Below are 41,475 nucleotides of genomic sequence, written 5' to 3' on the forward strand. Positions count from 1 at the left end.
GGCAGGGGAGGCTGCTTTTGTTTGGGCTTGTCAAGACATTAGAAATAGATTACAATTAAACGGATTGAGAGGGTGCCATTTCTGATACCTCTTTTCCCCAAGCGCTTTTTTAGCCCCAGTTTCTTGAATGATTGAGAGGGTGCCATTTCTGATACCTCTTTTCCCCAATGCCAAACTGATAATCCAGAGGTTGATGCGATTGAGAAGGTCTCATTTCTGATAAGGTACAAACTGTCTTGCGAGTTATAAGTGAGCGCTGAACAGATTACTAAGGTCTCGTTTCTGATAAAATATCAACTTTTCCAGCTTTTAATTTGCAAGATGTCATTTCTGATAAGGTACAACCCAACGTGTTGCATTCTTGATGACGGCTACTGGATTGAGAAGGTGTCATTTTTGATGAGAGCATCCCTCCTGTACAGCGATGTACAGGGTAGGGATGCTTTTCTTTTGCATCTACGACTGATTTCCATCGCAAAACGCGCGCAAAAGCGATGGAAAAGCAAATCTATCGCTTTTTTCGGAAAAAGTTAGTACTGTTTGGGGATGCAATTTTGGCTGACTAGATGTACAATTAAGGAGTAAAGAATTTTAAATTTGTTTTTTACGCCTAGGTCTCATAGGGGACTTAGCACTAGAACAGTTGCTCTAGTGGGCCGCAAGGTCAACAATTTTTCAGCATTTTTGCTGGCATGAAGAAATTTCTTCGTGTAGTGTTTAAAAGCCTGGCTTAGCCGGACTTACAATTCTTGCATGGCGTATTTGTCATGTTTTTAGTTATTTTACAACAGAGAAAAATAAGGTTAGAGGAGACTGCAGAAATTTTTGCAGCCTCTTTTTTGTGCTTTCAAAGCACTAGAAAGGAGTCAATTATGGGACCGCCATAGTTGTAAACAATCGAAAAATATTATTGGCAGAGGACTCAGACACATATGGTGTTTGAGTCCTCTTTTGTTTAAAGACTAGGAGAACGGAAAAATGAAACCGCAAAATGAACAGTTCGTTTATATCGTAAGAGGAGATCTTGAATGGCCATGGGACTATCAAGTGTACGGTGTCTTCAGCGACTTTGGCTCTGCAATGGCACGTGCTGCTGAGATGGTTGCAAAAGTGCAGGAAAATAATACTGACAATGATGACATTGACAGTGATGACAATGATGATTGGACGGGGCTTTTGATCGAGAAGCATATGTTGGATGACACTACGATTCCAAATGGCTACGGTGATTCGTGCTATTCAGCGTGTGAAGATAGTCATGAAGTTGCTTTTTCTGAACTGGAAGCTCGGAATCTTATCTAAACAACAATTTTCAATTAAATAGAAACAGGAGAATGCAAAATGAACAACATGTTTAATTTTATGAAGGAAAACTTGAATGAAACTATCAGCATCAAGGCTGATGAGCAGAAGAAAGAAGAGAAGAAGCTGACAAAGCCAACTGTAAAGAAGGTCAAGGCTTCAGAAACTTTAACTGAAAAACTGAAAGGAATTAACTACGTGACTGGAAGAATGTGGTGGCTGCGAGCTGTTTTCTTTGCGGCAAGATTTTTCCATCGCAAAAACATCTATACCGAAATTGCAAGAGAGCTGGTATACGCGAAAAGCAACCGCACTGTTTTTGATGTTCGGACTAACGAACCGTTATCTGCTCTAGAGGATATTTGCATTGAGCGCAATGTCATCAAAATCTATTTTGACCGCCGCAACAAGGCACAATTGGATCAAGCTGCCGCTTCTCATGGCATTGACCAATTCTACTGGTTCGGCAAGCGCCGGATGCCTAACCTTGTAATCACAGATTTCGGAGTGAAAGACCGCCGCAACGAATTTGTAGTCAGCGACCCGAATGACATTTTCAAGTACGCGCACTATGCAGTAGACCATTCCTACATGGTTAAGTATAGACGGGAAGAAAATGTCATCTACGAAAAGCGTGACAACAATAAATAGTAAATTTTCAACAAAGCAATAAAAAAGACAAAAGGAGAACTAAAATGACAAACGCAAAGAATTCTGTAGTAAGCACTAAAACCAAGGGTGTAAGCATCAAGAAAAACGGCAAAATGCAACCTGCTCGTAAGGAATGTAGCAAAGAGACACAGCCATCTCGCTATGTTTTTCGCTATGTGACTGGAAGAATGTGGTGGCTGCAGTGCATCGTTCACGAAGCGATGAATGGTGGCGTTGTTATCCACAACAAATCAGAGAAACAAAAGGTTTATACCGAGATCAGACATGAACAGGTTATTCTTGACCCAAGAGATGCACACTCGCATTCAAACATTTTGGATGCCGATGGCAGCCCAATTGGACGTACGATTGAGCGGAACGTTATCAAAATCTATTTTGACAAACGGAACAAGGAACAATTAGATCAGTCGGCTGCTGGCAATGATCAAAATCAATTCGTTTGGTTCTCGAGAAATCGGATTCCTGATATTGTTATCACGGATTACGGCTTGAACGGAGAACCAAATGAGGTCGCAGTCGAGAATCCAAATGACTTCTTCAAATACGCTGAATACATTGTAAAGAAATCTTACATGGTAAAGCGCAGCTGGAGACCAAACAACTACTAAATATTAATTTTCAAAGGACTTAGACGCCACGTGGCGTTTAAGCCTTTTGCTTTCAAAAGGAGACAATAGATATGCTTAACGAAAAGAACATCAAGTATTTTGCAATCAATGGCGAAGATCGGGAAGTTGCTAATTTGCTGGGCCAGCATGAAAGCTCAGTCAGCCCAATTCCAACTGAATTGTTCGACCGTCGTGAGTATGCTTACACGATGAATGGCAGCAGTCGGCTTGGTCGGCTTGACGAAGAGCCACAACTTCAAATCAACCAGTTTTACGCCAAGAATGCAGCAGAGGAAGGCAAGACATCAACCGAAGAGCGCATCAAGTCGAAATACTGGATCGTCAAGGTTAAGATGAGCTACACAAGCTATTTCTGGACTGATTCAAAAGGCACGAGAAAGTCAAACTACAGTTACGTAACCTTGCTGTTCTTAACTTCTGAAGCCAAGAGAATCATCATGAACTATCACAAGGGTGATTCCATCATGGTGGAAGGTCGACTTGAAAGCTTGCCTGTGGTCAATCCAAATGATCCATCCAGCACAATCAACATGAACTACATTGCAGTTGAAAGCTTTCTGTGCAACGCTGGGCAGACAATCCGCAAAAAAGCTCAATCAAAGCTTGTCGGAATCCCTGTCAAGAAGAGCTACAGAAGCCTTGATGACGTGTTTAATGACAGTTCTCTTACTAAGGATCAAATGGTAGAAATTGCCAGAAAAGTTCTGCAGCAAAATGAGCTTGCCAAAAAGAAAAACGCTTCTCAAGAGGCGTCAGCTGGGCAAGACAATCAAAGTCAAAGCAGATCAGAAGGTGGAGAAAGCAATGGCAGACCAGCCAGTGAGCCGTCTCAGAATTCGTCCTACGGATACCAAGATAGCCCTCAAAATGCTTATAACCATCAACGTAGTCGCCGCTACAACAATTATAGAGACGACAATGGAAACAATAAACGTGTAGTTAGCAAGAACAGCATCAAAAGTCAGTACGAACGGCTTATAAACCAAGCCACTCAAGACTTTGAAGGAAAAAATGGGCAGGATCAAAGGGTATATGCTGAAATTAATCGGCAGCCGAACGTAAACGATCTTGATCCCAAGTCTTTTTCGCCAAACTCTAACTACTAAATAACAAATAGATTTAAGCAGGCTAGTGACTGAACGTCCAAGCCTGTTTTCTTTTAGAAAGGAATTTTCTCATGAACAATCAAACTATTAACGTAAGTCATAAGGTAACCGACTTGATGCGCAAAAGCTACGGATTTTCGCACCAAAAATATTCTTTGACGCTGAAAGAGACTGATACAAAGTCTCAAATCTGGGCCAAAATTGCGCGCTACGTTTACCGCAACGCCTGCGCTGAAAATCCAGATGAGCCTTTCAAGACCAGTGAAATGGAAGACCTTGACTTGTTTGCTGGTGTTTTGCGCCAAGCAGCCGGAAAGCTGCATACGCTAGAAAAGGTCGACCCAAGCGAAATGGGCCAAAAGGAACAAGAAATTCTTGGCGACATATGCTTCAAAGACGGGAAAGATGGAATGGATCGTGCTTTGGATCATCTGTACATGTTTACGGATCTGACAAAGAACGAAAGTGAGACGGGAAGAAACATTTTGTGTCTGATTGATCCAGAAAACAAAGTGATGCCTCGCTATGCTAATCATCCTTCTCGTTATCAGTATTGGATTTATCCGCATCCAAGCTATTTAAGCCATAATAGCTTTTTGACTTTAAATGCGGAAACCATGCGTGGATACGCGATGCTTTTTAGAGAAGCAATCCAAAAGGCGTATGTCCAATCTAAGGAATCAGAATGCAGCGGCTTGAACAGCAAGTTTTACAACGATCCAATGAAGTACCTTCACACGAAAGCCCTTCACGCTGAGAATGTAATTATGATGCTGTCTCTTTCTACAAACTATAAAAGCGACTTCATTAAATCTGGTCTGCGCCCCTACGAAATTGATAGAGAGCCCACCGGCTTTATTGAATACACCGATAAGGAAGATGATGACATTAAATGGGCCATTTTCGGCGACTATATGGGCGTGCCAAACGTTCAAACAAGTGGAGAATACAGCAAGTGTCTGGAAGCTTTCTGGGCAGTTCAGGCAGCCGGCTTCCTTACTAGCTTTATGGCTAACTTCGTATCACAAGCTAGCATGCTGAAATACCAGCAGCAACAGTCAAAGCAGTCTCACGCTAAGTTCTACCAAACTAAAAAGAACATTAAGCAGGAAACCCAAATTGAAATGACACGCTTGAGCAATGGCTGGAAAGATCTGTTTGCAGATGTTGAAATAGATAATGACGTAGATTTGAACGATCTGCATAAAATCGTTCCTCAGATTACGTCAATCGGCGACATCATTCCACGTGCCAAGAACGGGGCTTTGCCAATTTTGCGCTTTAGAAAGCTCCGCAATCACAAGGCTCTCGGAATCTTTACGCCGTTCAACAATACGGTAGCCGTTGACTTTCGCCCAAGTGACGGAGGTGGCTTAGGCTTGCAGAGCTTTATCCACGAATATGGCCATTTCTTGGATTACAATACAAACGAAGACAATATCTTGTCATTAAGCGATTCTTTTGCAAGAATCTTAAAGAGTGCACAATCCGCAATTTACAAGAGCAAAGAGCTTAGCAAGAAGGCTGAATACTACTCAACTCCAACTGAGGTATTTGCACGGGCCTTTGAACTTTATTGCTCTCACTGCGGACTTAATAACTCTTTGATCAAGGACCCAGAGGTATATGATACATTGACACCATTTACAGTGTTCAATGACGAATGCCGGGACTGGATCTACAGCTACTTTGATGAATTGTTCCCAGACCTCGAAAAGGGCATCAAAGACAAGATTGAGTACGAAAAGCTTAAAGATGAAATGGACTCCAAGCCTAAGTACACTGGCCAGGCAAAGAGTTCTTACACTGATGAAGAATTGGAGCAAATAATGGTACATGCGACGAAAGTCAGCGAGAATGCCGTTCAGCTTGCTCTGTTCTAACTACGAAAGGAAAATCAATGAAGGTAAAATACAAGAGAGATGCGATTTTTTGCTCGCCAATTGAGATGGAGGAGATGTTTAAGCACTTGACGCAGACATTCTTCACGTCAGGCTTTAGAGGTGAGATCCAAAAGCCGTATCCAAAAGCTGCTCCATGCTGTGAGTATAAGATCATCGTCAAGATGCCATCTTATGCAGAACACAAAATGGCGGCACTGATTGAAATCAGCAACTCGGATATCAATTGGGATATTCCAGATGATGATTTTAAAGACAAAAAGGTCTTAGCTTCAAAGAGATATTTGAATCTTTTGGAAGCCGTTGCTCAGCGTCTCTTCTATACGGTTGGCGCATGGATTGTCAATGAACAGACCACGATGGATAACAGATCCTTCCTTAACTACTACAATATTTCGAAGTGGCATGAGGATTTGCTTCACAATGATGAAGCACAGATGATGAAGATCTGCCAAGCAATGAAAGCTGCTTGCGAAGACAGCTCTTTCTTAAAGCACTACAGCAAAAAGTATGATCCGATGGGCGTGTTTAGTCCAATCGACGTCAACGATGCTAAGTTTGCTTACAAAGCATTCTTGCAGAAATGTGGCTTTAAGGGAAAAGCGATCAAGCTTGGACGCATTGGCACTAGCCAAGAGCCAAACTTTATGGTGATGTCATTTCGCAGTCAAAAGACAGAACTGAAAATCAACATTTACACTAACGAAGTTAGACCTATTCAAATTAATAGTGGTCAAGATGGCGTGACATGTTATTTTAATGTCATCAAAATGTTGGTTTACGAAAAGTTGATGAAGCTTGTTCAAGAAGGCAAGATCAGCGATGAAGCACAAAGTGACTTCGTTCGTAAACTGTTAGTTTTACAGGAAGAAGAAAACGATTAGTATAAGCAGCATCCCTCCCATGGATAAATCCGTGGGGCAGGGGAGGCTGTTTTTTGTTTGGGCTTGCCAAGACATTAGAAATAGATTACAATTAAACGGATTGATAAGGTGTCATTTTTGATAAGTCTTTTCCCGCAATTTTTTTGAAAAACACATCAAAACCAGATTGATAAGGTGTCATTTTTGATAAGTCTTTTCCCTTAAGTCAAGATGAATTAGCAAAGGACAATGATTGATAAGGTGTCATTTTTGATAAGTCTTTTCCCTCGATTACACGCACTTGGTTATCTTCGAAAGATTGATAAGGTGTCATTTTTGATAAGTCTTTTTCCTTTGAATAGACAACAAATACTGATTTACCAAGGTGTCATTTCTGATGAAGATGGCATCCCTCCCGTACAGCAATGTACAGGCTAGGGATGGTTTTCTTTCGCCGGAAAAAGTTAGTTCTGTTTGGAGATGCAATTTTGGCTGACAAGATGTACAATTAAGGGGTAAAGATTATTGTATTTAGTTTTTACGCCTAGACTCCATAGGGAGTTTAGCACTAGAACAGTTGCTCTAGTGGGCCGCAAGGTCAACAATTTTTCAGCATTTTTTGCTGGCATGAGAGAGTTCTCTCGTGTAGTGGTTAAAAGCCCGGCTTAGCCGGACTTACAATTCTTGCATGGCGTATTTGTCGTGCTTTTGGTTATTTTACAAACAGAGAAATAAGGTTAAAGGAGACTGCAGAAATTTTTGCAGTCTCTTTTTTTGTGCCTTCAAGGCACTAGAAAGGAGTCAATTATGGGACCACCATAGTTGAGAAAATCGAAAAATATTATTGGCACAGAGGACTCAGACACATATGGTGTTTGAGTCCCTTTTTGTTTTAAAGAATAGAGGACTCAAAAATGACTACTTACAAGTTACCAGAGAATTTTCAATATCGTTACGACGCAAAGTACTGGGAGCAAACCGATGAACAGCTTGATCAGCTTGTAAAGAGCGATAAGGCAGCAGATCGTGAGCTTGCAGCATACTTTGGTCGTGACAAGGACTTAGACGTTCTTGTGCATGATAAGGATGCCGATGTACGTCAAACTGTTGCAGTCATTGGCCGTGATAAGGACTTAGACATCCTTGTTCATGATGAAGATGAGGATGTTCGTAAGGAAGTTGCTGACTGGGCACGTGAGAAGGACTTAGATATCCTTGTGCGTGATGACAGTGAATATATCAGAGAGGCTGTTGCTTTTCAGGGAAATTTAAAGCACTTGAAGATTTTAGCAAATGACGATAGCTCATTTGTCTTACAAACTGTTATTCAAAGTGCGTTGGAATTGCTGAAGGAACAACAGGCTGTTTAATTTATAGAGAGGACACGAAAATGAACTACGAACAAGAAATTTTTAACAACTACCAAGATTTAGCAGCAAAGCACCCAAGTATTGCGTCTGAGCTGTTGGAAGAATTTGGTGAAGGAGAATGGCAAGATTCAGAACTTTACTGGTATCCCAATGAAGAAGATTTTGCCATGTATGAGGTTGAAGATGGCTGGTACTCAAACTACCAGCTCAATCAATATTCTGATTTTAATGGCGCACCAAATCTGCTGAACTTCCTTGACTTTAAGTCGTTGGGGAGTGCATTAGTAGAGACGTGGGATAACTCATGTCACTTTGAAGCTAATGATGGTGAGATTGTATCTACTGGAGTTGGCTTTTATGCTTAATGAAAAATAGGATTTTAAACCAAAAGAGAGGCACAAAAATGAAACCTAACGCATTGCAACCAAAGGCAGAACAACTTTCGTTGGATCTTGAAAGCATGGTAACTGACCGGGATTTGCTTGAGCGGCTTTTTAATCAGCTGCCTTGTCAAAACTTGAATGACGTACTTTGCTTGCTCGAAAGTGAGAATATTGAGAGCTTCCAAGACTTGATTGACTATGCTACTGGTCCAGCTTGTCCAGAAGACTTGGCTGTGACTATTGAATCAGTTATGGATCGTCTTCGGAAGATCAAACTGCATCGGAATGTCTGCATGTCTTCCAGTTCAGAAATTGGTAAGTACTTAGCTGACAAGCTTTCTGGGCAAAAGCAAGAGCAATTTTGGGCACTTTACTTTGACGAACAGATGAATCTGATTGGCGAGAAAATGCTGTTCCAAGGCACTCTTGATCGGTCATGGGTACACCCACGGGAAATTTTCCGTTATGGGGTTATCTATGGATGTGCAGGCATTATCGTTGCCCATAACCATCCAAGTGGCTCTCTTAGTCCTTCAGAACCAGACTTAGAAATGACAAAAGGCTTAACCAAGGCCGGCAATGTGATGAAGATGAGTATCTTCGATCACATCATTGTCGGCGGCGGGGAATATTTTAGTCTGCGTGAGCATGACTTAATGTAAAACACAAACAAAAACAGATTAATCCAAAAGGACTTTTATGTGATCGACACTTGCTGCCGTCCATTTAAGTCCTTTTCTTTTTTATGAAAGGAACAGAAAAATGAAAACTACTGTTAAGCAGATTTGGTACGACAGCTTTGCATATGACTACGAGGATTTCTGCGACTCATATAGCCGGGCTGAATTGACTAAGGATGAAGCGGATTACGCCTACGCTGATGAGATCGAGTTTTACCAAGCAGAAACGGTATCTAATCTCAGTGAGTTTATTGCTCGCTATGAGAAGCGCTATCGCACTCATGTAACAGCTCTTCTGCTCATCGCAGTTCGCGATCAGCCCGTGTATGGCAACTGGAACGGACTCGAAGGCCGGATTGGCTATCGCTTGATTGTCAAGCCGGATGAGCTTTTCCGCACCAGTTCTAACGACATTCGCATCTATGTTGGCGATGACAATTTCATTCACGCTGACTATTACGATCATGACGGCAGTGATAATTCAACGATTAAGCTGATTACCCAAGCTGAACTGAAAGAAGACGAAGTTCAAGACTGCAAAGGCAATGATTACTCATTGCAAGCCTTTGCGGACAAATTGGACAAAAATGACAAGCTGACGCCGACCAAGTTTTGGACAAGCACAAATTAATAAGAGGATACAACGATGTTCCAAGATTGGATTTCAGTAAAGATCAACAATGTTGATTTTGGATTTTTCAAAAACGATGAAAAGGGTGCTGAGCATTTGTGGCAGGCAATGGGCGAATTTTCTGACGAAAGTTGGGTAAATGGCTTTAGCTTGCACCGCATCCCTCAACACCTTGAGCCGTTCAGCAAAGAAGAAGAGCAAGTGTTAATCGAGTGGAAAAACTTGGAAGACACGTCTATACGTCTATTGAGGCTTTTCTGAAAGATGCTGTAAAGCATGGCTTTATTGATGATTTTGATCTTGAACCGATTTAGTTAGAAAGGAAAAATGATGACAATTTTTAAGACAATTACTGACAAGAAGACCGAATACGAAGAACGCAAGCTTGAGAAGAGTCTCGACTTGGAGAATCTGAAGCAGCTGCAAAGCAGTGGTGAGCTTGAGTTGAATAAGACACCTTATAGCAGCTTGAGCGAGCTTGCTGACAGTCTGTATGAGTGTCGGCGCAGCAATAAGCTGTCCCATCGGATCTGTCTTGCCATGTATGGAAGAGACGAGGACTACGATCGTTTGGTGCATGATCCAGACTGGTTTGTGCGTGAGATTGTTGCCACGAAAGGCCGCGACAAGGACTTGGATGTGCTTGTCGATGACGAGGATGTCTTTGTCCGGCAAACCGTAGCATCACACGGCAGACAGAAAGATCTGATCGAACTGGTTGGTGACGAAAGCGTCTTGGTAAGACAAGAAGTCGTTCGCCAGCTGAGAAAGAAAAATGGAACAAAACCCAAGGAATAGTCTGAGGGCGCTGAAAAAGATAATCACATAATTTCAAAGGGACATCGAATACGCTTGCGTATTTGGTGTCCTTTTTGATTTAGAAGACAACAGGAGAAACAACAATGAACGCAAACACTATGACGACTAACACCTTGACTACTCGTGAACTTGACCTTGAAAATTTGAAGAAACTTCAAGCAGAAGGAAAGTTTGCTTTAGCTGACTGCCAGCATGGCTATGACAAGGAAGAGCTTGCGGCCGGAAAGTCGGTTGAAGAGCTTGCTGATCTTTTGCCAATGTGGCGGGAGAGCGACAAGAGAATCGACAAGGTTTGTCTTGCTCTTTATGGTCAAGACAGTGACTTGGATGAACTGGTTGCCAATTGGTATTTCAGCTCTGAAGTCATGGAAGCAGTTGCTTGGCGCGGCCGTGACAAGGACTTAGACAAGATTATTAAGCGCAATGACCGGCTTTACTATGACGTGTGCACTTCAAGCTATGAAGTGCGTGTCGCCATTGCTGAGCAAGGGCGTGATAAGGATTTGGATATTTTGGTTAATGATCCCAACATTAACGTCCGCTGTGCAGTTGCACGCCAGGGCCGCGATAAGGATCTTGACCGGCTTGTCAACGATGAAAGTGAATTCGTTAGAGCAGCAGTTGCTCAGCAAGGCAGACCTCAAGACCTTGACGTTTTGATTGAGGACTCTAGCTACACGGTATTATCCACTGTAGCTATGTATGGCCGCGGCAAAGATCTGGACAAGCTTATCATGAGCAGAATTCCGGATTATCGCTATCAAGTTGCTCTCAGAGGTCGCGACAAGGATCTTGACATTCTTGTTTACGATCATGATGAAAGCGTCCGCTCTGCAGTTGCACGTCAAGGCCGTGACAAAGACCTTGATTGGCTTATTCACGATAAGAGTGCACTGGTTAGAGCCGCGGTTGCTTCATGTGGCCGTGATAGAGATTTGGACATTCTCGTTCATGATCCCGCAGCTTGCGTACGAAAAGAAGTCGCTAAGTGTGGCAGAGATCAAGATCTGGATATCTTAGTCAAAGACAGCGACTTATACGTCCGTGGTGCAGTAGCAGAGCAGGCCAGAGACAAGGATTTAGATATTCTCGTTCATGACCCAATCGATTTCGTGCGCCAAATTGTAGCCTTTCAAGGCCGCGATAAAGACTTGGACATTCTTGTTCAAGACTGTGATAGAGACGTATTACAAGCAGTATTAGAGCATGGCCGGAAGAAGGATCTCGATATTTTGGCCAAAAGCCCGAAATATGAGATTCGGAGTTCTGCCCAAAGAAGACGGAGACAAAGACAATTACAAGTACAGCTTGGGAGATAAAGAGCAGCATCCCTTCTATGAAAAATCACTAGTTGATGCTTTTGAGGCTGACGGTGAAGGATCGTGGAAAGCAGGGATGCTGCTTGTTTGTCAGAACAATTGCTGGATAAGAGCAGAGAGGAAAGACAAATGGAACTTGTTGCAGGTTCTAGCAAGTTAGGCCGTGTCCTGTGCAATCGCAGATTGCTCGTGAAGGAATACGGCAGCGACTGTGCTAAGCGTATTCAAGTGCGTCTGAACGAACTCTCGGGAGTCAACAGCTTATATGAGCTGTCACCCAGCTCATCATCACATTGTCATAAACTTCACGGCGAATTTGCCGGAAAGTTTGCTGTTGATGTCAGCAAGAACTTCCGAATGATTTTTGAGGGCTATGACCTTAATAATCAGCCAGTTTCGGACAGATCAAAGATTGTCACAATTGAAATTCTTGACGTGTGCGATTATCACTAACCGCATGACGCAATATATGAGAAAGAGGCAAAAAATTGTTAAACAGATTAACAGTACGTCAATCGTACATTCAAAAAATGAAGGAAGCTATCAGCAAGCATCCACTTTTCAGCTCTCACAAAGCTGAAAAGCCAGTTCAATGCGTTGAGTTTGTGGACGTTCCTGTCTTTGATATTGACGGGAAAGAATACTACGTGGACTTGGAAGGCAGCAAGATGATGAAGGACGTAGACCGTTATCTCGATTCTCTTGAGGTAACCAAAGACGAATTCGTCATTACTGAGCACCGCACTTACGCTGTACCAAGCTTAGGCAAGTATCTTGCTTTAAGCATCTCGGTGGCATGTGAGGCGGCTGAGTACGACTCCCATATGCGCTACGTAATCACGCATCTTGGAATTGATGATGCTGCTTTGCTTGATGATGCAGGCTCAAGGATTGTTGAGCCGGAAACAGTTGCTAAGTTAATGTAAATAGGAGGAAAAAATGAATTCTGTTAATTTTTTAGTTTTAGTTCATCTAAACGATGACGAATCTATTTATGCCGTTGAGTGTGAATACAAGTGGCAAGCTCAATTTGTCATTCAAGTCGAAGAACGGCAACGTTACAATATTTGTCATGTGGTCAATTCAATTGATTATTTGCTTGAATATGGCGATGATGATATTGAAACCATGACGTTCAAAGAATGGCAAAGTTAGAAGGCTAAACCCCAAAAATTGAGGAAATGAAATGCAGGACATTGTTAACGATAATTTCGTCAATTGGACTAGTGCACAAATCGAGATCTGCTAATCAGCATTAGGGCAGCATCCTTACTTCATGGAGAAATCTATGGGGCAGGGATGCTGCTTTTGTTTTGGTCAAAAAAGATCCCCTAAAAGTCCAAAAAGAATTTGCTAATGGCAACAACGGCGATCTAAGATGGCATCTCTGCCTAAATAAGCGGGCAGGGATGCTTTTTCTTCTTTTGCGGTTTGCTTATTCTTTAGAATTCCTTTCCTTTTTCCTCACGAACAATTAATAGTTCTTCAATTTTTCCTGCAAACCTTTCACATGTTTTTTTTAAAGGAGCTTGCCAAAATAGGTATCAAACAGAAAATAGTAAGCAAAACTAAAGAATTATATCTTTTTTGCTGACATATGCTAAGTTTTAGTTAGATGCTGGCCAGCAAAAAAGGCGTTAAGCCAAAAAGAAAGGGAAAAACATGATTGTTTTCAAAAGATTTTCAGCGCACGGCAAACGTGCACACAAGCAAGAAGAAAAGTACATTGAACAAGCAAAGCAAAAGCTGAGAAATATGCCACCATGGTGTGCTCCAAGCGAGGAAGAACTTGATCACAAGCACTTTCGCGCTTACCTAAGATGGGACACTGAGACTGATAAGCCAATTTTAAACAAAAACGGGAAGCCTATCGTCGAAGTATTCGATGACGAATCCATCATTCAGCTGTTGTCTGAAGAAAAGATGTACTTGTCTGCAGATCTGTCTGTGGCAAACTAAATCCAAAAATAACAAGATATTCCCCCTGAGGAAAAATAGATTGATGTCTGTTTTTTCTCAGAGGGATTTTTTTCGTCAAAAATAGTAATTAACAAGAAAATTGGCTAAAAAGATATGATTTCAAATGACGAAAGAAATGTCGACCCACATTTCTTCGCCGGTAAAAATACTAGTATTTTTTAGAAAGGACATGGTTGAAATGTTCAATAAAATTAAAAGCTTCATGACCAACTCAAAGATGTTTTTGAAGGCAAAGATTGCCGCAGCAAGTGCCACTTTGTTCGCAGTTTTGCCTGCTGTGGTCGTAGATGCTAAAACAAGCGGTAAGGCCACTAGTGCCTCTGCCGCACAAAAAATCTTAAAGGCCAATGGTGGCAGCGGCGTTGATGCAAACACCTTTGCCGATATGATTCTGAAGTTCGTTGACCCGCTGCAAGCTATCGCAACTGCCTGCTTGATCTGCGTAGCCGTAGTTCTCGGTTTGAAGATCGGTGCTGCTTCAGTAGCTGGTGACCCACGGTCACGTACTTCATCAATCGTTGGCTTGTTCTTTGTCGTAATTGGTGAATTCATCATCTTGAACGCTGGGGCAGTTGTAGCCATCGTTAACAACATCGGATAGTCGGCCTCAGAAAGGAAAATAGATCGTGAATAGACAACCTTTGATCGTTAACCTTTCTGGTGAGCAAAAGAGAGTCTTGGGCTTTGCATCTTGGATGCAGGTTTCAATTACGGCAGGAGGAGTGATCCTTGGCGTGCTTCTGTTTGGCATCTTTAAGGCATTGTTCTCATTTGTCGGGGCAAGCATTGGGGTGTCAATTATCGTGGCAACTATCGCCTTTCTGGTCGCTTTTGTACCTTTTGCCTATGTTGCCTTTAAGCCGATTAGAGACAGTCAAGGCAATCTGCTTTATTACGAAAGCAAGCAGCTGGTCATCAACTATCGCTTTACCCGCTTTGAGACGGGAACGTATCTCAATGTTAAAACCAATGCTCATGCCGTAAATTCACGGCTGCCTTACGTAGTAAAGCGCGATCTAGATTACAGAGGCGAATAGTACCTAAGAGAAAGGAAGTGCAAGGATGCGGCTGAAAAGGCCGTGTCTGAATTTATGTCAAAGAGAATCAACAAGAGCAAGGCACCTGGCAACTACACTGGACTTGTCCTTTTGGGGACGGCGGTAGTATGGATCTTAATGCTACTGGACATGCTGCTGGTAGCTAAGAACTCAGTGCCGATCATCGTCATGGTATCCATTGGCGTATGGGCCGTTGGCATTGCAATGGCAAAGCCAGGCCAGTTCGCACAGCGCGTACGGCAAGTTGGCTTTTTCAACGCCCTTAAGGGTGAAGGGGGCACTGGCTCCCGTGGCCGCCGTCGTTAGTCTTGTGTTAATAGAGCAGCTGATGCAATATCGGCTGCTTTATTTAGCAGAAAGACCTCTGTTTTTTGATTGAGAAAGGAATGATCAAAATTATCGCTATTGTTTCGATCGCTGCCGCGATCATCGTAATAATTATTTTTGCACTGTTTATCTATTTCCGATCAAAGAAGAAAGACTTTGACTTGACGCCGCGCGACCGCAATGGTGAAGAGCTAGATCAAGATGAAGATATTGAAAATGACCCTTCTCAAGCTCCAGTCTATGAAGATGACGTAACTTACGATGACTGGGAGTCTTGGGAAGAATTTCTTCAAGAAATTGGCCTGGTGGACATTAAGAACGGGATGATTGAGTACGAAACTGCTGACAATTCCAGAATGTTTGTGATGCTGGCAGAAATGCAGCAGTCCAACCCTTACCTCAAGACCGACGACGAACTTGAGCAGCAAAATGCAGTTATGGAGCTGTTTTACAACACGTTTATCAAGAACCCGGTCAAGATCACGTCTCAAAGCCAAAAAGTAGAAATGACTGACTACTTAAACCAGCTGTCTGAGAATGCTCACCATATTCCAGGCGTAACCAAGGAAATGCAGCGCTATGCTGAACAGGTTATTGAAGATACCAGACAGTACCAAAGAGAGACTGAGCGGTTTGAAAACCGGGCATATGTCCAATTCATGACCACTATTACTCCAGATGAAGTTTATGGTGAATCCGCGGAGACTTTGGAAGAGCAAATCCACGAGAAGGCTTTTGAAAAGCTGATGCGGCAAATTGAAAGAGCCAGTGGGCTTCTTAGAAGAGCGGATCACGCTTTGGCACCATTGGATAATTTTGGCCTTCTGGAAGTTCTCTATAAGACATTTAACCGGCAAAGTTCAGTCAAAATTCGTTTTGAAGACATCATCAAAAAGCAACGCTACGCCTTGTGGGTTACTTCACCGCAGAGTGACAAGACCTTCAAGGAGATTCAACAGAAGATCCATATTGAAGCTGAAGCCCTCAGAAAAGCCAGAGATGAGCTGTACCGCAAGCAGGATCAGATCAATAAAGACCGCCTTGCAAACAATGAAGACTTCTACAGTGCCAGTGACGCGGCTGAAAGCTATGATTCAAGTGACTACGATGAGTCTGCCGATGACCAGAATTCTTCAAGCACTTCAAGCTCAAGCTCTGACGGCTACATTGACTTGAACCAGTTTTCATAAGAACACAATTTTAGGAAAGGAGAAGAACTTTGAAATTCTATCTTATGCTTGTACACGCGACTTTGAAGTCCATCATCAACAATATTGATTTTCCACTTTTTGCTACGGCACTGCTTCTTTTCACGCTTGTTTTCGCAATCGTTCAAGCACTGGCTTGGGAAAGCATAAAAGCAGAGCAGAACAAGAAAGCATCTGATAAGTAGCTAAGGCTAGTTGATCTCATGGAATTTTATGTCAATTTTTTGGGCAACAGCTTTAAGTTTGCCATCAAGCACATCAGCCTAAATGACGTAATCATCTTTTGCATGATCGTCTTAATCATGGCCAGCGAACTGAAGGATATCTTTTCTAGAAAAGAACCAGAGCTTGACTACAAGGAGAGAAAAAAATGGAAGAAGAAAAAGAATTAGTAAAGACCTTGCAAAATCTGCAAAGAACCCTTGATGAGAAAGACTTCTTTGCACTTACGATGGCTATTTATTACGTGACTGGCCATCAAATTATCGAACCAGGTGGCACGTTCAACTTGAGCTTGGAGGGAGCTGAATTGGGATATATCAAGCAGACCATCAATGATTTGACACGTTTGAAGGTTTTATACCAAAACACGATGCCAGTTGTGGAAGGAGAGAAGCATGGGGTTATTTAGCAAGAAGAACGATGATTATGATTACGACGACTACGAAGATGAATCTTCTCCAGAAAGAGACAAGACCAGCTCGATTTTAGGTCAGCCGTCTATCATGGACGTAATCGGACCAGCCTATTGGTCTACTGATGATTTGATGCAGGATGAATTCATCTTGAGAGAAAGTATTGGCAGTCGCACTTATGGTATCGCTGCCTATATTCCTCCACATGGCTACCCTAGAATGGTCAATACTGCGGCTTTCCAAGACATCCTGTCTCTGGGCTACGTAGACACGACTCTTGACGTTGTGCCTCGAACCCGTCATGAATCCATGCGTGAGCTTTCAAACCTCTTGAACGTTATTCGGTCAAACGCACAATACCAAGAAGAAAAGGGGATGTCCTACCAGCTCCGTGACAACATCGCCAAGTACAGCGACATTGACAACCTCCTTGACGAACTGCAATTTGACCAAAACCGTATTTACGATGTCTGCATCAGCTTTATCGTTTATGGCACCTCAGAGCGCGAGGTGAAGCAGAATTTCGGCAGAGTCGCTGACATTCTGGCCAACGAAGGGATGTCAGTCTATCCATACGCAAAGCGTCAAAAGAGCGGATATCTTCAAGTAATCCCGGTTGGCGCAAGAATGGGCAACCTGGACGACACTTACCGTAACGTTGACAGAAAGTCGTTAGCTGTCATGGACATCGCCAGAAATGCGGCTGGCATCTTTAACGGCGGCATTCCTTTTGGCAACAACCAGGCAACTCCATCACAAAATACGGAATTTTTGGCCGTATTCGGTTCAAGCGCACATAAGCCAATCAACTACAATATGGGGATTGTCGGGGAATCCGGTGCCGGTAAGTCGTTGTCTTTGAAGATCAAGATTGCCAGAGAGCTTACCTTGCTGGGCATTGAGCACCGCTCAATTGACCCCGATGGCGAATATGTTCTGCTGGCAAAGCAGCTTGGCCAGTTGAACTTGACTATCGTGCCAGACGCAAAATTCGTTATCAATCCATGTGCTGTAGTTTTAGTTGAAACGCCACTTGACGAAGAAACCATGACTGACAGAACGGGCCGCATGCTTGACGATAGAGAAATCGAAGAGAACATCGCCTTGGCAAAAGATGGCCGCCGGGTCGTGACGCATGCGGATGGGACTAAGTTCATTCAAAAGGCCAACGTGCTTCAGACGATTACCAACATCGAAGACTTCGTAGACGTTATCCTGGCTGCCAACGGTAACGAAAGTGGTTTGACTGCCGGTGAAAAACGGCGCTTGGAAGAAGCAGCCCAAAGCGTAATCAGCGATCTTGGGATTACAAGCGACCCGGACAGCCTCTACACCAACAAGTCAGGGATGAAGAATGGTACTTTCTACGAACGCCTTCCAAAGCCAGAGCCAACGCTCAGTGACATCTATCAAAAACTGATTGAGATGAACACTGATGAGGAAGGCAACGAAGACCCAAAGGTTTCTCGTCTGCTTGACGGTTTGAAGCCATATCTGAGAACTGGTACTAAGCCATTGTTTGATGGCCAGACCTACTTTGGCCAAGGACGTTCTGCATCCCTTAACGACTACCGCTACGTCAACTTCAATATCTCACAGCTTGACGGCTCTCTTAGAGAAGTATCCTACTTCGTTATTGCTCAATACCTTTGGGTCAGATGGATGACCAACCCAACCAAGAGAACGGAAGAAAAGTGTCTTACGATGGACGAAGTTCTTCAGTTCATTGACAACCCTAAGATGGCAGCGGTTATCGAAAAGATCGTTCGTCGTTGTCGTAAGTACAACGGCTCAATCTGCTGGGCTACTCAGGACACGGAACGGCTTGATGCATCCCTCAAGGCAAAGGCTCTGGTTACGAACTCAGAAACCATGTTTGTTCTCAGAATCAATCCAGAGCACAGGGACAGAATGCAAAAGACCATGAGCCTTTCAGACGGTGCTATGGACATTCTCACCAACAATCCACTGCCAGGGGAGGGGATCTTGAAGCAGGAAAACAACCTGGTCTGGATCAGAACCAATCCTAGCGCGGCAGAAATGGAATTTGCTGAATCAAACCGTGCCAACTCTAGAAGCAGACAGGCCCAAGACTTCTTGAGCAAGATGGATGAGTCGGTTGAGATGTAACTCAAGGAGGCGGGAGAAACAATGATCAATGGCTGGAAAACGGCAAAAGACATTGTCAAGGACTACCAATTAACGCCAAAAGACTTTAACAGTCTCGCGGAAGAGTGCAGAAACAGCAAGTATCGTGATGCAATCGTAGACACGCACAGCAGTACCGGGCGGAACTATGTCTACGTGGTAGAGAAGAGATGGCAGAAGTTCCTCCTAGCCAAATCTCTTGGTACTCTGCACAAAGCAAAGGGAAGAAAGAAGCATTCCTAGGGAAAAGCTGAATGGCATAATCGAGTTTGACTAAACATAACATTGGTTATGTAAAATCGGATTGCTAAAGGAAGCCATGAGGCAAACAAAAGTGATGCTAGAAAGGAGCAATCATGGCCAAAGCCAAGAAAAGAAAATATCCTAAATGGGCTAAAGGCCTGCTGATTACCGTTGCGTTAATTATTGGTGTTGAAGTAGCTGACTTCACCTATAACTTTACGTCAGCGTATGTCGAGCTGGCAAATGCCGCAACGTCTAGTAAAAAGCAGCTTGGCGTTTGGGACTACATAAAAAATGCGATAATTGTTGGCTCATTAAACAGTCAGGCAGATAATTTGGATATGGCAGGTCTTGTCAGCAAATCAGCAAAAAAGCAAGCCAACGCAGTGCGGAAGCAGGCTAGCAAAACACAAGCAAAATCGGTCAATCAAATTAAAAACAATAGAAATTACACAAAAAATGCCGCTAGTGCAGGTGCAAGCTCTTTAGACAGCCTGTCCAGTTCTCAGAGAGCGTCAGTGCTTTATAGCTATTTCAAGAGCCAGGGCGTAAACGTTCGCAGCAAAAAGGACGCTCTTGCTTACTATAAGGCAAACTATGGCAGCAATTCCAAGAGGTTGATAAGAAATGAATCTGATGCGCTGAAGCTTAAATCTGCGATGTCTAATGCGCTTGGATCACAGAATGTGGCTACTCAGAAGCTGAACAGCAAGCTTACTTCGGCTAAAAGAACGCAGCAGAAGAACAACCAAGGTGGCAAAACTACTTCACAAAACGACACTTTGTATGCCGCGCAAAAAATGTACGACGCCATCTGGAAAGGCTATTCTGACCTTAGTGCTTCTAAGAAGGCCAAAGTCAATAAGCAAATGAAGAAAAAAGGCTACAGTTCAGTAACCAAGAAGACCCTTCAAACTAACGAAAGCCTTTATTCTACAAAGAACAAAGCCGTCACTAAATACTACAAGACGCTGTACACCGTTGCTTCAAAGTACATGTCAAAAGCTGACAAAGAAAAGATTCAAAAGCAGGCAGCCAACTCAAATGACACAAATATGGCCAGAAAGGTTGAGCAGGAAAGCGAACCTACAACGTTCTGGGGCAAGATTGGTAAAGCCTTGATCAACGCCTTCTGGGCAACTGCAATTGGTAAGTGGCTCAAACAGAACAGTGCTGGTGCAGTAATTTTTGCCGGGGCAACCAGTGTGTCTAATCTGAAGAGCATTTTGGCATCAAATCCTCTTCAGTCTATCTACAGCGACTCAAATGATGAGACTATGGCGCAGGTAGCCAGCTACTTGACGCCAGCCATGATTGCCGCAGGTATTGCATTGCTGATCTTGGCAGTAATCATCAATACGACCAAGATGGGCGTTGGTACGGTCATGGATCCTGTCAGATCCAGACTTCAGTGGTACCACTCAATGGTTGACTTGGCCATTGCAGCAGTAGGGATTGTCGGCTATGCGGCCTTGATCAACACTATTGTCGAGTTCAACAATGCTCTTTTGATGGGCTTTGCCAATTTCATGGACTCTATAACGCCAATTGCAACCACGTCAAGCCTTTTTAACAGCGCACTTACACTGGGCTTCAATGAAAGCGTGGCAACGGCTATTACTAAGGGGACTATTCTTGGTGAAAGCTTTGCGGGCGTAATCTTCTGTATCATCTACCTGCTTGCCTATATCGGCTTGGCAGTCTTCGTTAAGTACTACTACCTTATGCGGGCAATCGTATTCACGATTCTCTTAGGCATAGGGCCAATCTTCATTGCCCTTTGGTCGCTTGATTGGGGCAAGAGAAGAACTTTTGCCTGGCTTCAAGACATGCTTGGTACAGTATTCATTCAAAACGTTCATGCATTGACGCTTACTTTTATGGCATTGTTTATGGACTGGAACAACCAGCGGATCATCGATTCCATCGGTACAAGCTCCGCAAAACACGCAAGTGCTTTTGGCGCTATGGTGTTTGGCTTCATCATCATGATCATCTTCCAGCCAGTTTCAAAGTCATTAGCTGCACTGTTTGGCATGTCTACCAACATGCTCGACAACACTTTCCAGAGCACCTCCAGAGTCATGCAGGCAGCCGGGCTTGCTACCGCGGGAGCGCTCATTGGTGGCGCTAAAGTCGGTGCAAACTTGGCGGGAGGCTTAACCGGAGCAGGCAAAGCGGCCGCGGGAGCGGCTAAAGTCGCAGCTACAAAGGGCGCAAGCAAAGGCATGCGGGCAAAAGCCGCAATGAGTGCCTTTAAAAACACGGCCGCAAAGAATAAAGTTGGGCTTACGGCAATGTCCGGAATCAACGGCGTTGTTGGCAAATCTGTTGGCCAACTTGCCGGCCTTGCGGCTGGTGCCGGTGGCGGGAGCCAGTTTGCTGCTCTGTCTTTGAGCAAGGCCGGGGGAGAAATCGGCAAGCGTGCCGCCGAGCTGACTTCCAAGCCATTGGCATCAATTGGTCTTAGAAAAGCTCAAAAGAGAACACAAAAGATGTACAAGGCTCAAGAACAATCCCGGCGAAACGGAATTGCTTCTCAAGTCGACGATAAAGTTGACTCGGCTTTGACAAAAGATGCGGAAAACAGGATCAAGGAAGATGACAATCCGATTCGGGAAGACAAGAGTGCCGGCTTGGAAAAGGATCACGACACCTTCGTAAACAACTATAAGAAACATCAACAAGATCTTAAAAAAGATCCAAACAACGCAGAACTGAGGAAACTGGTGCGGCAGGATCGAGACAAGCTTCATGCGCTGGAAGCCCAAAGAAGAAATTTCCAAGATGCTCAAGCGCAAAAGAAGAAACTCCTCAAAGATCCTAATGCAGTTCGTGCTATTGCCCAGCAGCAAATGAATACCACAACTAGCGGTTCTTACGTTAGAGCTGGCGATATGAAAGACGCAGCTCGTGAAGTAATGACTGAAAAGGAACTGACCGCTTTAAGTGGTGAAGGAAAAGAAGCAGATAAGATTGAAAAGAGTCTTGCTTTGGGTGGCGCACAAACCAGTGGTGCCGTTATTCAAAAAATTTCTGACCAGGACATTGCAACTGCACGAGACAACGCAAAGAGGGAATTCAGAAACACCTACGGCCACGCAACAAATGCTGCCAAGGCTCAAGCCATAAAGTATGGCTACGTAAAGAGCGACGGCAGCGCCGATTTGAAGAAGTGGACGAGCTCTCCAGAATACCAAGGCGGCATGAAGAAAGCGATGGACGAAGCAGGCCTGCAGGCAGCCAAAACCTCTGTCGGTGCCGTTTTGCAGATGGACAAGCCTATTAGCAAGGAAGATATAGCTGCTTTTGAAAACAGCCGAGTCAACGCTGACGTCGTTGTTAAAGACTTAAATGCCCAAATGGCTAAGAGCGGTGTATTTACCCCTGAAAGAATTGCAGAAATCGACAGCGCCTTGGAAGGTGTGAAGAATAAGAGTGGTCAAAGTCTGGTAAGTGAAACCCAAGTTCCTGGCATGAATACTGCTGTCAAGACGGTCAACGCAGGGCTGTACCACACAATGGCCGAACAGACCGCCAAGAGCTTCAATTCCGCAGAGCGATTTGCTGGACAAGATGGCAAGACTGACCCTGCCAACAAATTTACTGCGGCTGACTTTGAGGCTTTGCATACGGATGAATACAATCCTTCCGGCGTCATGGGATCTAAGGACCAGTTTGATGTTGGAGACTTTAGAGACTACTTGGCAAGCAAGGATAACTCAGATGCACTGATAAACAGAGCAAACTACGTTGCAAAGCAGAATTCTTCAGCTTATGCTCGCTATGCAGCCGAATCTGGTGCTGAAGTTGCTGACATGTTCAACGTAGGCCGGCTTGGCTTAGGCATTGGCGGCAATAAAAACAACACTGCTGCTGGTGACGGGATCTTCGGCGGCAGAACCATCGCAGATACCTTCAGCAATGGCTACAGCGGCATTGCTAATGATCCAAAGTCTGACGTTTATGCTCCAATTTATAGCGAAGCCACAAAGAGCATTGCCAGCTATGACAGAAACAGTATGATTGACACAACACCGTCAATTTCAGATGAAATCAGCAGAATGCAGACTGCAGCCGCAAAAGACAACCTGACCAGCATCCCTGAAGGCTCATTCCAGCTTGTTACTAAGAACGGCGGATCCTACATTCAAGCCAAGGATCCAGACTATGGATGGGTTCAAATTGGTCAGTTTGGGAATGGCGATATCTCCTTGGGAGCAGGCGAATCTATCATTCAAGACCTGTCTTACAACAGTGATACCAATACCATTGGTCCAGCCTTTGATGCCGCAAGCAGACAAGTGTCTCAGCCATACAGCATGGTTGATGGCGTCAAGGTGCCGCATTCCTATTCGTCAGGCACTCAGCCAGACCTTAGTGCAATGCTCAAGAACTATGGCCAAAACTACTTCGATTATCAAACAGATATGACGGACTACACCAAGATGGCTACTTCAGACAGAGCGCAAGGGCTTTATGAAAGAGGCATGCTTTCGGTTGACAAGCTGACCGCAGGTGAAGGTGGCTATGACAGCTTCAAGTACTACTCTGACGGTGCTCACCAGACTATCATTGGTCACAGAAAGAACGCGCCAGCCGGCTCGTTTGAAAATTTGATTCCAGACTACAAAGATGGCAGCTTCTTAAAGAGCGCAGTATCTGGCGTTCAATATTCTATTGACCTTGTACCTACTGACAATGGTCTGGGCGTAACTGACAAGCCAAATATCGGTGTCTACTCTCAAGGCAGTCACTTGTCTGATCAGCAGAGAAAGGGAATTATGGACTCCGTTCGAAGCCTTCTGGACAATGATAAGGGACGCAAGGGCTTTACATCCCAACTCAATGGAATTATTCCCCAAACCGATGAAGTCATGCAGAACCGCCTTACTCGGAACAGCCCACCAAAGGATGTCAATCACTTGTGTACTTACAATTAGCAGAAACAGAGTAGCTACATTTTTAACCAAAAACCAACTTTATTTTTTAAAAAGGATTCGTGACATAATATGACTGAGCGGATAAATCAGCCCGATAATGGTTTTACCGGGATCAAAAACTTAATGAATTTTATCGGCTTGGCCAGCTGCTGGATTAGCGTGGTAATCGATATCGTGTATTTTGCAGTTACAGCAAATCTCCTGTATTTCTTGCTAATAGCAATGTGGACTCCTGCGAGATACTTCTTTTTCGATATGGCACCAAGTAAGTTGCAAAAACGACCAGCATCCCTTGACCGAACCATTCCGTTGACGATTTTTGTAAACTATCTCTCAAAATCTTTTCCAATTCCCAACGGCAACATCTTGGCAACGATCTGCGGATTCTTGCTTGCATGTGGCCGTGCAATGGTCAATGGCTACGCGCTGCTCTTTTTTGATACTTTTTCATTCTTTTACAGCGTGAAGAACGACTCAAAAGGCCTTCCACTAAGTGACTCCTTGAATGTGGAAGAGTTCTCGATCCCTCAAGAGACAGCCTCAGAGTCAGATCAAGACAGCGATCAAAGCGAATTGGAAAAGGCCAAGCTTAACTGGCAGAAGGAGAGAGTCATCACTGAATTGGATTGTTGGGCATTCCCTATCCGAAGATACAGAATCAAGCCAAATTACTACTTCGAGAACAACGAAGTAAACGCCCAATTTCTGATCAGAGAAGATGAGCAAAAAGAAGATGCGGATACGAAGAAATGAAAGGATGTCTTCTGTCATGAAACTCGTACATGCAACTTTGATTCTGAATATTCTGTTTATGGTGGCGCTGTTGATTATCAACCCCGTTTACCTCGCTATCTATGCAGAAATCAGCTTTGGTCTGGTCTTAGCATTGTTTTTGCCAGCGTTCTTGCAGCCATGTTCAGATCCTGCTTCCGATCCATCCGAAAGCGAATAAACAACTATTCTCCTTGAATAATTTAATTCTTTAGATTCACTGATCTCTTAAGGTCATATTCTTGGATATGTTCAGCTGCTGATTCTCGATTATCACTGTTATCTAGCTGATTTTGACGCTCTCTTATTTTCAAAATGATGCAGCCTTGATCCGGGCTGACAACAAAATGGATCATCCAACCAATTTTACATTTCTTAATATTTCATACCTTTTTCGTATCTTTTTGATATAAGTTTCCCAATTCTATATATTTCTAACTATTCTATATGTATCGCAACACACAATAGTTTCCGACCTCGCTTGCAACATCACACACGCCTTTAACTTGCAAGCGGGGTTTTTGTTTTGCCCTTTTTGCTGCTTTAAAAAATTCTCTACTGCCAAATGGCTGATTTCCGAAAAAAACAGTCAAAAATAGCGTTTGCTATCTTTTAAGCGAATTAATTTAAGATGTTAAGTGCAGATAAATTGCCGGAAGATTCTAGAACTCTGGCTAAAGAATAATAAATAAGGGGACCCAGTTAATGATTATAGGAAGAGACTACGATCCGGCTTCTATAGCGGCGATTGAGCAAAAAGAATGGTCAAACTATCTTGGCCAAGAAGACGTTCTGCCTGCTGAAGAAGCCGAAGCTTTCGACTACTATATTGGCGTTTTCGGCAAGCTGCTCAGACAAAATGGCGACAAAAGCTTTATCGAAATGACCGAGGAAGAGCAGCAAGAACTATTGGATATTGAAGAAGACAAGTTTATTGATGCCATGTATCACTCGATGCTCAAGGGACACCAAAACGCCTTCGACGTTATTTTGAAGGAATCAACCAAGTTTCCAAACCTGGATGAAGATTTCTTCAGCGATCCGCAGTCCAAGTCTAATTTCATTTTTATGATTGATGACAAGACTGATCCGGAAATTTTCCAGACTACGCTGGACCAAGAAAAAGTGCACCAGCTGATCACTTACACCAGACGGCATTTCAACAGCATGTATGATCACATCATCTCATGCAGCAAGATTTTCTATCAGCGAGGAGAAGCGCTGGCATTTGAGCAGATTCGAAAGGATATTGTTGGGGCAGAGTACGATACGCCGCTTATCAGCAGCATGACGCACGTTCCTCTCAACCGTCCATTCAGAGTTACGCCAGCTTTCTTGGCCAAGTTCAAGTTTGAAGCTCCATACGTTGAGCAATGGGATATAGTTTGGGACGAAAGTTATGGCAAGGGCTACTACAGCAATCTGATTGCTACTTTGTGCATTAATCAGTTCAACGTGTCACAAGTCAAAAGATACGCAGAAGGCGGTACTTCATCATTCCAGATGATTGTGGACACAATGGACTTGGATCAGTTCAAAGATGAGGACATGATTTACCTGCTTGAATTGAACTATGCCTCAATTGACCCATATACAGAGCCACGGTTTATCTATCAGTTTGAATTTGAATACATTCGGCGCAATCTGTTGGCCAACGTCATCAAGAGGCTGGGAACCGACCCTAGTCACATTTTGCTGGCGGCATAAGCCAAAAATACTAACGAAAGGTGGTGGTGCCTGTGGCAACTTCGGTTCTCTTGGGAATGAGTGAGGACATGGGGATGGCCTTTACGGAACAGATCCGTCAGTATACAAAACAGTTCAGCATCAATCAGACTATCATCTCAATTGCTCACAATCTGCCTAATGCTTTGGTAAGATATCACCCAGACATTCTGCTTATCAATCCTGAGCTAATGGAATTTGATACTCCAAATGAGGCGGAGGAGCTGCTTAAATACATCTACGCCATCAGAAAAAATCCTGCAGTTGCATCAACAAGAGTCGCCGCGATTGTCAGTTTCAAATTTGCCCATCAAGATCAAGACAAATTGATTTCAAAGCTAATTGCTCTAAACGTCTGGGATATTTTTAAGCCAGATGCTGACGGCAGAATCAACATTTATGGCATAGCTGATCAGCTGCTTTCTCCAGCCAGTCTGTCAAACGTAGAAGGCTTTTCAACCGTAAGTGAGCTGCCTGACATATCAGATGTGGCCAGCATTGCTGACAATAGTCAGCCAAGTCAGTACAGCCCAAGTCCAGTTGAACCAGCTGCCGTGGCTCCAGCTGCATCTGCTGATGAACTTTCACAGCTCAGACAGCAGCTGGCAGATGCACGACAAAGAGAGAGCCAGCTAGCCGCAAGCAGGGACGAGAGAGTCGTTGCTAGAGAAGATTACGATGATTTGCTTAAGCAGGTTAAAGATCGGGCAGCGGCTGCCCCCTTGAGTGAACGCTTGTCCAAGCAGTTCCAATCAGTTATGGTTCATTATGACAAGCAACAAAAAAAGCTGGATCAGCTTTCGCAGGTGGTTAAAGACCAAAACGAGTTGATAAAGCAAAACAACTCAAGCGGCAACCAAGCCATGATTGACAGGCTGAATAGAGAAAACGATCAGCTCAAGAAGCAGCTGGGGCAAGCAAATTCCCAAATAAATTCTCTGTCTTCAACATTAAACAACGTTAACGATTACTCAACTCCAACTCAAAGACAGAGCAGGAACGTTGCTCCCCGACGTGATGACTATGAAGAGCCATCTAGAAGCGGCTTGAAGCCAATTATTATTGCTATTATCGCAATTCTGCTTGTTGGGCTGGGAACGGTGATGTTTGCCATCATTACGCATTCGTCTTCTTCTAACAGCTCAAACAGTCAAGTCAACTCATCATCAGTTCAGACCAAGCCGAGCTTTACTAGCTTGATGCAAAACAGCAAGTATGCTCAAGCAGCCAAGCTTTATCCAAGCAAGGCAGTAGAAGCTGAAAACCAGATGCTGCAAGACAGCGATGTTGACGATAAGGCAAGCGTTGCTCAAGATATCAGCCAATATTCAACTGCTGAGCCAATTCAGCTCGACGTTGCTTATTTCAGCAAAGACTTTAACAAAGTTGTCGACATTTGGAATGAATCAACTGACAGAAACGTACTCAATCCCATTGATCAACGGCGGATCATGATTGCCTACTCTTTGATGAAGACAAACAATCTTGCGGATGCCAAAAAGGTTGCCAAGCCTCTCAACAGTGCTTCCATGAATGAAAGGATCAAGACATACGAGCAATTCTATGAAGCCAACAAGATCTTAGAAAATAAGATCAAGAATGGCGACCTTTCACAGAAAGACAAAGAGAAGGCAAAGAAACAAATAGAACAAAACAAAGAAGCAATGGATAAGCTTTAACAGCATGATTATGCAATACAGAAAGGAGCTTTAACTTGAAAGCATTAGATCCAGAAAAGCAGCTCAGACGGGACAGTGCTCAAGAAGGTGCCGGGGACCTTCACAAGCCAGGCGGTGGCATGAGCGATAGTGAAGCTAAAAAGCAGGCTTTTGAAAAGCATCAGTCTGGGCGGCCAAGAAAGCCAAACAAGAACAATAAAAAAGACGACAAAAAGAAGGTGATCGCGGCAGGCGCTGCGGTTGCCGGCGTAGCCGTAATCGGCGTGGGCGCAGTGATTGCTCACAACATGGGCAGCAAGACCGCCAGTGAAAAAGCAAATTCACACTCAAGCGATACTGGCTTGAACTTTGGGGACGACTCAGATTCATCAGACGATTCATCATCCAGCTCAAGCAAGAAGAAAAAGAGTCTGCTTGACGATGACTCAGATTCCAGTTCAAGCAAGAAAAAGGGTAAATCATCAAAGAGCAAGAGCTCGAAAAGCAAGCTTGACAGCTTGCTTGATGGGGATGATTCAGATTCCAGCTCAAGTGGCAGCACTTTAAGTGGCGATCTTAGCGGCCTTTTGACGGATGGATCTGGCGATTCGCTGTCCGCATTGGCAGCACAAGCAAAGAAAAGTGCTTCTAGTGCCAAGAGCTTAGGCTCCGGCTCTTCTGGCGGGGCAAGCAAGTCATCAAAGAGTTCCGGCAAGGGATCATCAAGTTCAGGTTCTTCACCAAAGCTTGTCGATACCTCAAACAAGGGGGGAAGCGGCGTAGTTACGCCACTTAGCAACGAGAGCGGCAAGGGCAGCTCTAATATCACTAATGGCAAGACCCCAGTACAAAAGACTGTCGATGAGCCTGCAGAAAACACTAATGGCGGTGGCTCAGCTAATGGCGGCAATTCTTCCAACGGTGGTTCATCTAATGGTGGTGGATCTGCCAACGGCGGAACGTCAAATGGGGGATCATCAAACGGCGGCTCCAATTCGTCAAAAGGCGACAATGGAGGCAGCAAGGGCAACGGTGGCTCCAGCAATAATTCCGGTGGTGGAAGCAACTCAGGAAGCAATAATTCTGGCGGCAATTCCGGGAGCAACTCTGGTAACTCCAACAGCGGAAACAACTCAGGGAACAACTCTGGAAACAGTGGCAACACAAATACGCCAACCGTTGAATCCAAGACGATTAGCTATCTTGACTCAGACGGCAACCTGTTGGGTACTGGCAAGCTGACCAAGACTACTAAAGACGGCAAAGTTACCTGTGCATTGGATGACAGCCTTCCGAAGGGTTACTGGGTGTCTAACGTTGATCAGCTGACCAAGTATCCAAACTACGTAACTGTAGCTAAAGTTGGTACTTCTACCGACGAGAATGGCAATACCTTGCTTACGCAAAAGGTTGTCAACTACGTCGACAAGAAGACTGGTACCACTTTGGGCCAAGGGGTCATCTACAAGTGGCAGTCTAAGGACGGCAAAGTATTCTGCACCGCTGACGGGATGCCAGTCGGCACCAAGGCCGTTACTACTGATGATGAACTTAACCAATATCCAGACAAGATCTACGTCACTGACCAAGCTGCAGAAGACTATCCTGCAAACGACGTTAAGGATGGTACGTCCAAGAAAGTCAAGGTCGTAACCACTGACGGCAAGGAAGTTGGTACTGCAACATTGACTAAATCAGATGGCGCAGTAACCATTACGGATATTCCGGATGGCTATCAGCTTTCTGACCTTACCGATGATGGGTCTGAGCAGTTGCTTTACTGGCCTGATCAAGTAACTGTCGTTAAGAAAGCAGCTGAAAGCTATCCGGTAGACGACATTGAGGCAGGCACAAACAAGCAGATTACCTTCCAGACAGAAGACGGTACAGAAGTTGGCACCGGTACTCTGACAAAGACGGAAGACAACAAGGTAACCGTTACGGGCATTCCAAATGGCTATCAGCTTTCTGACCTTGACAAAGATGGCCATTCAGCACAATTGCTGCAGTGGCCAGACTTGATCACTGTTGTGAAGAAAGCTAACTCTGGTTCTGGCTCTTCAGGTACTCATCCGTCAGATTCAATTGCGGCAGGCACTACCAAGGCTGTTGACGTTGTAGACAGCAAGGGGACTACCGTAGGGACAGCCAAGCTGACCAAGAATGAAGACGGCAGCGTTTCGATTAGTGGGATTCCAGCAGGGTATAAGCTCTCCGATGAAGATGCCGATGGTCAATCAGCTCAGTTGCTTGAATGGCCAGACAAAGTAACTGTAGTTGGCTCATCAACTACTCCTACTAATCCAGACACTCCAGATACTCCGTCAACCGGGGAAAGCAAGGAAATTGCAGTCTTAGATGCCGATAACGGTGACAAGCAAATTGGCACTGTAAAGATCGTCAAGAACGCAACGACTGGCAAATGGGCACTTGACCCTTCAGCCACTCTTCCTTCTGGTTACCACTTGAAAGACAGCGAAGCAATTGAGTCCGGCCCAGACAAGGTTGAAGTAGTAAAGAACTCCAGCACGACTACTGATCCTTCAGAAGAAACAAAGCAAGTCAAGCTTGTTGACGAGAGCGGCAAGGAAATGGGGACTGGCACTTTGAAGAAGGGGACTGACGGCAAGTGGAAGATTGTTGAATCCACTTTGCCAGATGGCTACAAGCTCAAGGACAGTTCAGCAGCTGAATCTGCTCCATCTCAGCTTGTTGTGGTCAAGGTAAACACTGATGCTACTCCATCCAAGACCTCTAAGCAGATCACTTACGTTGATGAAAGCGGCAAGGAATTAGGCAAGGGGACTTTAACCAAGGAATCTGATGGCAAGGGGAATAATCAATATTATCTTGATGACTCTATCCCTTACGGCTACAAGCAAAAGAGCAAAGACGAATTGAATTCCTATCCAGACAAGGTTACTCTTGTTGTTGACGAAGCAAAAGTTAAGCCTGGGACCACCTCAAAGACCGTTACTTTTGTATTAGCTGACGGCACCGAAGTAGGCAAGGGGACTCTTACCAGAGTTACAGATAACAATGGCAAGTCTTCTTTCAACTTGGGCACGACCATGACTAAAGGCTATCAGCTTCCAAACAACAACGCGCAAGTCTTGACGACCTATCCAGACAAGATCACCGTTGTTCCTGTTACTTTGAAGAATCAACAGACTATCGACGTAACTTATGTTGACTCAAGTGGCAAGAAGATGGGGACTGGCAAGCTGACTATCAAGACTTACTCAGACGACTCGAAAGATTATGAAACCGTTGATGTGCCAAAGGGCTACACCGTAGCAGACAAGAAGCAGCTCAGCAGCGGTGCAACTACCATTGTCATAACCAAGAGCTAGCAATTACAAGTTAACAATCAAATACTAAATCAGCCAAACATCCTTTTCCATACATACTGTAGGGGGGATGTTTTTTCTGATTATCGTAACACGCAAATCATGCTATAATTGAGCTGGAAACTGAAAGAATAAAACACTTAATATACTGCAAAGGAACATAACATGCCAAGAGGTGGATTTAGAGAAGGCGCTGGACGTCCCAAAAGCGGACGCAAGGTCCATACAATTCGGGCGACTGATGAAGAATGGAAACTGATTAAAGCTTACAGTGAGCAGGTGAAAAAGATGGAAGATTTGCTGACCAAAGAAGATGCACTGAAAGTTGCTAAGAAATACGCTAAAGAAAACAACTTAGTCATTGGTAGATACATCGGTGAGAATTGGAATGCCTATTACTGGGAATCATGCAACAGATAAATTAAGTATTCAATTCTATTCATATACTAGGCACTAGTTTTTACTAGTGCTTTTTTGTGTGCTATAATCGGCCTAACGAAATGAAAGGATGATCCGGTCATGGCTGATGAATATATTGGCATCAAAGAAGCAGCGGCATATCTAAAGGTCTCAATTTCTACTCTGAGACGCTGGGAAAGAAAAGGACTTATCGTTCCTCTCAGAACTGCAGGAAATCGCAGAAGATACACCAAGAAGCAGTTAGATACCTTGCTGGGAGTTGATACAAGACCAGACAACGATGCCTTGGCCAGCAAGTCGCTGGTAATTGGATATTGCCGTGTATCCTCCTCCGAGCAAAAAGCAGATCTTGAAAGACAGGTTGAAGTCGTAACCAACTACTGCGAGAAGCAAGGCTACCGCTTCCGAATCATCAAGGATATTGGCTCTGGCATGAACTATAAGAAAAAAGGCCTGCAAGAGCTGCTTCGGCTGATATGCGAAGGCGGATGTGGAAAGATCGTTATCAACTACAAAGACCGTTTGGTTCGCTTTGGATATGAGCTGATTGAGACAGTCTGCAGCGAACACAACGTTGATATTGAAATAATCAATGAGACTGATGATGTCTCATATGAAGAAGAACTGACAGATGACGTGCTGGCAATCATTACATTCTTCTCTGCCAAGCTGTATGGCAAGCGAAGCCATCGCAATGAAAAGATCGTCAGCGAAAACAGAAAGCTGTTCTCAAAAAATGACACGAAAGACAAGAAAAAAGGTTCAGACTAAGACTGTCCGAGCCTATACCGTAAAACTGACTAATGAAGAAATGAAAGAGCTGGATGAGCTGTTTGTCAGCTATGGCAGATGCAAGGATCTGCTCTTTGCTCAGCTGTGCGGAATCAATCACATGACTGACCAGTGGCGTGATCCAAGAGACAGAATCCGCAAGCACGACGGTGAAATCAAGAAGGCCCGCAAAGCGGTCAAAGACTGGAAAAAAGCATATAAGAAGAACAAAGCTCAAGGATTGAAAGCCCCTGATGCCAAAACAGTCAGCCTTGCAAAACAAAAGCTTCTGAATGAGCAGTTTGGCATTCAAGGTCGGCACGTAACGGAAGCCGTTAAAGACGTGTGCATGAATCTCAATTCCATGTGGTCAAATCTTGGCTCAAAACTGAAAAAACAGGTGCAGGCCAATGAATCATTGGCCAGTGCTGAGCGCCAGTATCTCAATTACGTCTTCACTTCGCCATATTATTGGCAGCTCATCTTGCAAGGACGTGAGGACGAAGCTAAGCCAAGCAAGAAAAACAGCAAGTATCCCGCACTGAGAGCGGCATTGACAGAAGATCAGCTCCACCACAGCTTTAGATACATCAGACGTCTTACCAGAAAGCACAAGCCATATCCTCATTCAAGTGCCGCACGCTGCATGCTCTGTGACGAAATAATGTGGAGAATTGTCGAAAAAGATGGAGCAAGCTATCTGAAGATTATGACGGCAAAGCCGGGCAAGCCAAAGATGTTTAAGCTGACGGGGCCATACTGCTATGCAAACAAGAATAAGCGTGGCGACATCCAGCTCATTCTTGACAGAGACAAGAAGAGACTGGAAGTTCACCGTGCTATTAAGGCGGCTGCAGATGACAAACGCAAGCCAAAGAAGAAGCTGGGCATGGCCACTCTTATTTCGTGCAGCAGCGGCCAAGAATATGGAACAAGCTTCAGCAAGCTTGTGGGCACTGAAGCTGAACGGATCAATCGCCGCAATACGAATCGCAACAAATACATCCAGCCAGCTAAAGAATTGAGACGGCAAAAATCTGATTTGGAAAAGAAATTGTCAAGTGCTCACTCTGCCAAGACGAACAAGCGCATCAGATGTCGCATTGGCAGCATTGAGCGTCAAATTGCTCGTCTGGAAAATCATCATCTTGGCAATAAGCTCTATCACCGTCAACACGAGAGAAAGCAGAACAACATGGAGCGGATGATGAACGAAAGCATCAGACAGATGCTTGTGGCTGAAAAGCCAGACGCTCTTGTCAAAGAAGATCTGAGCTTTACAAAAGAAAAGCTGCCAAAAGCAGCAAATCGCTATGAGGCAAAGGCAAGACGCAAGCTGTCTTCATGGGCAAAAGGAAGGTTGAACGAGCGCATCGAGTATCTGTGCGCCAGTCAAGGAATCAAGGCGGTCGATGTCAATCCAGCATATACGTCACAGTTCTGTCCAAGATGCGGTGCGCATTTCAGTGAAAGAAAAGGTGCACATCATGAGACAGTGGTCTGCCCAAATTGCGGAGAAATGAACGCAAATACGGCCGCAGCCGTAAACATCTTGAGAAGGATGGATGACAAGGAAATAACACTGTACACGCCATATCAAAGCGTTGAAAAAATTCTTGAAGAACGCTATGCGAAAAAGCAGGCAGTGATGGCATAGTTCATCAGTAAAAGCGTCACGAGCGTGGGTTCGTCCCTGCTTCAAGTCTGGGACTGGGCGCTGCCCTAGAGCCTCGGCACTAGGGCAACTTAGGACATATTCCTGCCCGCTTCACAAACATCGCCTCCGGGCCTTGCTTATGAAGCATGGCGAACTCTTTGACTGTGCGTATGATAAAAGCATCAGAAGCTAGGGGCGACCTTAGTGGAGGTGCAGACAACCGAACGCACAAGGCATTTCCTCGTGAAAAAGCCTAAAAAAATTCTTTAGTTTCGGCTAGAGGACAAGAATGTGATCATTAATGTTCACTTGGATATTAATGGATATGTTTTTGAATTCGGACGTAGATGATCTAGCAATTAAAAACAAGTTTATCGGCTGGCCGTTCTGGCTGGAAGTAGACAAACTTGGCGAAGTACTAGTCGATAACTCTCCGCTTGGAAATTTAGTCGGCGGCGATGAAATCGAAGATGACTGACAAGGTCCATCCCCTTGCTACCATTAGCTTCTCCTGGCAATAAAGATTAAGAAGGTCTCATTTCTGATAAAATAAGTAGGAAATACTTTGTTGGCTACCAATTTGCAAGATGTTATTTCTGGTAAGACATTGGCCTGCTCGACGATTAGTTCAGATTGCCAAGGTGTAATTTCTGATAAGCTTTTTTCAAAAGGACGGACCGCTGTCTCTCAATCGTTGATTTTCAAGGCGTTATTTCTGATGAGAGCATCCCTCCCGTACAGCAATGTACATGCCAGGGATGCTTTTCTTCTGCAGATTAATTTGCTTAGGTAGCGGTGAGAAGATGGTGTTGGGGGATGCAATTTTGGCTGACAAGATGTACAATTAAGGTGTAAAAAAATTTACTTTGTTTTTTACGCCTAGGTCTCACAGGGGACTTAGCACTAGAACAGTTGCTCTAGTGGGCCGCAAGGTCAACAATTTTTCAGCATTTTTGCTGGCATGAGAGAGTTCTCTCGTGTTGTGGTTAGAAGCCTGGCTCAGCCGGACTTACAATTCTTGCATGGCGTATTTGTCGTGCTTTTGGTTATTTTACAAACAGAGAAATAAGGTTAGAGGAGACTGCAGAAGCTTTTGCAGCCTCTTTTTTGTGCTTTCAAAGCACTAGAAAGGAGTCAATTATGGGACCACCATAGTTGAGAAAATCGAAAAAATTATTGGCAGAGGACTTAAACACAGTGTTTGAGCCCTTTAGCCCTTTTTTTGTTTTTTTAAAATTAAAAGCGGGAGGATAAAACAATGACAATCTACAAATTACCAAAGGCAGACCGGGAAGACTTCGATGAAGAATACTGGGGATTAACCGATAAGCAACTGGATGAACTCGTAAAGGGTGATCTGGAACTCGTAAAGAGTGATCTGGAAGAGGATAGAGAGCTTGCAGCTCGTTTTGGCGACTTGGATATCTTGGTTAATAGAGCTCAAGCCCTCGAAGACCTCGACCTCCTTGTTCATTGAGCGAAGCAAGAAGAAGCATTATCTTGGGATCTTGTCTCAAGACAAGGATAAGTGGGTTCGTGACATGGCGATTATGCGCCTGTTCACGGCCTAAAAATTAGAACTGGAAATTCATCAAAAATAGGATTATACGGCGAAAATCGCTAATACAAATAGAAACTTGAGAGGTAATAACAATGTCAACACACGCAACTATCGCAGTAGTAATGAACGGAAACAGTATTATGATGAACCGGGTAAACTTTGATGGCTATCTTGACCATACTGGTCGTGTGCTGTTGAAGTACTTCAATGACAGTGCTTCAGCAAGTAAGTTGGCAAGCACCAATGAAGTGCGCACCGTTGATTTGGATACCGGAAAACTTGAATGCTACGAATCAAATGAGTACTATCCACGTCAGCTGGCCAACATTTATGACTGGTACAAGTTAATGCCAGCAGAAGAATACAACTACATCTTCGTAGACAGCAAATGGTTCTTGTACAGCCCTGCTAAGCTTATCCCGCTGCAAGGTGAGGATGAGTATGAGGCACCGCTGTTAGGGGCTGCTCAGATTGTTCCAAATTCAATTCAAGCAGACGATCAGTTGATGAAAGAAATCAACGACCAACGAAACGAAACGTTGATTACCTTAACGCAGCAGGCATTAAAGCCAATTGGTGGACAATGTCACCGTGCTCTCTATGATCGCTGGCACGTAAGAATTACAGGAGACTTTGATCTTGATTATGACTTGGATTCTGACACATATCGTTACAATTTCTATGATGGTATAGGTTTCGCTTACATCGTCTACAACAGTGTTGTTAAGCGTTATGAAGAAGCAGCAGAAAACAAGCAATGCAAGTTCAAAAAAGAAGATGAACAGACAGTTGCCAAAGTAATGAACTATTGGAATAAGATCATCGGTTTTGATCGTGCCAAGTACGTAACTTATGACGAAGACTACCTGCAGTACTTTTTGGATGCTTTAGGAGGCATGGACACTAAGCACTATATCTCTAAGATGGAGTGGCATAAGAAGGGCTATGTTCAAAAGAAGATCGATGCTTTGATTAGCTCAATGAGTGATGAAGAAAAGCAAGAGATCTTGAGCGTATTTAAAAAGGGGTCAAGCTGGGATGAACATATCTCTGCTGCCCCAGTATTTGAATACAAAAACAACCTTCAGAAGTACGGCACTGGCTACAAGGACATGAAAGAAGAACTGAAAAAAGACGAAAACTACATCAAGATGTGTGAACTTCGCGATGCAGCCGAAATCAAGTGCCGGGAATCATTCTTGAATCAAGTATCCAAGATGGCCCAGCAATCGGAAATTTAAGGCAACATGCCTTGTGCAATGAAATAAATATTTTAGGTGAAAGAGGACTTGAGCACGACAGAGCGTTCAAGTCCTCTTTTTGCATTTAGGAAAACAAAACGAAATCAAATACACGATAAGGAGAATCATCATGAGAAAAGAAGAACAAGACATCAAGTACTTTGCTGTTAACGGCAGTGACCAAGAACTTATCAAGATGCTCAAGCAGCATGCTCCATCTGTGAGCGCAATTTCAGCTGAAGCTTTTGATCGCCGCAACTATGCCTATACAAAGTCAGGCAGCTGCAGCCTTGGATTCCTGTACACGGAGCCAGCTTTTGCTCCAAACCAATTAACTGGCAACGTTGATGCTTTAAAAGAACAGAAGACATCTAAAGAAGAAAAGATTCAATCAAAAGACTGGGTGGTAATGGCTGTCATGGCTTATCAACCACACATTAGATTCGATACAAATGGCAGCAAGAAGTCACAATGGCGCTACATGCCATTGATGTTTGCTGCGCCAGGTGCCAAGAAAGTCATCATGAACTATCACAAAGGTGATTCCATCATGGTGGAAGGCCGGCTGGAAGCAATGCCTGGCGAAGATCCTGGCGATGCTATGAGCTTTAAATGCTGCATGCTCGTCGAAAGCTTCTTATGCAACGCATCTCAATCTGCACGTAAAAAGGCAGAAGCAAAGTTTGAGAAGAGTGCGGAAAGAAGCAAAGGCTTGGATGAAATTGAGAACGTACTTAATGATTCATCCTTGTCTAGCGACAAAAAGATTGCATTGATTCAGCAGATGATGGCTTCAAATAAGCAGACAGCCAAAAAGCCTATGCAAGATGCTCAAGCTAAAGATTCATCTAGTCTCAAACGAAGCAAATCACGCGGTAAAAACAAACAACCAACACCTGTGCCGCCAAGTGAGATATTTGTTCAGCAAACTCTGAGCGATAAATTGTCTGGCAAGCCAATTCAAGTGAATGGCAAAGACATGACATTCAAAGGAACTATCTCGCTTTCTAACGGCGAAAATAAGACAAGCAAAAATTCTGAACAAGGCGATCACAAAAGTCGCCACTATGCCTGTCAAGGCTACAAAAGCGATGACGTTAGTACTGCAGAAGAAAGCAATGAATCTGAAGACGAATTTGCTTCATCTTTTGACAAGTGGGTTCAGCAAATCAAACTTAAGGATAAACAAGGGCTTCTCGTTCCAGAATTTAACGATGAAGATCAAGGCAAAGATAAATAAATGGATCTCTGACTTTTGGTCCGTTTAGCACAAGATTTTGGGGCTTCAGCGGGCCAAGCAAAATAATGCTTTAGTCTGCTTTCACCCTAATAGAAAGGAGCAAGTCATGAATGCTCAAACTATCAACGTTAGCAACAAGGTAACCGAATTAATGCGCAAGAGCTATGGCTTTTCACGTCAAAAGTATGAGCTTGTTTTGAAAGATACGGATACGCAATTGCAGATCTGGCGCAAGATTGCGCGCTACATTTATCGCAATGCACGTGCAGAGCAGTCAGACAATCCGCTAGAAACTTCAGAAATGGAAGACCTCAGTTTCTTCCTTGGCTTTGCTCAAAAAACTTTTGGCGCGCATACTCTTGCTAAAGTCGACCCAAAGGAGTTTGGCGCATTAGAGAAGCGGCTCTTTAAGAACGGCTTTAAGGATGAAGCAGAAGGCGTTAAGCGTGCTATGGATCATGCTTATATCTTTACGCCAAATGACAATTCTGGCAGAGGGTACAAACACGTGCTGTATCTTCTTGATCCGGAAAACAAAGTGCTGCCTCGCTACAGCAATAGAATGAATGGCTGCTTCCATTGGGAGAAGTCAAACTACAAAAAAGAAAGTATTGGCTTGCTCAGTCGAGACAGATTCAATTGCCTTAATCTTGAAGACGTTCGAGGACTTGCACAGCTTTTCAGAGTCGTCATCAAGCGGGCAAAAGAGCAAGAAATGAATGCGGAAAATAGTGGATTGAATGGCAAGTTTTGCAATGACCCAATGAAATATCTGCACTCTGATGCAGTTCATGAGGACGCAGTTGAAAACATGCTGCCATTCACGTGCGACTTTACCGTGAAATTTGGCTACAATCTGCCATTCAGACTGGCTTGTGGTGACCCTAAAGCCTTTTGCAAGTATATTGAGTTCGTCAATATGGATTGCATGTCTCCAGAAGAGAAGATCAATCTGAGCGACGAATGGGTCATAGTCGGAGACGCTAGAAACGTTACTTATTACGGAACCTATGACAAGTGCTTGACTGAAGTATTTTGGCCTCTTCAAGCTCGCAGTTTCTTGCACAAATTCATCAAGAAGTTTGCGGCACAAGCCAGAATGCTTAAATACCAGCAAGTACAGTCAGAAACAGAGCATGCCAAGTTTTTCCAAACTAAGAAAAACATCAACTTGAAAACTCAAGCTGAAATGAATCGTCTCAGCAGAAGCTGGGCTGGCTTATTCAGCACTGTAGAAATCGACAATGACGTTGACCTGGAAGACTTGCAAAAGCTCATTCCTGAATTTACGTCAATTAGTGATATCTTACCTAGAGTTAACAGTAATGCACTGCCAATTCTTCGGTTCAGAAAGATTCGCAACCACAAAGCTTTAGGGCTTTTCTCACCGTTCAACAACACAATTGCTGTTGATTTTCGTGCAAACGAAGAAGAGGGAGTAGGCTTGCAGAGTTTTGTACATGAATACGGACATTTCCTGGACTACAATGGCAGCAACAAAGGCATTTTTTCACTGCAGAATCCTTTCTCAAAGATTTTGGAAAGTGCCAGATCTGAAATCTATGCTGACAATCAACTAACTAAGAAGGCTGACTACTACTCCACATCAACAGAGGTATTTGCCCGTGCGTTTGAACTATACTGCTCTCACTGCGGATTAAACAACTCTTTGATCAGAGACCCGGAAGTTTATGCCGAAGACAGTCGCTTTACGTCTTTTAGCAATGAATGTCGTGAATGGATCTACAGCTATTTCAAAGGCCTTTTCCCAGATCTTGAAAAAAACATCAAGGAAAAGATTGAATATGAAAAAGCAACCAGTGCACAACAAATTATTGTTGGCATGAAGAGGGTGCAATCAATTACCAAAGAAGTCGAAGAAATGACAATGAACACTGAAAAATGCGTACAATTGTCTTTATTCTAACTTCGCTATTAGGGCGGTATCCCTCCTATAGAGCAGTCTGTGAGGGTGGGGGATGCTGCTTTTTTGTTTTTACTTGCCAAAACATTAGAAATAGATTATAATTAGACGGGATTGATAAGGTGTCATTTTTGATAAGTCTTTTCCCCTCCAGAAGCTGAAAATGCAGGGATAACCAGATTGAGAAGGTCTCATTTCTGATGAAGATAGCATCCCCCCGTACAGCAATGTACAGGGCAGGGATGCTTTTCTTTTGCCAGATTAATTTGCTTCCGTCAGAAAACCTGCAGAAATCAGACGAAAAATCTTGCTAAAATCTTGAGCAAAAATAACAAGGTAGCGGCGAGAAGATAGAGGCGGGGGATGCAATTTTGGCTGACAAGATGTACAATTAAGGGGTAAAGATTATTGTATTTAGTTTTTACGCCTAGACTCCATAGGGAGTTTAGCACTAGAACAGTTGCTCTAGTGGGCCGCAAGGTCAACAAGCTTTTCAGCATTTTAGTGCTGGCACGAAGAAGTTTCTTCGTGTAGTGTTTAAAAGCCTGGCTTAGCCGGACTTACAATTAACGTATGGCGTTTTTGCCATGTTTTTAGTTATTTTACAAAACGAAAAATAAGGTTAGAGGAGACTGCAGAAGTTTTTGCAGCCTCTTTTTTGTGCTCTTGGGGCACTAGAAAGGAGTCAATTATGGACCCACCATAGTTGAAAAAATCGGAAAATATTATTGGCAGAGGACTCAGACGCATATAGCGTTTGAGTCCTTTTTGTTTTTAAAAGAGAGGGCATAAAACTGACAATCAACAAGTTATCAATGCAGAGAGGGTTAACATGACAAAACAAAATAAGCGTCATGGTACAAATGACGCTATCGAGAAGAAATGGCTTTGGAACAACGAAATGTTTGCGGACGTTTGCAACGCTTTGTTGTTTGACGGC

The 41,475-nt window shown here is 43.8% G+C and carries 40 protein-coding genes; all 40 read left to right on the forward strand.

Going from position 1 to position 41,475, the window contains the following annotated elements:
• Positions 1-978 precede the first annotated feature (978 nt).
• Positions 979-1,302 carry a DUF7336 domain-containing protein gene (locus ACYVUV_RS11220; protein WP_484499375.1) on the forward strand — a complete coding sequence of 108 codons (324 nt, stop codon included), beginning with the start codon at positions 979-981 and terminating at the stop codon, positions 1,300-1,302.
• Between the two features lie 39 nt (positions 1,303-1,341).
• The gene (locus tag ACYVUV_RS11225; RefSeq protein WP_484499376.1) at positions 1,342-1,953 is read left to right on the forward strand and encodes a hypothetical protein; all 612 of its coding nucleotides are present in this window, start codon (positions 1,342-1,344) and stop codon (positions 1,951-1,953) included.
• Between the two features lie 44 nt (positions 1,954-1,997).
• On the forward strand, positions 1,998-2,582 hold the full coding sequence (locus ACYVUV_RS11230; protein ID WP_484499377.1) for a hypothetical protein: 585 nt from the start codon (positions 1,998-2,000) through the stop codon (positions 2,580-2,582).
• 71 nt (positions 2,583-2,653) lie between these two features.
• Positions 2,654-3,709, forward strand: a complete 1,056-nt coding sequence (locus ACYVUV_RS11235; protein ID WP_484499378.1) for a hypothetical protein — start codon at positions 2,654-2,656, stop codon at positions 3,707-3,709.
• Positions 3,710-3,780: 71 nt separating this feature from the next.
• The gene (locus ACYVUV_RS11240; protein WP_484499379.1) at positions 3,781-5,592 is read left to right on the forward strand and encodes an LPD1 domain-containing protein; all 1,812 of its coding nucleotides are present in this window, start codon (positions 3,781-3,783) and stop codon (positions 5,590-5,592) included.
• 17 nt (positions 5,593-5,609) lie between these two features.
• The gene (locus ACYVUV_RS11245) at positions 5,610-6,494 is read left to right on the forward strand and encodes a hypothetical protein (RefSeq protein ID WP_484499380.1); all 885 of its coding nucleotides are present in this window, start codon (positions 5,610-5,612) and stop codon (positions 6,492-6,494) included.
• Between the two features lie 893 nt (positions 6,495-7,387).
• Positions 7,388-7,843: a hypothetical protein gene (locus ACYVUV_RS11250; protein WP_484499381.1), complete on the forward strand. Its 456-nt coding sequence runs from the start codon at positions 7,388-7,390 to the stop codon at positions 7,841-7,843.
• 20 nt (positions 7,844-7,863) lie between these two features.
• Complete coding sequence (locus ACYVUV_RS11255; RefSeq protein ID WP_484499382.1) at positions 7,864-8,208, forward strand: hypothetical protein; 345 nt, start codon at positions 7,864-7,866, stop codon at positions 8,206-8,208.
• 95 nt (positions 8,209-8,303) lie between these two features.
• Positions 8,304-8,888 carry a JAB domain-containing protein gene (locus tag ACYVUV_RS11260; protein ID WP_484499414.1) on the forward strand — a complete coding sequence of 195 codons (585 nt, stop codon included), beginning with the start codon at positions 8,304-8,306 and terminating at the stop codon, positions 8,886-8,888.
• Between the two features lie 100 nt (positions 8,889-8,988).
• Positions 8,989-9,537 carry a hypothetical protein gene (locus ACYVUV_RS11265; RefSeq protein ID WP_484499383.1) on the forward strand — a complete coding sequence of 183 codons (549 nt, stop codon included), beginning with the start codon at positions 8,989-8,991 and terminating at the stop codon, positions 9,535-9,537.
• 15 nt (positions 9,538-9,552) lie between these two features.
• Entirely contained in the window at positions 9,553-9,798 is a 246-nt protein-coding gene (locus tag ACYVUV_RS11270; RefSeq protein ID WP_484499384.1) for a hypothetical protein, read from the forward strand.
• 66 nt (positions 9,799-9,864) lie between these two features.
• Complete coding sequence (locus ACYVUV_RS11275; protein ID WP_484499385.1) at positions 9,865-10,335, forward strand: hypothetical protein; 471 nt, start codon at positions 9,865-9,867, stop codon at positions 10,333-10,335.
• Positions 10,336-10,439: 104 nt separating this feature from the next.
• Complete coding sequence (locus ACYVUV_RS11280) at positions 10,440-11,675, forward strand: hypothetical protein (protein WP_484499386.1); 1,236 nt, start codon at positions 10,440-10,442, stop codon at positions 11,673-11,675.
• Between the two features lie 87 nt (positions 11,676-11,762).
• The gene (locus tag ACYVUV_RS11285) at positions 11,763-12,128 is read left to right on the forward strand and encodes a type II toxin-antitoxin system RelE/ParE family toxin (RefSeq protein WP_484499387.1); all 366 of its coding nucleotides are present in this window, start codon (positions 11,763-11,765) and stop codon (positions 12,126-12,128) included.
• A 77-nt stretch (positions 12,129-12,205) separates the two neighbouring features.
• Positions 12,206-12,601 (forward strand): hypothetical protein, encoded by a 396-nt coding sequence (locus tag ACYVUV_RS11290; RefSeq protein ID WP_484499388.1) that lies wholly within the window; start codon positions 12,206-12,208, stop codon positions 12,599-12,601.
• A gap of 13 nt (positions 12,602-12,614) precedes the next feature.
• The gene (locus tag ACYVUV_RS11295; protein ID WP_484499389.1) at positions 12,615-12,830 is read left to right on the forward strand and encodes a hypothetical protein; all 216 of its coding nucleotides are present in this window, start codon (positions 12,615-12,617) and stop codon (positions 12,828-12,830) included.
• Between the two features lie 507 nt (positions 12,831-13,337).
• The gene (locus tag ACYVUV_RS11300; protein WP_484499390.1) at positions 13,338-13,634 is read left to right on the forward strand and encodes a hypothetical protein; all 297 of its coding nucleotides are present in this window, start codon (positions 13,338-13,340) and stop codon (positions 13,632-13,634) included.
• 199 nt (positions 13,635-13,833) lie between these two features.
• Complete coding sequence (locus tag ACYVUV_RS11305) at positions 13,834-14,256, forward strand: hypothetical protein (RefSeq protein WP_484499391.1); 423 nt, start codon at positions 13,834-13,836, stop codon at positions 14,254-14,256.
• Between the two features lie 25 nt (positions 14,257-14,281).
• Entirely contained in the window at positions 14,282-14,692 is a 411-nt protein-coding gene (locus ACYVUV_RS11310) for a hypothetical protein (RefSeq protein WP_484499392.1), read from the forward strand.
• 54 nt (positions 14,693-14,746) lie between these two features.
• Positions 14,747-15,019 carry a hypothetical protein gene (locus ACYVUV_RS11315; protein ID WP_484499393.1) on the forward strand — a complete coding sequence of 91 codons (273 nt, stop codon included), beginning with the start codon at positions 14,747-14,749 and terminating at the stop codon, positions 15,017-15,019.
• 80 nt (positions 15,020-15,099) lie between these two features.
• Positions 15,100-16,230 carry a hypothetical protein gene (locus tag ACYVUV_RS11320; RefSeq protein WP_484499394.1) on the forward strand — a complete coding sequence of 377 codons (1,131 nt, stop codon included), beginning with the start codon at positions 15,100-15,102 and terminating at the stop codon, positions 16,228-16,230.
• 29 nt (positions 16,231-16,259) lie between these two features.
• A complete protein-coding gene (locus ACYVUV_RS11325; RefSeq protein WP_484499395.1) occupies positions 16,260-16,433 on the forward strand; it encodes a hypothetical protein in 174 nt (57 codons plus the stop codon).
• Between the two features lie 18 nt (positions 16,434-16,451).
• A complete protein-coding gene (locus ACYVUV_RS11330; protein ID WP_484499396.1) occupies positions 16,452-16,640 on the forward strand; it encodes a hypothetical protein in 189 nt (62 codons plus the stop codon).
• The gene (locus ACYVUV_RS11335; protein ID WP_484499397.1) at positions 16,619-16,879 is read left to right on the forward strand and encodes a hypothetical protein; all 261 of its coding nucleotides are present in this window, start codon (positions 16,619-16,621) and stop codon (positions 16,877-16,879) included. Before ACYVUV_RS11330 ends, ACYVUV_RS11335 begins: the two co-directional genes overlap by 22 nt.
• Positions 16,866-19,013, forward strand: coding sequence for a VirB4 family type IV secretion system protein (locus tag ACYVUV_RS11340; protein ID WP_484499398.1), 2,148 nt, complete (start codon positions 16,866-16,868; stop codon positions 19,011-19,013). Before ACYVUV_RS11335 ends, ACYVUV_RS11340 begins: the two co-directional genes overlap by 14 nt.
• A 21-nt stretch (positions 19,014-19,034) precedes the next feature.
• Positions 19,035-19,274, forward strand: a complete 240-nt coding sequence (locus ACYVUV_RS11345) for a hypothetical protein (protein WP_484499399.1) — start codon at positions 19,035-19,037, stop codon at positions 19,272-19,274.
• A 113-nt stretch (positions 19,275-19,387) separates the two neighbouring features.
• Positions 19,388-24,217, forward strand: coding sequence for a type IV secretion system protein (locus ACYVUV_RS11350; protein WP_484499400.1), 4,830 nt, complete (start codon positions 19,388-19,390; stop codon positions 24,215-24,217).
• A gap of 69 nt (positions 24,218-24,286) precedes the next feature.
• A complete protein-coding gene (locus tag ACYVUV_RS11355; protein WP_484499401.1) occupies positions 24,287-24,970 on the forward strand; it encodes a hypothetical protein in 684 nt (227 codons plus the stop codon).
• 16 nt (positions 24,971-24,986) lie between these two features.
• A complete protein-coding gene (locus ACYVUV_RS11360) occupies positions 24,987-25,169 on the forward strand; it encodes a hypothetical protein (RefSeq protein ID WP_484499402.1) in 183 nt (60 codons plus the stop codon).
• A gap of 524 nt (positions 25,170-25,693) precedes the next feature.
• Positions 25,694-26,695, forward strand: a complete 1,002-nt coding sequence (locus ACYVUV_RS11365) for a gluconate 2-dehydrogenase subunit 3 family protein (protein ID WP_484499403.1) — start codon at positions 25,694-25,696, stop codon at positions 26,693-26,695.
• 32 nt (positions 26,696-26,727) lie between these two features.
• Positions 26,728-28,392, forward strand: a complete 1,665-nt coding sequence (locus ACYVUV_RS11370) for a hypothetical protein (protein ID WP_484499404.1) — start codon at positions 26,728-26,730, stop codon at positions 28,390-28,392.
• A 35-nt stretch (positions 28,393-28,427) separates the two neighbouring features.
• On the forward strand, positions 28,428-31,724 hold the full coding sequence (locus ACYVUV_RS11375) for a hypothetical protein (protein WP_484499405.1): 3,297 nt from the start codon (positions 28,428-28,430) through the stop codon (positions 31,722-31,724).
• 162 nt (positions 31,725-31,886) lie between these two features.
• Positions 31,887-32,141 carry a hypothetical protein gene (locus ACYVUV_RS11380; protein WP_484499406.1) on the forward strand — a complete coding sequence of 85 codons (255 nt, stop codon included), beginning with the start codon at positions 31,887-31,889 and terminating at the stop codon, positions 32,139-32,141.
• Positions 32,142-32,240: 99 nt separating this feature from the next.
• Positions 32,241-32,912: an IS607 family transposase gene (locus tag ACYVUV_RS11385; RefSeq protein ID WP_484499407.1), complete on the forward strand. Its 672-nt coding sequence runs from the start codon at positions 32,241-32,243 to the stop codon at positions 32,910-32,912.
• Positions 32,878-34,569, forward strand: a complete 1,692-nt coding sequence (locus ACYVUV_RS11390) for a zinc ribbon domain-containing protein (RefSeq protein WP_484499408.1) — start codon at positions 32,878-32,880, stop codon at positions 34,567-34,569. Before ACYVUV_RS11385 ends, ACYVUV_RS11390 begins: the two co-directional genes overlap by 35 nt.
• A gap of 331 nt (positions 34,570-34,900) precedes the next feature.
• A complete protein-coding gene (locus ACYVUV_RS11395; RefSeq protein WP_484499409.1) occupies positions 34,901-35,047 on the forward strand; it encodes a hypothetical protein in 147 nt (48 codons plus the stop codon).
• Positions 35,048-35,827: 780 nt separating this feature from the next.
• On the forward strand, positions 35,828-36,046 hold the full coding sequence (locus ACYVUV_RS11400; protein WP_484499410.1) for a hypothetical protein: 219 nt from the start codon (positions 35,828-35,830) through the stop codon (positions 36,044-36,046).
• Positions 36,047-36,270: 224 nt separating this feature from the next.
• Positions 36,271-37,371 (forward strand): hypothetical protein, encoded by a 1,101-nt coding sequence (locus tag ACYVUV_RS11405; RefSeq protein WP_484499411.1) that lies wholly within the window; start codon positions 36,271-36,273, stop codon positions 37,369-37,371.
• 130 nt (positions 37,372-37,501) lie between these two features.
• The gene (locus ACYVUV_RS11410; RefSeq protein WP_484499412.1) at positions 37,502-38,611 is read left to right on the forward strand and encodes a hypothetical protein; all 1,110 of its coding nucleotides are present in this window, start codon (positions 37,502-37,504) and stop codon (positions 38,609-38,611) included.
• 106 nt (positions 38,612-38,717) lie between these two features.
• Positions 38,718-40,538: a hypothetical protein gene (locus ACYVUV_RS11415; RefSeq protein WP_484499413.1), complete on the forward strand. Its 1,821-nt coding sequence runs from the start codon at positions 38,718-38,720 to the stop codon at positions 40,536-40,538.
• Positions 40,539-41,475: the final 937 nt, after the last annotated feature.

It is taken from the genome of Lactobacillus sp. WILCCON 0149 (assembly GCF_057197965.1).

Bases quoted from the DNA above. Each gene is read 5' to 3' on its own strand.
- ACYVUV_RS11405 (WP_484499411.1), top strand. From the start codon at position 36,271: ATGATGAACCGGGTAAACTTTGATGGCTATCTTGACCATACTGGTCGT.
- ACYVUV_RS11340 (WP_484499398.1), top strand. From the start codon at position 16,866: ATGGGGTTATTTAGCAAGAAGAACGATGATTATGATTACGACGACTAC.
- ACYVUV_RS11400 (WP_484499410.1), top strand. From the start codon at position 35,828: ATGACAATCTACAAATTACCAAAGGCAGACCGGGAAGACTTCGATGAA.
- ACYVUV_RS11225 (WP_484499376.1), top strand. From the start codon at position 1,342: ATGAACAACATGTTTAATTTTATGAAGGAAAACTTGAATGAAACTATC.
- ACYVUV_RS11270 (WP_484499384.1), top strand. From the start codon at position 9,553: ATGTTCCAAGATTGGATTTCAGTAAAGATCAACAATGTTGATTTTGGA.
- ACYVUV_RS11300 (WP_484499390.1), top strand. From the start codon at position 13,338: ATGATTGTTTTCAAAAGATTTTCAGCGCACGGCAAACGTGCACACAAG.
- ACYVUV_RS11360 (WP_484499402.1), top strand. From the start codon at position 24,987: ATGAAACTCGTACATGCAACTTTGATTCTGAATATTCTGTTTATGGTG.
- ACYVUV_RS11305 (WP_484499391.1), top strand. From the start codon at position 13,834: ATGTTCAATAAAATTAAAAGCTTCATGACCAACTCAAAGATGTTTTTG.
- ACYVUV_RS11350 (WP_484499400.1), top strand. From the start codon at position 19,388: ATGGCCAAAGCCAAGAAAAGAAAATATCCTAAATGGGCTAAAGGCCTG.
- ACYVUV_RS11240 (WP_484499379.1), top strand. From the start codon at position 3,781: ATGAACAATCAAACTATTAACGTAAGTCATAAGGTAACCGACTTGATG.
- ACYVUV_RS11275 (WP_484499385.1), top strand. From the start codon at position 9,865: ATGATGACAATTTTTAAGACAATTACTGACAAGAAGACCGAATACGAA.
- ACYVUV_RS11345 (WP_484499399.1), top strand. From the start codon at position 19,035: ATGATCAATGGCTGGAAAACGGCAAAAGACATTGTCAAGGACTACCAA.
- ACYVUV_RS11280 (WP_484499386.1), top strand. From the start codon at position 10,440: ATGAACGCAAACACTATGACGACTAACACCTTGACTACTCGTGAACTT.
- ACYVUV_RS11320 (WP_484499394.1), top strand. From the start codon at position 15,100: ATGATCAAAATTATCGCTATTGTTTCGATCGCTGCCGCGATCATCGTA.
- ACYVUV_RS11390 (WP_484499408.1), top strand. From the start codon at position 32,878: ATGACACGAAAGACAAGAAAAAAGGTTCAGACTAAGACTGTCCGAGCC.
- ACYVUV_RS11330 (WP_484499396.1), top strand. From the start codon at position 16,452: ATGGAATTTTATGTCAATTTTTTGGGCAACAGCTTTAAGTTTGCCATC.
- ACYVUV_RS11250 (WP_484499381.1), top strand. From the start codon at position 7,388: ATGACTACTTACAAGTTACCAGAGAATTTTCAATATCGTTACGACGCA.
- ACYVUV_RS11220 (WP_484499375.1), top strand. From the start codon at position 979: ATGAAACCGCAAAATGAACAGTTCGTTTATATCGTAAGAGGAGATCTT.
- ACYVUV_RS11265 (WP_484499383.1), top strand. From the start codon at position 8,989: ATGAAAACTACTGTTAAGCAGATTTGGTACGACAGCTTTGCATATGAC.
- ACYVUV_RS11365 (WP_484499403.1), top strand. From the start codon at position 25,694: ATGATTATAGGAAGAGACTACGATCCGGCTTCTATAGCGGCGATTGAG.
- ACYVUV_RS11295 (WP_484499389.1), top strand. From the start codon at position 12,615: ATGAATTCTGTTAATTTTTTAGTTTTAGTTCATCTAAACGATGACGAA.
- ACYVUV_RS11415 (WP_484499413.1), top strand. From the start codon at position 38,718: ATGAATGCTCAAACTATCAACGTTAGCAACAAGGTAACCGAATTAATG.
- ACYVUV_RS11385 (WP_484499407.1), top strand. From the start codon at position 32,241: ATGGCTGATGAATATATTGGCATCAAAGAAGCAGCGGCATATCTAAAG.
- ACYVUV_RS11410 (WP_484499412.1), top strand. From the start codon at position 37,502: ATGAGAAAAGAAGAACAAGACATCAAGTACTTTGCTGTTAACGGCAGT.
- ACYVUV_RS11380 (WP_484499406.1), top strand. From the start codon at position 31,887: ATGCCAAGAGGTGGATTTAGAGAAGGCGCTGGACGTCCCAAAAGCGGA.
- ACYVUV_RS11235 (WP_484499378.1), top strand. From the start codon at position 2,654: ATGCTTAACGAAAAGAACATCAAGTATTTTGCAATCAATGGCGAAGAT.
- ACYVUV_RS11315 (WP_484499393.1), top strand. From the start codon at position 14,747: ATGTCAAAGAGAATCAACAAGAGCAAGGCACCTGGCAACTACACTGGA.
- ACYVUV_RS11260 (WP_484499414.1), top strand. From the start codon at position 8,304: ATGGTAACTGACCGGGATTTGCTTGAGCGGCTTTTTAATCAGCTGCCT.
- ACYVUV_RS11245 (WP_484499380.1), top strand. From the start codon at position 5,610: ATGAAGGTAAAATACAAGAGAGATGCGATTTTTTGCTCGCCAATTGAG.
- ACYVUV_RS11290 (WP_484499388.1), top strand. From the start codon at position 12,206: ATGAAGGAAGCTATCAGCAAGCATCCACTTTTCAGCTCTCACAAAGCT.
- ACYVUV_RS11335 (WP_484499397.1), top strand. From the start codon at position 16,619: ATGGAAGAAGAAAAAGAATTAGTAAAGACCTTGCAAAATCTGCAAAGA.
- ACYVUV_RS11230 (WP_484499377.1), top strand. From the start codon at position 1,998: ATGACAAACGCAAAGAATTCTGTAGTAAGCACTAAAACCAAGGGTGTA.
- ACYVUV_RS11355 (WP_484499401.1), top strand. From the start codon at position 24,287: ATGACTGAGCGGATAAATCAGCCCGATAATGGTTTTACCGGGATCAAA.
- ACYVUV_RS11255 (WP_484499382.1), top strand. From the start codon at position 7,864: ATGAACTACGAACAAGAAATTTTTAACAACTACCAAGATTTAGCAGCA.